Annotated in this window: 53 protein-coding genes, 1 tRNA gene and 3 pseudogenes (2 of these 57 running past the window's edge); 20 read left to right on the top strand and 37 right to left on the bottom strand. The window is 64.9% G+C overall.

The annotated features are described in order from the left end of the window. The 6 genes and pseudogenes from X742_RS156525 to X742_RS156545 all read right to left on the bottom strand — a co-directional run. A protein-coding gene (locus X742_RS156525; RefSeq protein ID WP_023772062.1) for a 2-dehydro-3-deoxygalactonokinase crosses the window boundary here: on the bottom strand, positions 1 to 596 show its 5' portion. The gene continues 364 nt to the left of window position 1, outside the view; only the first 596 of its 960 coding nucleotides appear in the window; its start codon is at positions 594 to 596; its stop codon lies beyond the left edge, outside the window. Beyond that, positions 593 to 1360 (bottom strand): SDR family oxidoreductase, encoded by a 768-nt coding sequence (locus X742_RS156530; RefSeq protein ID WP_023772061.1) that lies wholly within the window; start codon positions 1358 to 1360, stop codon positions 593 to 595. Before X742_RS156530 ends, X742_RS156525 begins: the two co-directional genes overlap by 4 nt. Before the next feature lie 167 nt (positions 1361 to 1527). Further along, a pseudogene (locus X742_RS01000000170055) lies at positions 1528 to 2947 on the bottom strand (EAL domain-containing protein). A gap of 185 nt (positions 2948 to 3132) precedes the next feature. Continuing rightward, positions 3133 to 4950 carry a hypothetical protein gene (locus X742_RS156535; protein ID WP_023772060.1) on the bottom strand — a complete coding sequence of 606 codons (1818 nt, stop codon included), beginning with the start codon at positions 4948 to 4950 and terminating at the stop codon, positions 3133 to 3135. 125 nt (positions 4951 to 5075) lie between these two features. Continuing rightward, positions 5076 to 5498: a GtrA family protein gene (locus X742_RS156540; RefSeq protein WP_023772059.1), complete on the bottom strand. Its 423-nt coding sequence runs from the start codon at positions 5496 to 5498 to the stop codon at positions 5076 to 5078. Continuing rightward, positions 5495 to 6730, bottom strand: a complete 1236-nt coding sequence (locus X742_RS156545) for a glycosyltransferase family 2 protein (protein ID WP_023772058.1) — start codon at positions 6728 to 6730, stop codon at positions 5495 to 5497. The genes X742_RS156540 and X742_RS156545 overlap by 4 nt, the downstream gene beginning before the upstream one ends. Positions 6731 to 6948: 218 nt before the next feature. Here X742_RS156545 and gshB point away from each other — a divergent pair, with 218 nt between their 5' ends. The 3 genes from gshB (at position 6949) to X742_RS156560 (ending at position 10548) form a co-directional block, all read left to right on the top strand. Further along, positions 6949 to 7890: a glutathione synthase gene (gene gshB, locus X742_RS156550; protein ID WP_023772057.1), complete on the top strand. Its 942-nt coding sequence runs from the start codon at positions 6949 to 6951 to the stop codon at positions 7888 to 7890. 377 nt (positions 7891 to 8267) lie between these two features. After that, the gene (locus tag X742_RS156555; RefSeq protein WP_023772056.1) at positions 8268 to 8876 is read left to right on the top strand and encodes a class I SAM-dependent methyltransferase; all 609 of its coding nucleotides are present in this window, start codon (positions 8268 to 8270) and stop codon (positions 8874 to 8876) included. Between the two features lie 139 nt (positions 8877 to 9015). Then, complete coding sequence (locus X742_RS156560; RefSeq protein ID WP_023772055.1) at positions 9016 to 10548, top strand: YifB family Mg chelatase-like AAA ATPase; 1533 nt, start codon at positions 9016 to 9018, stop codon at positions 10546 to 10548. 81 nt (positions 10549 to 10629) lie between these two features. Here X742_RS156560 and X742_RS156565 read toward each other — a convergent pair whose 3' ends face one another. The 6 genes from X742_RS156565 to X742_RS0136825 all read right to left on the bottom strand — a co-directional run bounded on the left by X742_RS156565 (position 10630) and on the right by X742_RS0136825 (position 17567). Next, on the bottom strand, positions 10630 to 11250 hold the full coding sequence (locus tag X742_RS156565) for a class I SAM-dependent methyltransferase (protein WP_023772054.1): 621 nt from the start codon (positions 11248 to 11250) through the stop codon (positions 10630 to 10632). Positions 11251 to 11428: 178 nt separating this feature from the next. Continuing rightward, positions 11429 to 13597 carry a malate synthase G gene (locus tag X742_RS156570; RefSeq protein WP_023772053.1) on the bottom strand — a complete coding sequence of 723 codons (2169 nt, stop codon included), beginning with the start codon at positions 13595 to 13597 and terminating at the stop codon, positions 11429 to 11431. 211 nt (positions 13598 to 13808) lie between these two features. Next, positions 13809 to 15851, bottom strand: coding sequence for a hydantoinase/oxoprolinase family protein (locus X742_RS156575; RefSeq protein WP_023772052.1), 2043 nt, complete (start codon positions 15849 to 15851; stop codon positions 13809 to 13811). 189 nt (positions 15852 to 16040) lie between these two features. After that, the gene (locus X742_RS156580; RefSeq protein ID WP_023772051.1) at positions 16041 to 16667 is read right to left on the bottom strand and encodes a CDGSH iron-sulfur domain-containing protein; all 627 of its coding nucleotides are present in this window, start codon (positions 16665 to 16667) and stop codon (positions 16041 to 16043) included. Positions 16668 to 16840: 173 nt separating this feature from the next. Next, positions 16841 to 17212 (bottom strand): hypothetical protein, encoded by a 372-nt coding sequence (locus tag X742_RS156585; RefSeq protein WP_023772050.1) that lies wholly within the window; start codon positions 17210 to 17212, stop codon positions 16841 to 16843. Positions 17213 to 17330: 118 nt separating this feature from the next. Further along, positions 17331 to 17567: a hypothetical protein gene (locus X742_RS0136825; RefSeq protein ID WP_023772049.1), complete on the bottom strand. Its 237-nt coding sequence runs from the start codon at positions 17565 to 17567 to the stop codon at positions 17331 to 17333. Between the two features lie 253 nt (positions 17568 to 17820). Here X742_RS0136825 and X742_RS156590 point away from each other — a divergent pair, with 253 nt between their 5' ends. Then, positions 17821 to 19341 carry a winged helix-turn-helix domain-containing tetratricopeptide repeat protein gene (locus tag X742_RS156590; protein WP_023772048.1) on the top strand — a complete coding sequence of 507 codons (1521 nt, stop codon included), beginning with the start codon at positions 17821 to 17823 and terminating at the stop codon, positions 19339 to 19341. A 32-nt stretch (positions 19342 to 19373) separates the two neighbouring features. On the opposite strand, the gene X742_RS156595 is transcribed toward X742_RS156590, so the two are convergent. The 3 genes from X742_RS156595 to cysK all read right to left on the bottom strand — a co-directional run bounded on the left by X742_RS156595 (position 19374) and on the right by cysK (position 22466). Continuing rightward, on the bottom strand, positions 19374 to 19730 hold the full coding sequence (locus X742_RS156595; RefSeq protein ID WP_023772047.1) for a hypothetical protein: 357 nt from the start codon (positions 19728 to 19730) through the stop codon (positions 19374 to 19376). Positions 19731 to 19832: 102 nt separating this feature from the next. Continuing rightward, positions 19833 to 21365: an aspartate aminotransferase family protein gene (locus X742_RS01000000170050; protein WP_245275536.1), complete on the bottom strand. Its 1533-nt coding sequence runs from the start codon at positions 21363 to 21365 to the stop codon at positions 19833 to 19835. 12 nt (positions 21366 to 21377) lie between these two features. Continuing rightward, positions 21378 to 22466: a cysteine synthase A gene (gene cysK / locus X742_RS156600; protein WP_023772046.1), complete on the bottom strand. Its 1089-nt coding sequence runs from the start codon at positions 22464 to 22466 to the stop codon at positions 21378 to 21380. 412 nt (positions 22467 to 22878) lie between these two features. Here cysK and X742_RS01000000170045 point away from each other — a divergent pair. Together X742_RS01000000170045 and X742_RS16805 are read left to right on the top strand one after the other, a co-directional pair. After that, positions 22879 to 24838, top strand: a pseudogene (locus X742_RS01000000170045) (BTAD domain-containing putative transcriptional regulator). A 99-nt stretch (positions 24839 to 24937) separates the two neighbouring features. Then, the gene (locus X742_RS16805; RefSeq protein WP_023772044.1) at positions 24938 to 25114 is read left to right on the top strand and encodes a hypothetical protein; all 177 of its coding nucleotides are present in this window, start codon (positions 24938 to 24940) and stop codon (positions 25112 to 25114) included. A 39-nt stretch (positions 25115 to 25153) separates the two neighbouring features. On the opposite strand, the gene X742_RS156605 is transcribed toward X742_RS16805, so the two are convergent. From X742_RS156605 to X742_RS156660, 11 genes are all read right to left on the bottom strand, one after another. Further along, positions 25154 to 25462, bottom strand: coding sequence for a UBP-type zinc finger domain-containing protein (locus X742_RS156605; protein ID WP_015314705.1), 309 nt, complete (start codon positions 25460 to 25462; stop codon positions 25154 to 25156). A 69-nt stretch (positions 25463 to 25531) separates the two neighbouring features. Further along, positions 25532 to 27211: an FAD-dependent oxidoreductase gene (locus X742_RS156610; RefSeq protein ID WP_023772043.1), complete on the bottom strand. Its 1680-nt coding sequence runs from the start codon at positions 27209 to 27211 to the stop codon at positions 25532 to 25534. 151 nt (positions 27212 to 27362) lie between these two features. Continuing rightward, a tRNA-Leu gene (locus X742_RS156615) sits at positions 27363 to 27447 on the bottom strand. A 73-nt stretch (positions 27448 to 27520) separates the two neighbouring features. Beyond that, entirely contained in the window at positions 27521 to 28141 is a 621-nt protein-coding gene (locus X742_RS156620) for a 2,3-bisphosphoglycerate-dependent phosphoglycerate mutase (protein ID WP_023772042.1), read from the bottom strand. Between the two features lie 87 nt (positions 28142 to 28228). Then, positions 28229 to 29068 (bottom strand): 4-hydroxy-tetrahydrodipicolinate reductase, encoded by an 840-nt coding sequence (dapB, locus tag X742_RS156625; RefSeq protein ID WP_023772041.1) that lies wholly within the window; start codon positions 29066 to 29068, stop codon positions 28229 to 28231. After that, positions 29065 to 30924 carry an ABC transporter ATP-binding protein gene (locus tag X742_RS156630; RefSeq protein ID WP_023772040.1) on the bottom strand — a complete coding sequence of 620 codons (1860 nt, stop codon included), beginning with the start codon at positions 30922 to 30924 and terminating at the stop codon, positions 29065 to 29067. Before X742_RS156630 ends, dapB begins: the two co-directional genes overlap by 4 nt. Before the next feature lie 79 nt (positions 30925 to 31003). Further along, positions 31004 to 32044 (bottom strand): glucokinase, encoded by a 1041-nt coding sequence (locus X742_RS156635; RefSeq protein WP_023772039.1) that lies wholly within the window; start codon positions 32042 to 32044, stop codon positions 31004 to 31006. Positions 32045 to 32390: 346 nt separating this feature from the next. Next, positions 32391 to 33497: a penicillin-insensitive murein endopeptidase gene (gene mepA, locus X742_RS156645; protein ID WP_023772037.1), complete on the bottom strand. Its 1107-nt coding sequence runs from the start codon at positions 33495 to 33497 to the stop codon at positions 32391 to 32393. Positions 33498 to 33561: 64 nt separating this feature from the next. After that, entirely contained in the window at positions 33562 to 34470 is a 909-nt protein-coding gene (locus tag X742_RS156650; protein WP_023772036.1) for an SDR family oxidoreductase, read from the bottom strand. Then, positions 34467 to 35621, bottom strand: coding sequence for a tRNA epoxyqueuosine(34) reductase QueG (gene queG / locus X742_RS156655; RefSeq protein ID WP_023772035.1), 1155 nt, complete (start codon positions 35619 to 35621; stop codon positions 34467 to 34469). The genes X742_RS156650 and queG overlap by 4 nt, the downstream gene beginning before the upstream one ends. Further along, positions 35602 to 36294, bottom strand: coding sequence for a glutathione S-transferase family protein (locus X742_RS156660; protein WP_023772034.1), 693 nt, complete (start codon positions 36292 to 36294; stop codon positions 35602 to 35604). Before X742_RS156660 ends, queG begins: the two co-directional genes overlap by 20 nt. 232 nt (positions 36295 to 36526) lie before the next feature. On the opposite strand from X742_RS156660, the gene X742_RS156665 reads away from it, so the two are divergent. Continuing rightward, the gene (locus X742_RS156665; RefSeq protein WP_023772033.1) at positions 36527 to 37333 is read left to right on the top strand and encodes an undecaprenyl-diphosphate phosphatase; all 807 of its coding nucleotides are present in this window, start codon (positions 36527 to 36529) and stop codon (positions 37331 to 37333) included. Positions 37334 to 37588: 255 nt separating this feature from the next. Here X742_RS156665 and X742_RS156670 read toward each other — a convergent pair whose 3' ends face one another. Next, on the bottom strand, positions 37589 to 37966 hold the full coding sequence (locus tag X742_RS156670) for a YraN family protein (RefSeq protein WP_023772032.1): 378 nt from the start codon (positions 37964 to 37966) through the stop codon (positions 37589 to 37591). 81 nt (positions 37967 to 38047) lie between these two features. Beyond that, positions 38048 to 38944 (bottom strand): 16S rRNA (cytidine(1402)-2'-O)-methyltransferase, encoded by an 897-nt coding sequence (gene rsmI / locus X742_RS156675; RefSeq protein WP_023772031.1) that lies wholly within the window; start codon positions 38942 to 38944, stop codon positions 38048 to 38050. 168 nt (positions 38945 to 39112) lie between these two features. Here rsmI and X742_RS156680 point away from each other — a divergent pair, with 168 nt between their 5' ends. After that, a complete protein-coding gene (locus X742_RS156680) occupies positions 39113 to 39298 on the top strand; it encodes a hypothetical protein (RefSeq protein WP_023772030.1) in 186 nt (61 codons plus the stop codon). A 73-nt stretch (positions 39299 to 39371) separates the two neighbouring features. Here X742_RS156680 and X742_RS1000000175670 read toward each other — a convergent pair. The 3 genes and pseudogenes from X742_RS1000000175670 to X742_RS156690 all read right to left on the bottom strand — a co-directional run. Then, positions 39372 to 39491 (bottom strand): annotated as a pseudogene (locus X742_RS1000000175670) (transporter); the annotation flags it as partial. Between the two features lie 107 nt (positions 39492 to 39598). Then, on the bottom strand, positions 39599 to 40768 hold the full coding sequence (locus X742_RS156685; protein ID WP_023772029.1) for a PLP-dependent aspartate aminotransferase family protein: 1170 nt from the start codon (positions 40766 to 40768) through the stop codon (positions 39599 to 39601). Then, positions 40765 to 42204, bottom strand: coding sequence for a pyridoxal-phosphate dependent enzyme (locus X742_RS156690; RefSeq protein ID WP_023772028.1), 1440 nt, complete (start codon positions 42202 to 42204; stop codon positions 40765 to 40767). Before X742_RS156690 ends, X742_RS156685 begins: the two co-directional genes overlap by 4 nt. Positions 42205 to 42413: 209 nt before the next feature. Here X742_RS156690 and X742_RS156695 point away from each other — a divergent pair, with 209 nt between their 5' ends. Genes X742_RS156695 through X742_RS01000000170040 form a run of 3 tightly spaced genes read left to right on the top strand, consistent with a single transcriptional unit; the run spans position 42414 to position 43385 of the window. Beyond that, a complete protein-coding gene (locus X742_RS156695; RefSeq protein WP_023772027.1) occupies positions 42414 to 42746 on the top strand; it encodes a hypothetical protein in 333 nt (110 codons plus the stop codon). Continuing rightward, the gene (locus tag X742_RS1000000176515; RefSeq protein ID WP_280800191.1) at positions 42743 to 43006 is read left to right on the top strand and encodes an isochorismatase family protein; all 264 of its coding nucleotides are present in this window, start codon (positions 42743 to 42745) and stop codon (positions 43004 to 43006) included. Before X742_RS156695 ends, X742_RS1000000176515 begins: the two co-directional genes overlap by 4 nt. Beyond that, entirely contained in the window at positions 42942 to 43385 is a 444-nt protein-coding gene (locus X742_RS01000000170040) for a cysteine hydrolase (RefSeq protein ID WP_280800193.1), read from the top strand. Before X742_RS1000000176515 ends, X742_RS01000000170040 begins: the two co-directional genes overlap by 65 nt. A gap of 82 nt (positions 43386 to 43467) precedes the next feature. On the opposite strand, the gene X742_RS156700 is transcribed toward X742_RS01000000170040, so the two are convergent. Beyond that, positions 43468 to 43899 (bottom strand): helix-turn-helix domain-containing protein, encoded by a 432-nt coding sequence (locus X742_RS156700; RefSeq protein WP_245273786.1) that lies wholly within the window; start codon positions 43897 to 43899, stop codon positions 43468 to 43470. A 39-nt stretch (positions 43900 to 43938) separates the two neighbouring features. Here X742_RS156700 and X742_RS156705 point away from each other — a divergent pair, with 39 nt between their 5' ends. Next, complete coding sequence (locus X742_RS156705) at positions 43939 to 44709, top strand: type 1 glutamine amidotransferase domain-containing protein (RefSeq protein ID WP_023772025.1); 771 nt, start codon at positions 43939 to 43941, stop codon at positions 44707 to 44709. Between the two features lie 546 nt (positions 44710 to 45255). Here X742_RS156705 and X742_RS156710 read toward each other — a convergent pair. Together X742_RS156710 and X742_RS156715 are read right to left on the bottom strand one after the other, a co-directional pair. Then, positions 45256 to 46599 carry an FAD/NAD(P)-binding protein gene (locus X742_RS156710; protein ID WP_023772024.1) on the bottom strand — a complete coding sequence of 448 codons (1344 nt, stop codon included), beginning with the start codon at positions 46597 to 46599 and terminating at the stop codon, positions 45256 to 45258. 31 nt (positions 46600 to 46630) lie between these two features. Beyond that, positions 46631 to 47119 (bottom strand): Rrf2 family transcriptional regulator, encoded by a 489-nt coding sequence (locus X742_RS156715; protein WP_023772023.1) that lies wholly within the window; start codon positions 47117 to 47119, stop codon positions 46631 to 46633. Between the two features lie 631 nt (positions 47120 to 47750). On the opposite strand from X742_RS156715, the gene tauA reads away from it, so the two are divergent. From tauA to X742_RS156735, 4 genes are all read left to right on the top strand, one after another. Further along, on the top strand, positions 47751 to 48764 hold the full coding sequence (tauA, locus tag X742_RS156720) for a taurine ABC transporter substrate-binding protein (protein ID WP_023772022.1): 1014 nt from the start codon (positions 47751 to 47753) through the stop codon (positions 48762 to 48764). 110 nt (positions 48765 to 48874) lie between these two features. After that, complete coding sequence (locus X742_RS156725) at positions 48875 to 49648, top strand: taurine ABC transporter ATP-binding protein (RefSeq protein WP_023772021.1); 774 nt, start codon at positions 48875 to 48877, stop codon at positions 49646 to 49648. Next, entirely contained in the window at positions 49645 to 50505 is an 861-nt protein-coding gene (locus X742_RS156730) for an ABC transporter permease subunit (RefSeq protein WP_023772020.1), read from the top strand. The genes X742_RS156725 and X742_RS156730 overlap by 4 nt, the downstream gene beginning before the upstream one ends. A 19-nt stretch (positions 50506 to 50524) precedes the next feature. Then, entirely contained in the window at positions 50525 to 50713 is a 189-nt protein-coding gene (locus tag X742_RS156735) for a hypothetical protein (RefSeq protein WP_023772019.1), read from the top strand. A gap of 48 nt (positions 50714 to 50761) precedes the next feature. On the opposite strand, the gene X742_RS1000000174795 is transcribed toward X742_RS156735, so the two are convergent. Beyond that, entirely contained in the window at positions 50762 to 50947 is a 186-nt protein-coding gene (locus X742_RS1000000174795) for an LPXTG cell wall anchor domain-containing protein (protein ID WP_023772018.1), read from the bottom strand. A 309-nt stretch (positions 50948 to 51256) separates the two neighbouring features. Here X742_RS1000000174795 and X742_RS156745 point away from each other — a divergent pair, with 309 nt between their 5' ends. The 4 genes from X742_RS156745 to X742_RS156760 all read left to right on the top strand — a co-directional run bounded on the left by X742_RS156745 (position 51257) and on the right by X742_RS156760 (position 54557). Then, positions 51257 to 51625 carry a septal ring lytic transglycosylase RlpA family protein gene (locus X742_RS156745; protein ID WP_023772017.1) on the top strand — a complete coding sequence of 123 codons (369 nt, stop codon included), beginning with the start codon at positions 51257 to 51259 and terminating at the stop codon, positions 51623 to 51625. Between the two features lie 280 nt (positions 51626 to 51905). Further along, entirely contained in the window at positions 51906 to 53183 is a 1278-nt protein-coding gene (locus X742_RS156750; RefSeq protein ID WP_023772016.1) for a polyhydroxyalkanoate depolymerase, read from the top strand. Between the two features lie 159 nt (positions 53184 to 53342). Further along, positions 53343 to 53957 (top strand): transglutaminase-like cysteine peptidase, encoded by a 615-nt coding sequence (locus tag X742_RS156755; RefSeq protein WP_023772015.1) that lies wholly within the window; start codon positions 53343 to 53345, stop codon positions 53955 to 53957. A 360-nt stretch (positions 53958 to 54317) separates the two neighbouring features. Further along, positions 54318 to 54557: a hypothetical protein gene (locus tag X742_RS156760; RefSeq protein ID WP_023772014.1), complete on the top strand. Its 240-nt coding sequence runs from the start codon at positions 54318 to 54320 to the stop codon at positions 54555 to 54557. A gap of 46 nt (positions 54558 to 54603) precedes the next feature. Here X742_RS156760 and X742_RS156765 read toward each other — a convergent pair whose 3' ends face one another. Both X742_RS156765 and X742_RS156770 read right to left on the bottom strand, forming a co-directional pair. Beyond that, the gene (locus tag X742_RS156765) at positions 54604 to 54972 is read right to left on the bottom strand and encodes a helix-turn-helix transcriptional regulator (RefSeq protein ID WP_023772013.1); all 369 of its coding nucleotides are present in this window, start codon (positions 54970 to 54972) and stop codon (positions 54604 to 54606) included. Then, on the bottom strand, positions 54969 to 55477 hold the 3' portion of the coding sequence (locus tag X742_RS156770) for a Smr/MutS family protein (RefSeq protein WP_023772012.1). The gene runs 22 nt beyond the window's last position; 509 of the gene's 531 nt are visible here — the last part of the coding sequence; its start codon lies off the right edge, out of view — the gene reads right to left on this strand; it ends in the stop codon at positions 54969 to 54971. Before X742_RS156770 ends, X742_RS156765 begins: the two co-directional genes overlap by 4 nt.

Below are 55477 nucleotides of genomic sequence, written 5' to 3'. Positions count from 1 at the left end.
GGAGCAACCGGGCCCGGATGTTCACCCAGCGAGTGGCGCAGGATCGAGTGCGCGGCAAGCACGGAAAACAGCTCGCCCGTCGGCCAGGTGCCGAAGCCGGCGACGGCGCCGTCCTCCACCAGAACCCATTTCGAATGCGTGCCGGGCATGCAGACCAATTCGCGGCCCTTGGCCGGCAGGCCGGCGCCTGCAAGCTGCGTCTCCTCGCCGCGCATGACATCGGGCGCGTCGGCCAGACGCTGGGCGAGGCCGGGAATAATGCGGATGTCGCGCTTCTGCCCGGGCACCCTAGCGGCGCCGCCGAGAATGGCGCCGAGCGGCGACGGCACGCCGAGATAGGGTGCCTCCAGCCAACCCTGGCGCGAGCCGGCCATGCCGCAGATGATGACGGGCAATTCCTCCGGCGCGCCCATCGCTGCCAGATGGCCCTCCAGAACGTTGGCGAAGCCTTTTTCGCGCGCGGTGATCAGGCCATCGTCGCCGCGACGCTCCGCAAGCACCTTGCCGACGCCGTCGATCAGCCAGGCCCGAAGGCGGGTCGTGCCCCAATCGAGCGCCGCGACTGCCGGCACGCTGCTGGCAAACTCCGGGCTCACAGGAAACCTCCATCGACGACCAGCATCTGCGCGGTCAGCATGCGCGAGGCATCCGAGGCCAGGAACAGGACCGTGCCGATCATATCGTCCGGCCGCATGACGTCCCTGATGCACTGCTTGGCGACATGGGCGGCAAGCGCCTGTTCGGTGACCCAGCGCTGTTGCTGCCGCTCGGTGATCACCCAGCCGGGCGCGACGGCGTTGACGCGGATGCGGTCGGGGCCAAGCTTGCCGGCCAGACCCTTGGTGAGGCCGAGTATGCCCGCCTTGGCGGCGGTATAGGCCGGCATGTCGGGATGGTTGATCAGATAGGAGGTCGAGGTAAAATTGATGATCGAGCCGCCGCCGGCACGCTTCATGCCTGGTGCCACGGCCTGCGCGGTGAAGAAATGCGGCCGCAGGTTGATGGCAAGGTTGTTGTCCCAGAACTCGACGGTGACATCCTCGACGGCATGACGTTCGTCCCAGGCGGCGTTGTTGACCAGCACCGTGGGGTCGCCATGCGCCTCGGCTGCCTTCACGGCCGACGCCCGCAAAGCCTCGACGTCGCGCAGATCGGTCTTGAGATAGAGCGGACGATGGCCGACCTCCTTCTCGATGCGATCGGCAAGCGCCGTGCTGGGCGCATCGGCGATGTCGATGAAGGCGACCTTGGCGCCCTGGCGCATGAACCCTTCGGTCAGCGCCGCACCGATGCCGGAGCCGCCGCCGGTGATCAGCACCGAAGCGCCTTCGAGGTCGGCAAAATACGCCGATGGCATCATGATTTTTCGTCTCCGGGTCAACCGGCGCGCATCCTAGCCAGACACGTCCGGCGGGCAAGGGCGAAAAGACTGATTTCCGGGCTTATGTCTGACAAAAAGGCGATCGCGCCCGCGCTTGACCCGCCAGGAGGCATCGCCGCATGGCGGGCAGCGCCGAAACCTGCCGCTCAGATCGCCTTGGCGCGCAAGGCGCCACGGAAGGAATCCCGGAGATAGCCCAATGTGGCGTCGGCATCGGCCGGCTTGCCGAACAGATAGCCCTGCCCGCCGGCGCAACCGAACTGGACCAGCCGGTCGGCCTGCGCTTCCTCTTCGATGCCTTCTGCGACGACGTCCATGCCAAGCCCTTCGCACATGGCGAGAATGGCGCGGATGATGTGTTCGGACGGCCGGTCATCGAGAATGGAGGAGACGAAGGCGCGGTCGATCTTGAGCTTGTCGAAATGGAACTCGCGCAGGCGGCCGAGCGAGGACTGGCCGGTGCCGAAATCGTCGAGCGAGACACGTATGCCGACGCGGCGCAGATCCTCGACGATCTGCGCGGCCGAGGCCGGGTCGTTCATCAGGCCGGTCTCGGTGATCTCGATCTCCAGCCGGCGCGGATCGAAGCCGGTGCGGTCGAGGATCGCCAGTATGTGCAGGCCGGTGTTCTGGTCGACGAGCTGCGAGGGCGACAGGTTGAAGGACAGGAACAGGTCTTTNTATGTGCAGGCCGGTGTTCTGGTCGACGAGCTGCGAGGGCGACAGGTTGAAGGACAGGAACAGGTCTTTTGGCCAGCTCCTGGCAGCCTCGGTGGCCTTGCGCAGCACGAGCTGCGACAGCGGGCCGATGATGCCGCGCTCCTCGGCGATGGGGATGAAGACGGTCGGCGGCACCGCGCCGAGGTCGCGGTCTGTCCAGCGCGCCAGCGTCTCGAAGCCGATCGTGCGGCGCGTGGTGAGATCGACGATCGGCTGAAAATGCGGCTCCACCTCGCCGGCCGAGACGGCGCGGCGCAGCGCCTGCTCGATGCGGGTGACGCGCTTGGCGGCTTCCTCCATCTCGCGGGTATAGACGACGACGCGGCCGCGGCCGGAGCGCTTGGCATGGTAAAGCGCCGTTTCGGCCTTGTTGATGAGGATCTCGGTAGTCTCGTCGCCGGAATAGAACAATGAGCATCCGACCGAGGCCGAGAGCCTGGCGGTGCGCTCGCCGACATCGTAGGGCGCCGACAGGATCTCGATCAGCATACGGGATTTTTCCGCCGCCGCCTCCTCAGAGAACACCAGCGGGTAGAGGAAGGCGAATTCGTCGGCGCCGATGCGGCAGACCGTCGAATGGCCGTCCATCGAGGCGCGCAGCCGCATCGCCACCTGGATCAGGATGTCGTCGCCGGCCTTGTGGCCGAAAAGGTCGTTGATCGGCTTGAAGCCGTCGAGGTCGAGAATGCCGACCGTGAAGGGCGCGGGATCGTCGGAACGGTCGCTGATCAGGCGATCGACCTTGTCGAAGAAGCGGCGATGATTGCCAAGCCCGGTCAACGGATCGGTGAACGCCAGATCCGTGCTTTCCCTGTTTGCCTGACCGGTGCCAAACGGAGTTTGCATCGGTGTCCCTGTTCGTCCCTGCTTTTGTCGTCGGAATTTATTTCCAGACTGGCAGCAAACCCTTTAGGAAACGTATCCCACTGACCGATTTTCGTGGCCGGAGCACGATCCCGAAAAATGGGGTCCGGCTTTCGCCGCGACACCGTCGTGAAGCCGGCTAAAAGATGCGTCAAACACTTGGATTTTCAGCCCTTTGGTTTGACGCGATAAAGCTCCAGCGGGGCACCTCGGGTTTGTGCCACCGGCTCCAACCAGTTCGGCACATCGCCGCTCATCAACCTGGCGAGGAACCCCTCCGGTGCCCTGGCCAGGAGCAGGTGGCTTTCCGCATTGCCACGGCAGAGCGCGACAAGGCCGACATGGCGGCTTTCGATGACGGTTTTGGCGTCCGCCTCCGAGCCCAGCCAGGCATCCAGTGCAACCAGATTTCCGGTGACATTGCGGTGGTACAGCCCGGCCAGCACGCGATGACTGGTAAAGGCCAGAATCGGTGAGCCGAGGTTGGACAGCGAAAGGACTGTCGTGGCCTGCATCCGGCCGAGCGCCGCGAACGAGGCCTTGCCAAGGCAAGCCGCATCGTCGGCCTTGGCACTGGTGGCCGCCGCGTCGGTTTGGAAAGCACTAGACGCCGCCCCGGCAGCGCCTGCCCAGATTGCATTTACAGAGATCAGCCAGGCCGCGGCCATCCTGAGTGCGGCGCCGTTGGACGGACTGGTTTGCGCACGCTGGCGCCAGCGGGCGATCCATGCCGCAAGCGGGATCACCGCGAAGGCGATGGAGAAGGTCGAGCCGCGAACTTCCCAGGCGCTGACCAGGAACGCCACCACCAGCAGCGAGCCGACAAGGCTGTCCTGCCGACGCCAGCCATGGCCGATACGGAGCGCCATCAGGATGATGGCCACCAGCGGGGTGGCAAACCGGGCCACCGCCCTGGCCGGATCATGGGTGACGATCTGGAAAATCGGCTGCGCCTCATCGATATGGCTGAGCCATATCTCCTTGAGGCGCGGATTGAGGTTGGCATAGGGCGAGGCCAGGCATTGCGGGAACAGGAATACGACGACAGCGGCAAGGGCTAGCCCAAGCAGGCCGAGCGAGGCCAGGCGGCCGGCGACGGTCGCACTGGCGGCCTTCCACGAGGCGATGATCGCCAGCCCCGCGCCGGCAAGTCCGGCGACGGCGAACTGAACAATCGAAAATGTGTCGCACTGTGCCTGGGTCCATGCGGATGCCGGGACGGTGGCGACGAAGACGAGAGCCGAAACAGCGGCGACGCCGAGGCCAAAATCCCTCGCGGTCAGCCTTTCCCGAGCACTATCGCCAAGAAACAGCAGCGCGACAGCGGCGCCAAGGGTGCCGGCGTAGGGAGCGCTTTCCATGCCGATGGCCACGCTCAGCGTGGCGCAGATGCCCGAAAGCAAGGCGGCCGGCCGGAGCAAGGGAGCCCCGAGCAGCAAGGCAAGGCTCGCCAGGATCAGCGTCAGCTGCACATTGTGATGATCCAGCGAACCTGGGGAGAAAATGCCGAGGTAGTAGAGCGCGGCGCCACCGACGACGGCGGCGGGCAGGACAGCGTGGCCGCCGGCGAAAGCGCGCGCGGCGCGGATGAGGAAGAAGACCGCCAGCCAGAACAGCAGGGCAGGCCAGGCGACTTGCACGACCTGTTCAGCCAGGGCGACATTGCCTGTCAGGGCCGACATGACAAGGACGCCAAGGGCCAGCGGCGCGTCGAGCAGCCGCGACCAATGCATGACGAAGCCGCCGTCCAGTCCCATCCTGTACTGGTGCAGGTCGAACCAGCCCTGGCCGGCCAGAAGATCGCGGACTTCGACCAGCTGCAGCAGGCTGTCATTGTCGCCCGCCGGGTTGGCCAGTTGTGGAAATCCGGCGATGGCATAGACCAGGAGCGGCACCAGGGCCGCGAGGAGCGCCGCCAGCATGTCCGCCCGCCAGGAGGGACGGGCGGTGTGCTTTGAAGGCATCGCGGCATGGGCAGCGGTCATGGAGCGACTTTCGGCCGATGGTCGGGACTACAGGCTAGTGCCTCTCGCTTCACAAAGCGTAAAGCACGGTGCGTCGCGGAGGCGCTGGACCACTCCTGGTCTTGGCTCGACCGGACGGACAACCGCTACACGGTGTTCCCGAGTTTGCCGTGGCCGCGCGCCGGAAACACCCACAGTCTCGAGACCACATAGCTGATGGTGCTTGTCACGGCCGTCGCCAGCGCCGACATGGCGACGGGCGACAGGCCGAAATGCGTCACCGCCACCTGCGAGACAAGGCCGGCAAAAGCGGCGCATCCGGCTTGCAGCGTAAGATAGCGCGGGAACGCGACCTTGTGATCGTGTTCCGCACCGAACGTCCAGCCCCGTTGCGCCCGATAAGCAATGACGAACGCCGTTGCATAAGCGATGGCACTGCCGGCGAACGGCGAAACGCCCAGCGAAACCAGCAGCCACGAGAGCGCGAAAAACAATCCCGCCGCACCGATGCCCACCACCATGAAGCGGAACGGGCGCGCATGGACAAGCGCCGGCAGCACGTCGGTCATTGCTGTTCGCTGGCCGGCGCTTCCTGGGAAAGGCCAGCTTTCAGTCGCTTGACCGGGATTTCCAGGACACCGAGCAGGAATGCCGAAAAGAAGGCCTGGAAGGAAATGACGATCAGGCTCAACCCGAGCACGACGATGCGTGGAATTTCGGAATCGGTTAGCGGGCCGAAATTGAGATGGGCCCAGCGCATGACGGCATAGAGGCAGAACAGGAAGCCGGCGGCAAAGCAAATGCCGGCATTGGCGGCGAGACGGTCGGTGCTGATGGTCCTGGTCAGCCAGTCCGACCCGCGGCTTCGCGGCAGGATGCCGGTAATTTCGGCATAGTATCGCGAAATGGCACCGAAGGTGATGAGCTGGATGCCGGTGACGATCATGAAACAGGCGGCGACGAAGGTGTTGAGATCGAGCGAAAGATTGTCGACCACCCGCAAGGGGCCGAACACCAGCAGCGCCGCGAACAGCGTGCCGAGGCCTGAAAGCACCGCGCCTGGAATGAAGAACATCCAGCGCGGATTGTAGACCAGCAGGAATTTGAGGTGCCGCCAGCCGTCGCGCCAGGTCCTGAGATGCGGCGGCCGGCCGCGGCCGTCGGGCTTGAGCGTGGTCGGCACTTCCTCGATACGCAGGCCGGCAAGCGCGCTGCGCACCACCATTTCGCTTGCGAATTCCATCCCGGTGGTCTGCAGATCGAGCTTCCTGATGCTGTCCGCGTTGAAGCCGCGCAGACCGCAGTGGAAATCCCCGGTCTTGATGCGGAAGAACAGGCGGCCGACGAAACTTAGCACCGGATTGCCGAGATAGCGGTGCAGGGGCGGCATGGCGCCAGCCTCTATGCCACCCCGGAAGCGGTTGCCCATGACCAGATCGGCGCCGCCGCGCAGCCGCGCCACGAATGCCTCCAGTGCACCGAAATCATAGCTGTCATCGGCGTCGCCCATGATGATGAAGCGACCCCTGGCGGCGGCGATGCCGCCCAGAAGCGCCGCGCCATAGCCCTTCTGCGCGACCGGGACGACACGAGCACCGCCCTGCGCGGCGATCTCCCGCGAGCCGTCGGTGCTGCCATTGTCTGATATCAGCACCTCGCCCGCTATGCCGGATTGGTCGAGAAACGCCCTGGCCTTGCCGATGCAGACGGCGAGCGTCTCGGCCTCGTTGAGGCATGGCATCAGGATGGTGAGTTCGAGCTGCTGGGTCGAGGCTGCGCGGACGGCAGTGAGCGCGTTCATGATCGTCGTTCCATCGGGTGCCCGGCGCTGCGTCAGGTCGGCCGCTGCATTCGGAGCTTACCGTCGCACGGCAAGGCTTAAGAAAGCGATGACGTCAGTCCTCGTCTTGTCTGCAACCGGCAGACGCGCCTTGCTGATCCCAATGTTCAAAACGTCGCGATTGGCAGAACGCGCCGCGACGCTTATATCGCTTGCGTCGACTACGCTGGGGACCTGCCATGAAGTTGAAAATCGCCGTCCAGATGGACCATGTCTCCACCGTGTCGATCGCCGGCGACACCTCGTTCGCCCTGTCGCTGGAGGCGCAGCGGCGCGGCCATCAGCTGTTCCACTACACGCCCGACCGGCTGTCGATGCGCGACGGCAAGGTGTTTGCCCGCGTCGAGGAGATGACGGTGCGCGACGAAAAGGGCAGCCACTATTCGCTGGGCGAAAAGGTGCGCACCGACTTGTCCGAAATGGACGTCGTCCTGCTGCGCCAGGACCCACCCTTCGACATGAACTACATCACCACGACCCACATCCTCGAGCGCATCCATCCAAAGACGCTGGTCGTCAACGACCCGGCCTGGGTGCGTAACAGCCCGGAAAAGATTTTCGTCACCGAGTTCCCGGACCTGATGCCGGATACGCTGATCACCAAGGATCCGCTCGAAGTCGCCGCCTTCCGCAAGGAGTTCGGCGACCTCATCGTCAAGCCGCTCTACGGGAATGGCGGCGCCGGCATCTTCCATATGCTGGAAGCCGACCGCAATCTCGCCTCGCTGCTCGAAATGTTCGGCCAGATGTTTCGCGAGCCCTATATCGTGCAGCGTTACCTGAAGGACGTGCGCAAGGGCGACAAACGCATCATTCTGATCGACGGCGAGCCGGTCGGCGCCATCAACAGGGTGCCGGCCGAGCACGATTCCCGCTCCAACATGCATGTCGGCGGCCGCGCCGAAAAGACCGAGTTGACGACACGCGAGCGAGAGATCTGTGCCCGCATCGGGCCGTCGCTGAAAGAGCGCGGCTTCATCCTGGTCGGCATCGACGTCATCGGCGACTACATGACCGAGATCAACGTCACCTCGCCGACCGGCGTGCGCGAGGTCAAGCGCTTCGGCGGCGCCGACATCGCCAGCCTGTTCTGGGATTGCGTGGAGGAAAAGCGGCAGTAGGCGCAAGCCTCTTTCACAGATCCTAATGAGGCAGCCGGTTGAGTATGGCAACGGCCAACGCTATCAGGCTGACAACCGTGCTGATGGCTGCGCCAATATCCAAAAAAAGCGGCGACGCCAAACGTCACCGCACATCCCTCGCCGTGACACCGGTCTAACGAAACGAAGAGCTAGATACCGAGCCCGACGATGAATGGCGGCACAACCGCCATTCCGCGATCATGCTTCGCGGCCCTGTTTTCCGTTTTCATTTTGTATTAACCATGTTCCGCTTTTGCAACCGGACGCCACCCGGCTGCAACCGGCGCAAACTGCCAGTTCGCGTGATGTTCTCGATTTGACCAAATCCGTCAGACACACACCGATGGGAGAACACGATGAAGATACCGGCAGAGGTTCTGGCCCAAAGCCGTCGGACGATAGAGTCGTATGAGGACTATGCGGTCCATTATGACGAGATCGTTGGGCATGTTCCTCACCCGAACGACAGGGCCGCGCTCGAGCGCGCCGCCGCGATCGCCGGAGCGGGCGGCCGCATCCTGGAAATCGGATCCGGCCCGGGCCGCGACGCGGACTTCCTGGAGGGCCTTGGGGTCGAGGTCCGGCGAACCGACGCCACGCGGCGCTTTCTCGAACTGCAGGCCGCGCGCGGCAAGGCAGGCGAACTCCTCGACGTGATCACCGACGAGCTTGGCGGTCCCTACGACGCGGTGGTGGCGCTCGCCGTGCTGATCCATGTGCCTCGCGACCAGATCGACCATGTTCTGGAGAAGATTGCGCGTTCGTCGCGCCAAGGCGGTGCCTTCGTCGTCTCGATGCGAGATGGTGACGGCGAAACGGGTGGCAAGTACCATACCGTCGACTGGCGTAGGGACGCCTTCGCGGCGCGCATCGAGGCCGCCTGCATGGAGCTTCTCAGCCACAGCTTCCGCATCGGTAGAAATGAGCAGGGCTGGAACACCTTCTTGGCGATGAGGCCGTCATGATCGGGCGCGAGCCATGCGTCTACTCTACTTTTGTTCCTGTAATGTTCTTGCCTTGGCCTGAAATCCGTGGTTGTCTTGCGTTGACGTCACTCGCGGCCCGTTCACAAGGGCAAGGGCGAGCCGGCATCGGGGGCAGACAATGGTGGCGCGGGTTCGTACGGTCGCTTTCCAGGGCATCGAGGCGGTGCCGGTCGATGTGCAGGTGATGATCGCGCCCGGCAAGGTCAACATGCATATCGTCGGCCTGCCAGACAAGGCGGTGGCGGAAAGCCGCGAGCGGGTGCAGGCGGCATTGCATGCGTCGGGCCTGTCGATGCCGTCGAAGAAGGTGACCGTCAACCTGGCGCCTGCCGATCTGCCGAAGGAAGGCAGCCACTACGATCTGCCGATCGCTCTCGGCTTGATGGCGGCCCTTGGCGCTATTCCGGGCGACATGCTGGCTGGCTATGTCGTGCTGGGCGAACTATCGCTCGACGGTACGATCACCGCCGTTGCCGGTGCCTTGCCGGCGGCAATCGGCGCCAATGGCGAAGGCAAAGGGCTGATCTGCCCCTTCGCTTGCGGGCCGGAAGCAGCCTGGGCAGGGCGGGAATTCGACATTCTCGCGCCGCGCAGCCTGATTGCGATCGCCAATCATTTCCGCGGCACGCAGGTGCTGTCGCGCCCGGAGGCCGGCATCCGCGCGGCGGCACGCGACCTGCCCGACCTTGCCGACATCAAGGGCCAGGAGACAGCGAAGCGGGCTCTGGAAGTGGCGGCCGGCGGCGGGCACAATCTGCTCATGATCGGTCCGCCAGGCTCAGGCAAATCGATGCTGGCGCAGCGCCTGCCGTCGATCCTGCCGCCGCTGGCGCCGAAGGAACTGCTCGAAGTCTCGATGATCGCCTCGGTGGCCGGCGAACTCGGCGAAGGCAAGCTGACCGACCGGCGGCCGTTCCGCGCCCCGCACCATTCGGCCTCGATGGCGGCGATGGTGGGCGGCGGCCTGCGCGCGCGGCCGGGCGAGGTGTCGCTTGCCCATCACGGCGTGCTGTTCCTCGACGAGTTTCCCGAATTCACGCCGCAGACGCTCGATGCGCTGCGCCAGCCGCTTGAAACCGGCGACTGCATGATCGCACGGGCCAACCATCGCGTCACCTATCCGGCCCGCATCCAGCTAGTGGCGGCAATGAACCCGTGCCGCTGCGGCATGGCCGGCGAACCGGGTTATCGCTGCCTGCGCGGCGACCGTTGCCGCACCGATTACCAGGCGCGTATTTCAGGTCCGCTGCTCGACCGCATCGATCTCAGGATCGAAGTGCCGGCGGTCTCGGCCAGCGACCTGATCCGGCCCGACCGGGCGGAAAAGAGCGCCGACGTGGCGCTGCGGGTGGCGCGTGCCCGCACCATTCAGCGTGAGCGTTTCGAGCGGCTCGGCGTCAACAGCGCCACCACCAACGCGCATTGTTCTCCAGCCGTCATCGAAACGATCGCCATGCCGGACGCCGCCGGCCTGTCGCTGCTCAAGGATGCCAGCGAAAAACTCGCCTTTTCGGCGCGGGCCTACCACCGGGTGCTCAAAGTGGCGCGCACGCTCGCCGATCTCGACGCCAGCGAAGCTGTCGGCCGCATCCATCTGGCCGAAGCAATTTCCTATCGCATGAGTTCGGAGCGCGTGGCGCAGGCGGCGTAGGGCCTGCCCGCGGCAGCACACGCATGCACCCCACCTTCACGGCGCCCGTCAATGAAGCTGTCAACAGCCGGTCCGCCTTGCCTATCGCAAGGTCGAGATGAAATGCAGGCGACGGTCGAAAAACACGCTGGCCGGGAACGGATAGAGCGACAGCTTCTCACGCCAGGTGCGGGGTGTGATACCCGCGGCGGCAAAAACGGCGTCCCACTCCGCCTTGGAGAGATAGTTGTAAGGCAGGCGGACATTGTGCCCCTTGTTGCCCACCCAATCCATGAAACGAAGCGTCTGGTAGGCCGCGAAGCCTTCGCGCAGGTGATCCTTGATGACAACGCCCTTGCGCGCCACGCGGGCCGCCTCGCGCACGAGATGGCCCGGGTGGTCGGCATGATGCAGTACATCGACGATCGTCACCCAGTCATAGGAGCCATTCGCGGCGGGAATGGTGCCGCCATCGAACAGTTCGACCGGGATATGGGTTTGCGGCCTGATCAGCACGTCAATGCCGCGAAACGTCAGCCCCGGCTTTTTTTCCATGATCGCCTTGGCGATGGAGCCGTCGCCGCAGCCAAGATCGAGAACGGTGCCGGCCGGGCCCAGTTCGTCGGCCAGCCGCTGACACAGGATGCGCACGCGGCGCTGGAAAACCGCCCGGTCATGGACGGAATTCAACAGTTTCTTTTCGATCGCCATCGTGTTGGCCATGCCAATGCTCCGCAGCCTTCCAGCCAACACTAGCTGAAAAAAGCAAAGGAACCGTATCCAGCCATAAGAGCCTGCCGCCTTCGGCACGACATTGCCGCTGGGCTGACGCCGCCGTCTTCGCCGACGCGGACCGGCGACATCCAGTCGGCGCTCCAAACCCTTTCAACGCGACATCGTCCTACCCTTGATGGGCCTTCAGCTCCAGCCGCCGCTTGTGCAGCACCGGCTCGGTGTAGCCGTTGGGCTGGCTTGTTCCCTTGAACACCAGGTCGCAGGCGGCCTGGAAGGCGATCGACTTTTCGAAGTCGGCGGCCATCGGCCGGTAGAGCGGGTCGCCGACGTTCTGCAGATCGACGATTGCCGCCATGCGCCGCAAGGAATCCATCACCTGGATTTCCGAGCAGACCTTATGGCGCAGCCAGTTGGCGATGTGCTGCGAGGAGATGCGCAGCGTGGCGCGGTCTTCCATCAGCCCGACATCGTTGATGTCGGGAACCTTGGAGCAGCCGACGCCCTGGTCGATCCAGCGCACGACATAGCCCAGAATGCCTTGCGCGTTGTTGTCGAGTTCGCGCTGGATCTCGTCGGGCGTCCAGTTGGGCCGCACGGCCACCGGCACCGACAATACGTCGTCGAGCTTCGCCTTCGGGCGGGTCCTCAGCGCGGCCTGAACCGCATGGACATCGACCTTGTGATAGTGCGTGGCGTGCAGCGTCGCCGCCGTTGGCGACGGTACCCAGGCGGTGTTGGCGCCGGCCCTGGGGTGGGCGATCTTCTCGGCCAGCATCGCGGCCATCAAATCGGGCATCGCCCACATGCCCTTGCCGATCTGGGCATGACCGGCGAGCCCGCATTCCAAGCCCGTGTCGACGTTCCAGGCCTCATATGCGGAAATCCAGGCGGCCTGCTTCATGTCACCCTTGCGGATCATCGGGCCGGCTTCCATCGAGGTGTGGATCTCGTCGCCGGTGCGGTCGAGGAAGCCGGTGTTGATGAACACCACGCGCTCCTTTGCGGCGCGGATCGCTTCCTTGAGGTTGATTGTGGTGCGCCGCTCCTCGTCCATGATGCCCATCTTGATGGTGTTCTGGGCCATGCCGAGCAGGGCTTCGACACGGTCGAACATCTCGACGGCGAAGGCGACCTCCTCCGGGCCATGCATCTTGGGTTTCACGACATACATCGAGCCGGCGCGGGAGTTCATCCGCCGTCCTTTCGGCCCGACATCGTGCAGCGCGATCAGGGCCGTCATCGCCGCGTCCATGATGCCTTCCGGCACCTCGTTGCCGTCGCGGTCCAGGATCGCTGGATTGGTCATCAGGTGGCCGACATTGCGCACCAGCATCAACGAGCGGCCAGGCACGGTCACCGTGCCGCCGGCTGGGGCGATGTAGGCGCGGTCGGGGTTGAGCTTGCGGACGAAACTCTTGCCGCCCTTGCTGATTTCTTCGGCGAGATCGCCCTTCATCAGGCCGAGCCAATTGCGGTAGACGACGACCTTGTCCTCGGCATCCACGGCCGCGACCGAATCCTCGCAGTCCTGGATGGTGGTCAGCGCCGATTCCAGGATGACGTCGGCAATGCCAGCCGGATCGGTGCGGCCGATCTGGTTGTCGCGGTCGATGACGATCTCGACATGCAGCCCGTTTTTCACCAGGAGCACGGCTTGCGGATTGGCGGCGTCGCCGCGATAGCCGACGAATTGCCTGGGATCGGCCAGCGTCGTCGAGCCGGCGCCGGCGCTGAGCTTCAGGGCGCCGTTGGCGACCGACAGGCCGTTGACCCCTGCCCATTTTGCGGAGGTGAGCGGCACGGACTGGTCGAGAAAATCCTTGGCCCAGGCGATGACCTTGGCGCCGCGCGCCGGGTTGAAGCCCTTGCGCTTCTCGGCGCCATCCGTTTCGGGGATGGCGTCCGTGCCATAGAGCGCGTCATAGAGCGAGCCCCAGCGTGCATTGGCGGCGTTGAGCGCATAGCGCGCGTTCATCACCGGCACCACCAGCTGCGGTCCGGCCACGACCGCGATTTCCGGGTCGACATTGTCGGTCGAGACGCTGAAGGCCGGCCCTTCCGGCACGAGATAACCGATCACCTTCAGGAACGCCTTGTAGGCGTCCATGTCGATGGGCGCGCCATTGTCGCGATACCAACCATCGAGCTTTTCCTGCATGGCATCGCGTTTTGCCAGCAGCGCCCGGTTCTTGGGTGCCAGATCATGGATGATGACCGAGAACCCGTCCCAGAAACGCGCCGCTTCGATGCCGAGGCCGGGCAAAGCCTGGTCGACGACGAAGTCATGCAGCTCGCGGGCAATGCGCAATCCGGCGATCTCGATGCGATCGGTCATCAGGCTACTCCAGATGAAAGGCGTTGCGGGGCGTTTGGCATGTCAGGGGGTGCAGGGTCAATTCAGCTTAGGGTGAAGGTGGGGCATTTTGGGCGGTTAGCCAATCTTCCCGACNTGTCAGGGGGTGCAGGGTCAATTCAGCTTAGGGTGAAGGTGGGGCATTTTGGGCGGTTAGCCAATCTTCCCGACGAGGGGGAGATGGCTCTTCTCCTCACACCGCTATCCTCGGCCTGCCCGAGGCCACCGCCACGATATGCGCTTCGATGAACATGCGCTGCGCTTCGACAGTCGAGACCCGGAACTCCGTCGCCACGTCGATCTCGGCACTGTCGGTGCCGGCATCAAGAGCCCGCTGGGCGACAATCGCCCGCACATCGGCCTCGGCGGCCGCGATCGCCGCCGTCTCGTCGAGGAAATCGCGCACCGTCTCACCCGAGGCAAGCCGGAACAGGCCTTCCGTGGGCTGGCTGACGCGGGCCTCCGCCGAAACCCTGACCTGGCCGACGACGGCGCCAAGCGCGTTGGCGACGTCGGTATCCCGGGGCACGACGCAGTCATTGCCGACCAAGGGCGCCAGGCCGGCATAGTGCAGCGGCGCCGAAGCGCCGAGCCCAATGACCGGCCGGTCGAGCGCGACGCTGAGGCGGGCGATGCCGGGGTGGGCATCGACGGCGCGCTGCACCAGCGCATGCGCCACCGTCGCCGCGCCGTCGAGCCCGTCCTCGGCAAAAGCGGTCTCCAGGATGTATTCGGCCGACCAGCGCGTCAGGGTCAAGAGCACCCGTTCCGAGATCGCTTCCGCGGAGGCCGCGATCGCCTGGCCCCGGCCATCGCGCCTGCGGGCGAACAGTTCGGCGCCAAGCCGGGCGGCGGCGGCATCCCAGTTCGCCTGTTTGCAAAGCACGTGCGCGGCGTCCGACGGGGTGAAGCCCGAGATATGCACCAGCCCGCGCGAGACCAGGCGGTTCAGCGTGGCATTCTGGGCATTCGAGGTCAGCAGCCTGTCGAGGGCAAGCGGCGTCGCGCCGAGTGCTTCGTAGAGCTTTGCCTCCGGGGCGGTCAGCCCCGCGGCGAGCCTGTCCGGCACGCCGGTGCGGACCGCGAAGCGGCCGTCCATGCGGCCTGTGTTGGGCGCGCGCAACTGGCGTTCGAGTTCCGCGGTCACCGCCTCGCCATGCGCCATGCCGGACAGCGCCAGCGGCACCAGGCGGCGCGGCCCGAGCAGAATTTTCGGATTGAGCGCGCCATCCTCCAGCATCACTTCGGAATCGCCGCCGAGGCCGAAAGTGCGCATCGCGACCGCCTCGACCATGGTGCGGAAACCACCGACGGTGGCGCCTTCCGGATCGAGCCGCGGCCGGCCGCCATCGAGGACCGCCACGTCGGTGGTGGTGCCGCCAATGTCGGAGACCACCGCGTTGTCGAACCCGGTCATGTGGCGGGCGCCGACCAGGCTGGCGGCGGGACCGGAGAGGATCGTCTCGATCGGCCGCTGGCGGGCAAACGCCGCCGAAACCAGTGCGCCATCGCCGCGCACCACCATCAAAGGAGCGGCGATGTTGCGGGCCTGAAGGAACCCCTCGGTCGCCGCCACCAGCCGGTCGATCATCGAGATCAGCCTGGCATTGAGCAGCGTCGTGAGCGCCCGGCGCGGACCGCCGAGCTTGGCCGATAGCTCATGGCTCGCCGTGACCGGCAGGCCGGTCCTGTCGCGGATCAGCTCGCGGGCGGCGATCTCGTGCGCCGGGTTGCGGGTGGCGAAATAGGCACATACGGCAAAGCCGGACACCGACACGCCGAGTTCCGGCAGCATCGCCTCCAATCCGGACAGGTCGAGCTTGGCGGCGCTGCCGTGCACATCATGGCCGCCCGCACAAAACACCACCGGGTCGGTGCCGAGTGCCGTCTTCAAACCGTCGCGGGCAAGATCGGCCTCGGAAAAGCCGATCATGACCAGCGCCACGCGGCCGCCCTGGCCCTCGACCAGCGCATTGGTGGCGAGCGTCGTCGACATCGAGACCAGTTTGATGTCGGCCGGATTGGTGCCCGCCTTTTCCAGGACCGCATCGACGGCGCCCGAAATGCCGACGGCCAGATCATGCCGCGTGGTCAGCGCCTTGGCCTTGGCCAGCACCTTGCCCTTGTTCGGCCCCTCCCGCGGACCTTCGGTCTCGGACCACAACACGGCATCGGTGTAGGTGCCACCGGTGTCGATGCCGAGGAAGAGAGGGGCGGGCTTGGTCTTGGCGGTCATTTTGGGCGAAAGTCCGGGCAGATTGTTTGGTTGCCTGCCCTTAGCCGATACCGGCTTGCGGATAAAGCCGGGAGAGATGGGCCAAGGGACGCGGCACTGGCGCGGTGGAGAACATATTGAAAGGTTGGCAAGAGGCGCCCCCTCTGTCCCGCGGGACATCTCCCCCCGAGAGGGAGATTGGCTACCCACCTATCCCACGAACCCAACCTTCTTATGGCTGCCGTCGCAGAACGGCTTGTTGGCCGAGTGGCCGCAGCGGCACAGGAAGACCTTCGTGGTGCGGTCGACCGTGTGGCCGGTGCCGGTAACGATCTCGACATTGCCTTCGAGCTTGAGCGGGCCGTTCGTGGTCGGCATCGCCCGCAGCGGGCCGTCGCGGACCTCCAGCGCCGGCGTGTCCTTCAGCGCCGGTTCTCCGGTGGCGGCAAAGCCCGCCTTGATATGGCTGTTGTCGCAGAACGGCTTGTTCTGCGAGGCGCCGCAGCGGCAAAGTGTGGCGCGGAAAAACGTCTCGGCACCAAGCACGATCTCGGCATACACCGCCAGCGGGCCGTTTTCGCGCAGCCGCACGGTGTTGACCACGGGCGGCTTTTCCCGCGGGCCGCCATCCTTGCGCGCATAGGTGATGGCGCCCGAGGGGCAGTTCTCGGCCAGCGCGACGATCTTCTCGACGCTGGCCGCATCGGGATGGATCCATTGGCCCGGCGCATTGGGCACAAAGACATGCGGGTCGCCGAGCACGCAATTGCGCGAGTGGATGCAGCGCTTGCCGGAAAACCCGACGTCGATTTTTTCACCCTCGACCGTGCCGGCCATCGCGATGCTCCTGTTGCCTGGAGTACGCCGCGTCTGAATGCACAGGCGCGGCGTGCCCTTGGTATGGTCTTGTTTCCATGCATGTCGTTGCGCCAAAGCCGCGAACCGGTTTTGGGCGGCATGCATGGCCAAGCTATGGCTCGAACAGGAAAACCGTCAAGCTGGCAAACCGGTCAGGGGACCAGATCGATCTCCTCGGTCTCGCCGCCGCTGCAGGTGTAGCAGCAATCCTCGCATTTTTCCTTGTTGCCGGGACCGACGCCCCAATAGGTACCCTCATCGCCATCGACCCAGGCCCCGTAGCAGATCGATTCGCCTTCGTTGCAGGATATCGGCAACGACTTGGTCTCGCCGTCGTCGAGATAGAAATCCTTGCCATCGCCCGGCCAGACATAGTCGCGGTCCTGGCTATAGAGTTCGAGGCGCATCGCGTTGGGATGGCTGTTCTTGACAGCGAAGGTGACGTCGCCGGCATGGGCGGCTGGTACAAACAGGACGGCAAGCGAAAACGCGGCGGCGAGCCGGCGCGCGGATGTGAAGGACATGGAAACCCCCGATGTAGAATCGGCCCCCACGGCCGATGCAGGATCATGACATGACGCGGGCGGATGCTAAAGGCACGATGCTCGGCAATCCCCTCCAAATCGTCGCGGCATTTTCGCCTTAGCGCTGCCAGAATGGCAGTTTGGCGATCTCTGCTTCGACCTGTCGTGTCGTCATGCCGATGTCATCGATCAAATGCGGGCTGACCTCCGATAGTCGCTTGAGGTCCCAGCGAAAGCGTGTCCGCTCGCGCCAGCTTGCCACCATGCTTCGCAGGGAGCGCGGATGCGACGATCGTTGGACGGGCACACCCGGCCGCACTGCCCGATGCTGGATCGATGTGATTGTACTGTTCATGGCAACCTCCATTGGGGCAACCTCCATTGGGTTTGGGGGTCCGACACCGTCGGGAACCGTGGACCTCACCCGGAAAGAGATTGAATTCTGCAGGATATGAGCGGCGCCGTAATTAAGCCCTCCCAAATAGTTCTCAAAAGTTCCAAACTTGCGATAACTCTTTGTTTTGACGCCACTCTCGGGGAGAGCTGGCCACGCGTTTCCCGGCAAAACCGCTTCGCACTTTTCCCGGAATTGCTCTATAGATGCGCCCATGCAGGGAGAGCGCTTCGCCTTTGGTCCGTTCGTGCTTGATCCGGGCGCGGGAACGCTGCTTAGGAACGACGATCCCGTGGCCGTCGGCTATCGGGGGCTGAAGTTGCTTGCGGCGCTCGTCGCAAAACCCGGCGAAATCCTGGGAAAAGCCGAACTGATGGACGCGGCGTGGCCCGGCACGGCCGTCGAGGAAGGCAACCTCACCGTCCAGATCGCGCAGTTGCGCAAGCTGCTCGGCCCGCCAGGCATTGTGGGTGAAGGAGGCGGGGAATGGATCACGACCGTTCCGCGCGTCGGCTATCGCTTCACGGGGGCCGTCGAACAGCTCGCCGGCGCCAAGCCAAAACCCTTGCCGCTGCCGGACAAGCCTTCCATAGCGGTGCTGCCCTTCGTCAATTTTAGCAACGATGCCGGGCAGGACTCTTTCTGCGACGGCTTGACCGAAGACCTGATCACCGACCTGTCGAGGATCTCCGGCCTGTTTGTCATCGCGCGCAATTCGACTTTCGCCTACAAAGGAAAGGCAATGGACGTGCGCGAGATCGCCAGGGAACTCGGCGTTCGTTATCTGTTGGAGGGCAGCGCGCGGCGCGATGCGGGGCGGGTACGCATCAACGCGCAGCTGGTCGACGCGGCGAGCGGCGACCATCTATGGGCGGAACGTTTCGACCGCGGCCTGGACGATATCTTTGCCGTCCAGGACGAGGTGACCGCCAAGATCGTGGAGGCATTGCTTGGCCGGCTGCGCGCGCCGCCGCCACGCAACCGGCCCACCAATCTCGACGCCTACGACTTGTGCGTGCGGGCGCGCAAGCTGATCGATGATTCGCCGCAGACCGCACGGGAAGCGCATCTGATGTTGACGCGCGCGGTTGCGCTCGATCCCCACTACGCGGAGGCCTATCGCTGGCTTGCCATGAACCACTGGATGGGATGGGTGCATTGGGGCGAGCCGATCAACCCTAACCGCCGCATTGCCCTGGAGCTGGCGCGCAAGGCGGTCGCGATCGATCCCAACGATGCAGGATGCCACTGGGTGCTCGGCAATTTGCTTGCCTATGAGCATAAGTTCGCGGAGTCGGATGCCGAATTCGCCAGGGCGTTCGAACTCGACCCGAACGAGGCCGATGCCTGGGCGACATTGTCCGATATAACGACCCTGGCCGGGCGGGTCGAGGAGGCCCTGGAGCAAATCCGCAAGGCGTTCCGGCTGAACCCGTTTCCACCGAGCTGGTACTATCTGACGCTCGGCCAGGCGCAATACGCGGCGCGCGACTACGCAGCCGCCGTCGAGACGCTGCGCCGGGACGAGACTTACCGCACGAGCTCACGCCGCTTCCTTGCGGCAAGCCTTGCGCAACTTGGTCGGCTCGAGGAGGCGCGCACGGAGGTAGAACTGTTCCTCGTCGGCAACCCGCATTTCACGACCCGGCATTGGGTCTGGACGGAGCCCTTCCGCGACGACGCGACGCGCGAGCACTTCGTCGATGGCTTTCGCAAGGCCGGCCTTCCGGACTGACGCACCGGGTTGGCTCCTGCACCGAAGCGCCGCTACGGCACAAGGTCGATGGTTTCGGTCGTGTGCTCCACGCAGATGAAGCAGCAGGTATCGCAAGGCTGGTCGTTGTCTGGCCCGACGCCGGCGGAAATCTTGTCATTGCCATCGACCCAGGCGCCATAGCAGATGCGTTCGCCCTGGTTGCAGGAGATCGGCACTGATTTCCGCGAGCCTGGATCGACGAGGAACACCTTGTCGTTGCCCGGCCAGACGGTTTCGCGATCGCGGCTGAACAGCTCGACCGCGACCCCCTCCTTGCGCAGGTTCTTGACGAAAAAGGCCATGTCGGCGGCCTCGGCCGAGTTGGCCAGGACCAGTGCCGCCAGCGCAAGCATGCGAAACAGCGTCACCGCCGACCTCCCTCGAATCATCGCGGGCAGGTTCGCACGGCGGCCGGGAACTAGGAAGACACGTGGCCCTGTGCCGTGATCTCATGCCCGAGCCTCGCCAGTTCACGCACCAGCAGATCGAGATCGTCGCGTCGGGTGCGATGGTTGGTGATCGCCACACGCAGCCAATGCCCGCCATGCACGGTGGTGTCGGAGAGCGCCGCGATGCCTTGCTCCTGCAACCGCAGCATGATCTCGGTGTTGAGCGCCTTCAGCGCTTCGCCCGCCAAACCGGGCTGGTAGCGGAAGCACACGATGTTGATGGTCGGCGCTGCCGCCAGTTCCAGCGAAGGCTCGGCCTCGATCAGCCCGGCCAGATAGGAGACCNCCGGGCTGGTAGCGGAAGCAGACGATGTTGATGGTCGGCGCTGCCGCCAGTTCCAGCGAAGGCTCGGCCTCGATCAGCCCGGCCAGATAGGAGACCTGCGCGATGTTCTGGTCGATCAGGCGGCCGAACTTTTCGACACCATGTTCCTTCAGCGCCATCCACACTTTCAAGGCGCGAAAGCCGCGCGACGTCTGCAGACCATAATCGTGTAGCCATTCGCCGGAAGCGAGGCCGCGCGGCGTCGATTCCAGATATTCCGGCGTCACCGCGAATGTCCGGCGGTGCGCGGCGGCGTCCCTGACCAGGGCACAGCCTACCTCGAAGGGCGAATGCAGCCATTTGTGGGGATCGAGCGCGACCGAATCGGCCCATTCGATGCCGGTGACGCGGTGGGCATTTTGCGGGGCGATGGCGATCAGCGCGCCGATGCAGCCATCGACATGGAACCAAAGGCCTTCCTCGTGAGCGAGTTTGGCAAGCGCCCGGAGGTCGTCGATCGCCCCAGTGTTGACCGTGCCGGCATTGCCGATGACGCAGGCCGGCTTGAACCCGGCTGCCCGGTCCTCGACGATCGCCGCGCGCAAGGCCGATATGTCGATCCGTAGTCCGGCATCCGTCGGGATGCGGCGCAGCGCCCGATTGCCCAGGCCCAGCGCTTCCATCGCCTTGCGGTGGCAGGAATGGATCTGGTCCGAGCCATAAAAGCGCAGCGGCTTCTCGATCGCGGCGACGCCGTGCTCGCGCACGTCGATGCCGGCCTTGACGTTGCGCGCCACCGTCAGCCCGATGATGTTGGCCATCGAGCCGCCGCTGACCAGCGTGCCGGAGGCCGAGGCCGGAAAGCCCAGCATCTGCTTGCACCAGTTCACCACCTGGCCGTCCATCAGCCCGGCGGCATGGTTGCCGCCGCCCAGGTTGGAGCCCTGGATCGCCGCGAGGAAATCGCCGAGCGCGCCGGTGAAGTTGCTGGACCCCATGTACCACGACCAGAAGCGCGGATGGATGTTGCCCATGGGATAGGACATAACGGTGCGGGAGACCTCTCCGTACACGACGGCAAGCGGTTCCGGCGAGCGCGGCAGGGGTGCGGTGAAAAGATCCCGCACCTCGCCGGGCATTTCCCGCCAAACGGGGCGCTCGCGCACCTCACGCAGGTAGTCCACCGCATCGTCGATGATTTGATGCGAGAAGGCCTGCAAACGGGCCCAGTCGGCGGGGTCAAGCGTTTCCTCGGCCGACACGCCAAGGCTTTCCTGCGCGATGTCCATGACAGCCTCCCGTCAAGCCGCCGGAAACTGGCAGCCGGGCGTCGAGCGCGACAGGGCCATTTCGTCGGCGTCCATCTCGGCCTCGATGCCGTCAAGCAGCGGTGTCGACATGTAGCGCTCGCCTGTGTCAGGCAGCATGCATAGGATCACCGATCCGGGTGGCGCCTTCTCCGCGACCTGACGCGCCACGGCGAAGGTGGCGCCGCCGGAAATGCCGGTGAAGATTCCTTCTTTCTGGGCCAGCGCCCGAGCCCATTTGATGCCTTCTGGCCCGGCGATCGGCATCACCTCGTCATAGAGACTGGCGTCGATCGCCTCCTGCAGCACGTTGGGGATGAAGTCCGGCGTCCAGCCCTGGATCGGATGCGGCTCGAAGGCCGGATGGCTGGCGGCGGGGGCGCCGCCGGCCCCGCGCTGCTGCGCCTTGCCGCTGCCGATCAGTTGCGCATTGGCCGGCTCGGAGAGCACGATGCGGACATCGGGCCGTTCCCGGCGCAAGACGCGCGCCACGCCGACGACGGTGCCGCCAGTGCCATAGCCGGTGACGAAGCAGTCGAGCCGGGAGCTTGCGAAATCGTTTAGGATTTCGCGCGCGGTCGTTGCTTCATGGATGGCGGCATTGGCGGCGGTCTCGAACTGGCGGGCAAGGAACCAGCCATTGGCCTCGGCCAGTTCGATCGCCTTCTTGTACATGCCAAAACCTTTTTCGGCGCGTGGCGTCAGCACCACCTTGGCGCCCAGCATGCGCATGAGTTTGCGGCGCTCGACCGAAAAGCTGTCGGCCATGGTGACGACGAGCGGATAGCCTTTCTGCGCACAGACCATGGCGAGGCCAATGCCGGTGTTGCCGCTGGTTGCCTCGACCACGGTCTGGCCCGGCTTCAGCGCGCCGCTGCGCTCGCCCTCTTCGATGATGTTGAGCGCCAGCCGATCCTTCACCGAGGCGCCAGGGTTGAAGAACTCGGCCTTGACGAAGATGGTCGCATGCGCCGGCGCGAGATTGTTGATGCGCACCACCGGCGTGTCGCCGACGGTGTCCAGAATGCTATCGAACAGGCGGCCGCGCCCTGCGGTGCTCCTGATGCTTTGTGTGTTCAACATCGTTGATCTCCTCGATCGTGTTGATCTTCACGGGCCGGTTACAAACCGGCGGCCTGGGCGGCGAGGTTTCGAGNCACCACCGGCGTGTCGCCGACGGTGTCCAGAATGCTATCGAACAGGCGGCCGCGCCCTGCGGTGCTCCTGATTTTTTGTGTGTTCAACATCGTTGATCTCCTCGATCGTGTTGATCTTCACGGGCCGGTTACAAACCGGCGGCCTTAGCGGCGAGGTTTCGAGACCTTGCCGCGCTAACACTGACGTTCCAGCGATGCGGCAAGGACCGCTGCCGGCACGAGATTCGCCGCCGGATGCGCCGTGTCATGTTTGGTGATAGAGCAAGGGCCGGCGGGCCAGCGTGGGAGCAGGCGTGGAAACGGACGTGGAATCCGCAGCGTCGAGGCAGGACAGCGGCATGCCGTGCCTGTCGGTGCGGCTGCTCGGGCCGCTGGCGATCACCCGTAACGGCGTGCCAACGGCGTTGCCGGCCTCGCGCAAGCTGCGAGCGCTGCTTGCCTACCTCGTGCTGGCGCCACATCCGGTGGGGCGCAGCCGCCTGTGCGAACTTCTGTGGGACGTGCCCAACGATCCGCGAGGCGAACTGCGCTGGTGCCTGAGCAAGTTGCGCAGCGCTCTCGACACGCCGGACCGGCGCCGTGTCCGCACGCAGGACGATACGGTCGCGCTCGATCTCGGCGCCTGCCTTGTCGATGCGTTGGAGGTCAGCCGCGCCGGCTTCGAAGGCATCGCAACGCTTGGTGTCGAGCGCCTGCAGGCGCTGGCGAAATTGTTCGCCGGCGAGTTCCTTGACGGCCTGGAGCTAGCGCGAAGCCCGCTTTTCAACAGCTGGCTGACGGCACAACGCCGTCGCTTCGGTGCTTGGCACGTGGCCGTGCTGGAAAGGCTCGTCGAAACCTTGCCCGCGGATTGCGACGAAGCGGTCGCTCATCTCGACAGATGGCTGGAACTGTCGCCGTTCGAGGAGCCCGCGCACCGGGCGCTGCTGGCCAGTCTGGCGCGGCGTGGCGCCGTCGGCGCGGCCGAGCAACATCTGGCGGCGGCCGAGCAGCTGTTCGGGTCGGAAGACCTGGATTTCGCGCCTCTGCGCGCGGCCTGGCATGCGATCCGCGAGCGGCGGCCNCGTGTGCTCTTCCGATCTATCGCAGCCGGTGGCCGGGCCGACCGTCGCCGAGACCACCAAGCCGAGCCACGCTTCGCTGGCGGTGATGCCGTTTGCCGGAGAGACGCGCGGCGGACCGGCCGACGGTTTCACGCACGATATCATCACCCGTCTCGCCAAGCTGCGGGATTTCTTCGTCATCGCGCGCGGATCGGTGTTTGCGCTGGCCGAGGAAGCCATCGCGCCCGAGGAGGCGGGCCGCCGGCTGAATGTCGACTATGTGGCCACCGGCGCGGTGCGCAACCCGACCGGCCGCCTGATCGTCAGCGTCGAACTGGTCGAGGTGCGTACTGCCAGGATCGTCTGGGCCGAGACTTTCGAGCGCCGTCCGGACGACATCTTCGCCGTGCTCGACGACATTGGGGACAGCATCGTGTCGTCGATCTCGGCCGAGATCGAAACCGTCGAGCGCAACCGCGCCCTGCTCAAGGCGCCCAACTCGCTCAACGCCTGGGAGGCCTATCATCGCGGCCTCTGGCACATGTACCGTTTCACACAGGCCGAGAACGAAACGGCGCGGCACTTCTTCGCCAGGGCTCTGCAACTCGATCCGACCTTTGCCCGCGCCTATGCCGGCCTGTCCTTTACTCATTGGCAGAACGCCTTCCAGCGCTGGGGCGACCGCGACCGGGAAAGCGCGCTCGCCTTCGAGAGCGCCGGCCAGAGCCTGCTGGTCGATGATCACAATCCGGCCGCGCACTGGGCCATGGGCCGCGCGCTGTGGCTGCGCGGCGAACAGGACGGCTCACTCAGCGAACTGGAACAGGCGGTCAAACTCAGCCCCAATTTCGCGCTCGGCCATTACGCGCTGTCCTTCGTCCATTCGCAGTCGGGCGACCCGCAGGCGGCGATCGGCTCTTCCGATCATTCGCGCCATCTCAGCCCTTTCGATCCGCTGCTGTTCGGCATGCTGGGGGCGCGGGCCATGGCGCATGTCCGGCTTGGCCAGTTCGAGGAGGCGGCTGGATGGGCGCTGAAGGCAGCGGCCCGGCCCAACGCGCACGCCATCATCCTGGCGATCGCGGCACATTGCCTGGCGCTGGCGGGGCGCCTCGACGAGGCGCGCGCCTTTGCCGCCGGCATTCGCAAGACGTTGCCGGACTACCGCGCCGACGATTTCATCGCCACGTTCCGCTTCGAGCCGGATGCCGAGGCGTTGTTTCGGCAAGGCGCCAGGCGGATCGGGCTCGGCTGAACCCGTCCTTGAATAGCTGCGTTAACGAAGTCGGAAGGACTTGCTTAACCGTTCGGGCCTATGTGACCTCGCGGGGGGATCCATGGCAAAGTGAGTATGATGAGCGACAGCCCCGACAAGCGCAGCGAATGGCGCGCCATCCTTCATGTACAGGCCCGCATCGCCGTGCTGTTCGTTCCGGTCGTGGCCAGCCTGCTGCTTATTGCAGCCCTTGCCGGCAACGATCGCAAATCCGTTCCGGATGTCGACCGGACCGTCACGGGCTCGGTGCGATAAAGCAGGCCGAACCGGCTTTTCCCCGGCTCTGGGAAACAGTCAATAGAAGCGCGGGATCGGGCCGTTCTGCGGGGTCGTGCGGTCGCCGAGGTCGAGAAAGACCTCGTCGACATAGCACCAGCCCCAGCCTTCCGGCGGGTCGTAGCCCTCTATGACGGGATGGCTGGTGGCATGAAAATGCTTGGTGGCGTGGCGGTTTGGGGAGTCGTCGCAGCAGCCGACGTGACCGCAGGTGCGGCAGAGCCGCAGATGCACCCACCACGAACCGCTCTTCAGGCACTCCTCGCAGCCGAGCGCGCTCGGCGTCACGTCCTTGATCCCAGCGGCGTGTTTGCATTCATCCGCCATCACACTCTCCCGACCTATCTCTCATTTGAAGCATGATCTTTTCCGAAAACCGGTTCCTACTTTGCGGGATCATACGTGAGGCGCGTCGGCCTGGCTGCCGTCCCGCGCAAGAAATGCATGCAACGCCGCCACCACCTGGGCGCCCTCGCCGACAGCCGCCGCGACGCGTTTGACCGAGCCGGAGCGCACGTCGCCGATGGCGAACACGCCGCTGCGGCTGGTCTCCATCACGCCATGCGCCGATGCTATGTCCGATCCGGTGCGGATGAAACCCCTGGCATCCAGCGCCACGTCGGATTGGGCGAGCCAGTCGGTGTTCGGGTCAGCGCCGATGAACAGGAAGAGATGGCGGATCGGCCGCGTCGTCGAGGCGCCGCTCGAGCGGTCGCGCCAGCGTACCGTGGCAAGATTGGCGTCCTCGCCGTCCAGCGCCTCGATTTCGGCGCCGGTCAGCACCTCGATGTTCGGCTGCGCCCTGATGCGCTCGACGAGGTAACGCGACATCGAGGCCTCGAGGCTGCCGCCACGGGCCAGCAGCACCACTTTCCTGACCTGGCTGGCCAGATAGACGGCCGCCTGGCCGGCCGAATTGCCGGCGCCGACCAGCGCCACTTCCTGGCCGCCGCAAAGCCGTGCTTCGATGGGCGAGGCCCAATAATGCACGCAGGTGCCCTCGAACTCGGCGAGATTGGCGACATCGAGGCGGCGATAGCGCGCGCCGCTGGCAATCACCACCGAGCGGGTGCGCACCGTCTCGCCGTCGCCGACCGCAAGCTGGTAACGCGCACCGTCGGTGGCGGCACCGAGCAGCTTCACCTCGTCGGGGATGACCATCTCGACGCCGAATTTCTGCGCCTGGTTGTAGGCGCGCGCCATCAACGCCATGCCGGTAATGCCCGTGGGGAAGCCGAGATAATTCTCGATGCGCGCCGAAGCGCCGGCCTGGCCGCCGAAGGCACGGCAGTCGAGCACGATGGTCGACAGCCCTTCCGAGGCCGCGTAGACCGCCGCCGCCAGACCGGCCGGCCCGGCGCCAACGATAGCGACGTCATAGACCTTGCTGGCGTCGACCGGCCTTAGCAGGCCGATGCAGCGGGCGAGGTCTTTCTCCGCCGGATTGAGCAGCAGCCTGCCGTTCGGGCACAGCACGACCGGCAGATGGTGGGGATCGACATGGAAGTGCTCGAACAGGGTTTTCGCGCAAGGATCGGCTTTGGAATCGAGCACGCGGTGGGGCTGGCCGCTGCGGGCGAGAAAGCCTTGCAGGCGAAGGACGTCGCCATTATCGGCAGGTCCGACGATGATGGGACCAATCGTGCCGCTCTCCAGAAGCCCGACGCGGCGCAGGATCAGCGCCCGCATGATGCGCTCGCCGAGATTGGCCTCCTGCACCATGAGGTCGCGCAGCCGCCGCGACGAGATGACGAACGCCTCTACCGGCTCGGCCGCCTGCGCATTGACGAGCGAGGGACGGGCCGAAAGCTGCGCCAGCTCGCCGGCGAAGTTGCCGGGCCCATGGGTGACGATCGTCTCGCGCCGGCCAAATTTGCCGTCCTGGGTGATATCTACCTTGCCCGCCAGGACGACGATCAGCCCCGGGGACACATCGCCGGCCTCGAAAATGTGCTCGCCGGCGGCATAGGTGCTGGCCTCACCGAACCGGCGCATGCGATCGATGTCCGCCTCGGTGAGGACGGGAAAGGCCTGGTCGCGGCGGGCGCCGAAGATCGCGGTGCTGGATTGAGACATGGTTGCGAGCGTAGCGAAGGGGGCGCGCGGTTTGAAGCGGTTTGTTCGTGGACTGGCCAGGAGGGCAGGTCATCGCGCAAGAAAAAAGCCCGGACGAACCGGGCTTTTTCTCAGGGTTTCTGAACCGGTCGAATGGTTCGAAACTGGAATTTGGTGCCCAGAAGAGGACTCGAACCTCCACTCCTTGCGGAACACGGACCTGAACCGTGCGCGTCTACCAATTCCGCCATCTGGGCTGGTGCGGGCTCAATAAGCGGGCAAGCGATTGCTGTCAACGCGCTTTTTTAAACCCGCTGCTCGCTTGCCGGCTTAGCCTTCCAGCACTTCCTTCGAAGCCACGGTCGAATCGGCATTGAGCTGGTAGATCACCGGCACGCCGGTGCCGAGTTCCAGCTTGACGATCTCCTCGCCCGACTTGCCGTCCAGCGCCATTATCAGCGCGCGCAGCGAATTGCCGTGCGCGGCGACCAGCACCGTGCCGCCGCGCAGCACATGCGGTTGCAGATCGTGCAGGTAATAGGGCCAGACGCGGGCGCCGGTGTCCTTCAGGCTTTCGCCGGCGGGCGGCGGCACATCATAGGAGCGGCGCCAGACATGCACCTGCTCCTCGCCCCATTTCTGGCGCGCGTCGTCCTTGTTGAGGCCGGAGAGGTCGCCATAGTCGCGCTCGTTCAGCGCCTGGTCGCGAATGGTCCGCAAGTCGCTCTGGCCGACGGCGTCGAGAATGTGCTGGCAGGTTTTTTGCGCCCGGATCAGCGCCGAGGTGAAGGCGATGTCGAACTTCAGGCCGCGCGCCTTGAGTTTTTGGCCGGCGGCCTTGGCCTCGGCATGGCCCTGCTCCGTCAGGTCGACGTCGCGCCAGCCGGTGAACAGGTTCTTCAGGTTCCATTCGCTCTGGCCGTGGCGCACGAGCACGAGGGTTCTCGACATTTTTGCTCCTCTGGGGTCTGAGCATTCCAGGAAAAGTGTGTAACGGTTTTCCGTCCTGCGTAAGAACGAAGATGGTTCAGGGTCGTTTCAGGCAAGCCCAAGCACGTCGCGCATTGAATACAGTCCCGGCTTCTGGCCATACGCCCAAAGTGCGGCCTTGACGGCACCGCGGGCAAAGATCGCGCGGTCCTCGGCGTGGTGCGACAGCGTGATGCGCTCGCCGGTGCCGGCCAGGATCACGCTGTGGTCGCCGACCACCGAGCCGCCGCGCAGCGTGGCAAAACCGATCGAGCCGGTTTGTCGCACACCCGTATGGCCGTCGCGTGAACGCACATCATTTCCGGCCAGTGCAATGCCGCGCCCGGCGGCGGCCGCTTCGCCGAGCAGAAGCGCCGTGCCCGAAGGCGCGTCGACCTTGTGCCTGTGGTGCATTTCAAGGATCTCGATGTCGAAATCATCGGCATCGAGCGCGCGTGCCGCCTGTTCGACCAGCACCGCCAGCAGATTGACGCCGAGGCTCATATTGCCCGACTTGACGATGGTCGCGTGGCGGGCCGCGGCAGCGATTTTCGCGTTGTCGTCGGCCGAACAGCCTGTCGTGCCGATGACATGGACGATGCGCGCCTGCGCCGCGTAGCCGGCGAACTCGACCGTCGAGGCCGGAGTGGTGAAATCGAGCACGCCGTCGGCCCTCGCGAAGACCGGCAACGGATCGCTGCCGATCGCCACGTCGATGCGGCCGACGCCGGCGAGTTCGCCTGCATCCTTGCCCAGGTGAGGCGAATCCGGGCGCTCGACCGCGCCGATGACGCGGGCGCCCGGAATGGCGTGGATGGCGCGGATCAGCGTCTGGCCCATGCGGCCGGCGGCACCGACCACCACAAGGCCCATATCGCTGGCCGGCTCGCCTGATGTTGTCTCGCTCATGCCGTGCTCCCGGCGATGTTCTGGGTCTCTAGTTCCTGAACCGACGTCTCGACCGGGGCGCTGTCGTCGACAAGCCCCAGGCCCTTGACGCCCTGTATCCGGTGGAAACGGGCATAGACGCTGTGCGGATCGGCCATCAGCGAGGCGTGCGTGCCCTCTTCGACCAGATGGCCCTGTTCCAGCACGATGATGTGGTCGGCATTGACCACGGTGGACAGGCGGTGCGCGATGACGATGGTTGTGCGCCCTTCCATGACCTTGGTGAGCGCCTGCTGGACGCGCGCTTCCGCCTCGTTGTCGAGCGCCGATGTCGCCTCGTCGAGCAGCAGGATCGGTGCCTGGCGCACGATGGCGCGGGCGATCGACACGCGCTGGCGCTGGCCGCCGGAAAGCGTGGCGCCGTTCTCGCCCACCGGCGTGTCATAACCTTGCGGCTGCTGGCCGATGAACTCGTCGGCCGCGGCCAGTCGCGCGGCTTGCTCGATCTCGGCATCGGTGGCCGAGGGGCGGCCATAGCGGATGTTGTCGCGGATGGTGCCTTCGAACAGGTAGGGCGCCTGCGAAACATAGGCTATCGAGCCGCGCAGCGACTGTTTGGTGACCTTGGAAATGTCCTGGCCATCGATCTCGATCGCGCCGCTCTCGACGTCGTAGAAGCGCTGCAGCAGCGCTACCAGCGTGGTCTTGCCGGCACCGGACGCGCCGATGACGGCGGTCATCTTGCCGGCCGCGGCGACAAAGCTGAGGTCCTGAAGGACAGGCGCCTCCTCGACATAGCGGAAGGACACGTTGTTGAAGCGCACTTCGCCCGTGGTGAAGTTTGCCTTGGTGGCGCCAGGCGCGTCACCCTGCTTCGGCTCGAGGTCGAGCAGCTCGTAGATCATGCGTGCATTGACCAGCGCCCGTTCCATGCCGACCTGCATGCGTGCCAGGCGGCGCGCCGGATCATAGGCCAGGATCAGCGCGGTGATGAACGAGAAGACCGCGCCCGGCGGCTGCCCGAGAACCAGAGCCCGGTAACCGGAATAGGCGATGACGGAAGTGACGGCGAAGCCGGCCAGCATGTCGGAAATCGGCGACAGCCGTTCGGATACGCGGGCAATCTTGTTCGAGCGCTGTTCGGCGTCGCTGGCGAGCTTGCCGATGCGGCCGGACAGTTCGTCCTCCATGGTGAAGGCCTTGACGATGGCGATGCCTTGCGTGGCCTCCTGAACGGCGCCGATCAGGCGCGAATTGATCAGCACGGATTCGCGGGTTATGCGCCGCACGCGACGGGTGAGGTAGACGACGGCCCAGATCAGCGGCGGGCCGATCAGCAGCGAACTGAGCGACAGGACCGGATCCTGGTAGACCATGACGCCGAGCAGGCCGATCAGCGTCACCGCGTCGCGGGTGATCGAGGTCAGCGTCAACGACAGGAGGTCGCGAATGCCGCCGACGTTTTCGTTGACCTGCGCCGCCAGCCGGCCCGAACGCGTGTCGTTGAAGAAGCCGACGCCGAGCTTCATCAGGTGATCGAAGATGCGCTTCTGGTAGCGCGCCACCAGATTGTTGCCGATCTTGGCCAGCGCCACCGCCTGGCCATAGCCGGCAAAGCCGCGCAGCAGGAAGGCCGCCATGAAGCCGGCGCAGATCCACACGATCGCGTCGCCACGCCGTTCGTAGAAGATCTGGTTGACCATCGGGGCCATGATCCAGGCCGTGAAGGCGGTCGTGCCCGAAACGATCAGCGAGCAGGTGATGACCATCACATAGGTCCAGCGATAGTCACGGCTGTTCTCAGCGAGAATGCGGCGCAGCACCGCTGTGACCTCGCCGGGCCGGGCTTTCAGCTTGTTTGGAGTTTGAAGTGTCAAAATCAGAGGGCTTTGTCGGTTTCCGCGTCCCGTGGCCGGGCAATTCGGCCCCCCTATTAACGCCAAGCAGCCGGCTTGCCTATGCCTTGTGGTGACTAACTTCGTCGCGCCAGCGCCGGCCCGATGTCTGGACACCGAACAGCGAGGGGTTCCTGGCATAGGCGGCAAGGCCGAGAAGGGCGGCCAGCGGATGGGTGATGACATAGACCGGCATGGTGCGCATCAGCGCGCTGTGCGGCGCCTTGTCCTCGAAGGCGGCGCGGAAATTGCCTTGTTTCAGCGCCGGCACGATCTTTTGCGCGATGCCGCCGGTGAGGAACACGCCGCCCCGGCTCATGAACACCAGCGCCAGATCGCCGGCGGTGCGGCCGAGGCAGGTGACGAAGGTCTCGAGCGCTTCCTGCGCCACCGGATCGGTCTTGGCCAGCGCCGCAGCGGTGACTTCGGCCGGCGTGGTGAAGGGCGACGGCTTGCCATCCGCCTTGGCCACCGCCCGGTAGACGTTGACGAGACCGCGTCCGCACAGGATCTGTTCGCCCGAAATGCGGCCCTCGAGCTTCTCGATATGCGGGAAGACCTTGAAATCGCGCGGCGTCCGCGGCCCGATGTCCATATGGCCGCCTTCGCCGGGCACCGGGATCCAGTGATGCAGCGCGTGGACCAGCCCGGCGACGCCGAGCCCGGTTCCCGGACCCAGCACGACGCGGCCGGCATTGGGCTCCGGCGTGCCGCCGCCAATCTTTTCCATATGCTCTTCGCCCAGCGCCACGACGGCCAGCGCCTGGGCCTCGAAATCGTTGAGCACGACGATGTCGCTCAGCCCCAGATTGGCGAACATCTGCCTCGGCTTGACGACCCAGGGGCAGTTGGTGAGCTCGATCTCGTCGCCGTCGACGGGGCCGGCCACGGCCAGCACCGCCGAATTGGGCCGGACCGAGGAGCGGTCGAGCACCGCCGCCTGGATCGCCTCATCGATGGTGTTGTAATTGGCGGTCTGGACGATGATCGGCTCGCCGCCCTCGGAATTGGCGTCGAGCACGATCGAAAAGCGCGCATTGGTGCCGCCAATGTCACCGATCAGGATCGGAAACCGCAACGAGGTGTCGTCTTCGCCTGCCATGCTCTTCGTCCGCCTCTTTTCGGCAGCCTCTCACCGCCCGGTCGTTGACTAGCGCATGACCCCACAAAGGGAAAGCCGCTTCAGTGCCGGTTTTCAAGCGCAGGCGCCGCCCCTCACCTGCCTGCCGGCATCCTCTCCCCGGATAGAGACGAGGAGAGGGGCGCTCACGTCGATGATTTCGCCAATCGCCAACGTTAAAAGAAGGGCGTCATCGGTACGATCAGCTCCTTTCTCCCCCGTCACTATACGGGGAGAAATGTCCGGCAGGACAATGAGGGGCAACGCCGGCTTCGGCGATCGGCTCGTCTGCGGCAATCTTTGGACGCAGGAAATGACCTGCTGGCAGTCAGTTCACCGGCGGCTGTGACCCGGGAACCGGCGGCCGTGGCCGGGGAACGGGCGCGCCCATTCTGGGCGTCGCCGCGAAAGCATTTGCCGCGCCTGGCAGATCGCCGCCGCCACTGGCCGTGGTGGCAGGCTGCGACGGCGTTTCCGGTTCGGGCCCTGCCACCGCGACCGGCACGGCGCCACTGTGATAGGTCGCCGCCTCGGCGGAGGCCGGTCCGGGTGCGTCGAGCACGGCGCGGCATTCCTTGGGTAGGTTCGCCATCGTCATCAGGTCGCGCGCCTTCGGCGCATCCGGGTTCTTGTTGGGGCGCCACGGCTCTTCCGTGAACCACCAGGCCAGCGGCTTGCCGCAACCGTCATCATCGGGCGTCGTTTCCTGCGCCTTGCAATTGGGCGAGCCCGGCTGGCAGCCTATGCGCATGTGGAAATGATAGTCGTGGCCCCAGAACGGTCGGATCTTGCGCAGCCAGGAGCGGTCGCCCTTGACCGTGTCGCAGAGCTTTTTCTTGATGCCTGGATTGACCAGGATGCGCTCGACCTCCGGATAGCTCGCCGCGCGCTTCAAAAGCCGCGTGTGCGCCGCCGTCCACAGCGCGTCCTTCACCAGATGCGTCTTGTCGTCGACCATCAAGGTGGCGCTCATGGTCTCGCGCTGCGCCCTGGTCATGGTGCGGTCGGGCATCGGCGTCAGCCAGATGTCGGCATCGAGCCCGATCTGGTGCGAGGCATGGCCTGATAGCATCGGGCCGCCGCGTGGCTGCGCGATGTCGCCGATCAACAGGCCCGGCCAACCGTCGGCGACGGCGTCGCGCGACAACTTTTCGATCAAGGCGATCATGGCCGGATGGCCCCAGCGGCGGTTGCGCGATGGCCGCATCACCTGCCAGGTCGGGCCGTCCATGGGGATGGCGACACCGCCGGCAAAGCAGCCCTTGGAATAGAAGCCGAAGGATTGCGGGGCGGTGGCCGTCGGCAGCTTCTCGGCGCCGAACAGGTCTTTCGCCCGTTCCTCGGCTGCTGCCGGCTGCGCGGCGAGGCCTGCCAGAGCCAGCACTGCCGCCAATAACGCATTTCTTGCGCCAAGCGGCCGCATCGATGATTTCATGAACCGCACCCCCGTGCCTGCAATCGCCGAATCATACCACGCCAAGCGCCACGCTTCGATCATCCTAGCCCTCCGCGCCCCTCATCGGGCTGCGCGGCGCACCGTCATGCCAGTCGCCGCTTGCCCACATATGGTCGAAAGCGGCGCGATAGTCCGGAAAGCGAAAGCGATAGCCCGCCGCCTTGATCGCCGCATTGGCGACCCGCTTGTTCTCGCCATAGAAGGACCGCGCCATGGGCGAAAGTTGGGCGGTGTCGAAGGGGATTTCGGGCGGCGGCTCAACGCTCATCAGATGTGCGGCGTAGGCGACGACATCCTGCGGCGGCGCCGGTTCATCGTCGGTGACGTTGAAAATGCCGCCTCTATTGCCGCTGATCAGATGCCACAGCGCGCCTGATATGTCGTCGCAATGGATGCGATTGAACACCTGGTCCGGCTTGACCAGCCGCCTGGCAGTACCGTTCTCCAGATTGACCAGCGCGTTGCGGCCCGGACCGTAGATGCCGGAGAGGCGCAGGATCGCCACCGGCCAATCGATTTCCCGGCCGAGCTTCTCCCAGGCCTGCTCGGCCTCGACCCGCATGACCGAGCGCTTCGACACCGGCAGGCAGGCGGCCGTCTCGTCGACCCAGGCGCCGCCATGATCGCCATAGACGCCAACGGTCGAGAGATAGCCGATCCATTCCAGCGCCGGCATCCCTGCGATTGCCTGGCGGGTGGCATTCAACACCGGATCGCCGGCTTCTTCCGGACCGACCGAAACCACCAGATGCGTGGTTTTCTCCAGCGCATCGCCGATTTCGTTCGTCAACTTGCCGTCGAACAGCAGCGGGACGATGCCGGCCTGGCGCAGCGCTTCGAATTTTTCCTCGGAGCGTGTCGTGCCGGCGATCGTGGCGGCTCCCCTATTGGCACGGGCAAAGGCCTTGCCCGAATAACCGGCGCCGAAAATGAAGACCTGTTTTCCGCTCATGCATGTGCCCTGTTCGGCCGCGCCAGGCGCCATTCCTCGCGCACCGCCGCGTCGTCCTCGCTGTTCAAGCCGTTCGCGGCCCGTTCGGCATATTCGTTTTCCGGCACCAGCCGCGCCAGCGCCCATATTGCCGCGCCCCGCACCAGCGGCGAGGCATCGCCGAGCAGATCCCGGACGACGCCGGCAAGTGCGCCATCGCCGGAATTTCCGGCGGCAATCAGCACGTTGCGGACGAAACGGTCGCGGCCGATGCGTTTGATCGGCGAGCCGGAGAAGAAGGCGCGGAAGCCAGCGTCGTCGAGGGCCAAAAGATCGGCGAGCGGCGGCTCGCGCAGATCGTCGCGCGCGGCGAGCTTGGCCTCGGACGCGGCGCGGGCGAATTTGTTCCAAGGACAAGCGGCGAGGCAGTCGTCGCAGCCATAGATGCGGTTGCCGATCTTTTCCCGAAATTCATGCGGGATCGGCCCCTTGTTCTCGATAGTGAGGTAGGAGATGCAGCGCCGGGCATCGAGCCTGTAGGGCGCGGGGAACGCGTCGGTCGGGCAGGCGTCGAGGCAGGCACGGCAGGAGCCGCAATGGTCGATCTCGGGCTTGTCCGGTTCCAGTTCGGCCGTGGTGAAGATGGTGCCGAGGAACAGCCAGGAGCCGTGCTCACGGCTGACCAGATTGGTGTGCTTCCCTTGCCAGCCCAGGCCCGCTGCTTCAGCCAGCGGCTTTTCCATCACGGGCGCCGTGTCGACGAAGACCTTCACGTCGCCGCCGGCGCGCGCGACGATCTTGCCGGCGATCTGCTTCAGCCGGCCCTTCATGATCTCGTGATAGTCGCGGTTTTTCGCGTAGACCGAGATCGCGCCGCGATCGCGCTTGGCCTGCACGTCGCGCGGATCATGGTCCGGCCCGTAATTCATCGCCAGCACGATGATCGAGCGCACGGCGGGCCACAGCGTGGATGGCTCGGCGCGGCGCGCAATCGTCTCCGCGATCCAGTCCATTGAGCCGTGAAAGCCGTCGGCTATGAATTCGGCCAGGCGGGCCGGCGCCAGCGGGATGGCATCTGGGGCGGTGACGGCGACCGCGTCGAAGCCGGCGCGCCGCGCCTCCGCGTCGATCAGCGCGCGCAGTTTTGGCGCGTCAGAAGTCGAGATCCGCATAGTGCGATACCGGCGACAGGCCGCGCACGCGGTCGGTCAGGAGCGGCCGGAAGGAGGGCCGCGACTTCACCCGCGTGTACCATTCGCGCGCGGCGGGGTGTTCGCGCCAGTCGATCTCGCCGAGATAGTCGAGCACCGACAGCGTCGCGGCGGCCGCCAGATCGGCATAGGTGACCTTGCCGCCGGCCAGCCAGTGACGGGTGCCGGCCAGCCAGTTGGTGTATTTCATGTGCTGGCGGATATTGGCGCGCGCGGCGCGGATGGCGCCTGAATCGGGCGAACCGCCGCCCGCCGTTTCCGGCATCACCGGCTTCAGCACGCGTTCGCGCACCAGATGGCGCGTCACTTCGCTTTCGGCCTTGTTGAGATACCAGTCGATCAGCCGGCGGATTTCGGCACGCTGCATCGGGTCCTCGGCGAACAGCCGCTTGTCGCGCTTGAGCACGCCCCGCGTCTCGTCGAGATATTCGGAAATCACCGTCGCGCCGATGATCGGCACGTCGCCTTCGGCCAGCAGGATCGGCAGTGTCCCGGCCGGATTCAGCGCCAGGAACTCCTTGCGCCGCGTCCACGGCTTTTCCTCGATCAGCGCCAACTCCTCGCCATACTCGCCAAAGGCGAGGCGGACGAAGCGGCAGGTGGCGAACATGGGATGGTGGAAAAGCGTCAGCATGGTTCCGCGATGATAAAGCGCACTGGTATGGTTCAGAATCCGGAATTCGCGCATCGCGCTCGTCCCAGGTGTGGCGAATTCCGGATTGCCACACTGGCGAATCGCAGGGCGCACCGGTAAGTCTTGGCCGCCCGGCTAGCGGGCCGTCAGGGGTGTTGCGACCTATAGGGGGACTTCGGCGCCATGACAAGCAAGCCATTCTGTTAGCCGTCACGCCAATGCCGAGGTAGAAATGGAAAGCCAGACCATCGTCGAAGCCCTGCTGCTTGGCCTGCTCGAGGGGTTGACCGAATTCATCCCGGTGTCCTCGACCGGCCACATCCTGCTCGCTGGCCATTTCCTCGGGTTCCAGTCGACCGGCAAAGCCTTCGAGATCCTGATCCAGCTCGGCGCCATCCTGGCGATCCTCAGCGTCTATTTCCGGCGCCTGTGGCAGATGCTCCTCGACCTGCCGCATGACCGGCTGACTCGGCATTTCGTCATCGGCATCCTTATAGCCTTCCTGCCGGCGGCGATCATCGGCGCGCTGGCGCATGATTTCATCAAGACGGTGCTGTTCGAATCACCCCGACTGATCTGCATCATGCTGATCATCGGCGGCGTCGTGCTGCTGGTCGTCGACCGCATGAACCTCAAGCCGGTCTATCGCGACGTTGAGCGCTTCCCGACCAGACTTTACCTGCAGATCGGCCTGTTCCAGTGCCTGTCGCTGATCCCCGGCACGTCGCGCTCGGGTTCGACCATCGTCGGCGCGCTGCTCCTGGGTGTCGATAAGCGGGCGGCGGCGGAATTTTCCTTCTTCCTCGCCATCCCGACCATGGTCGGCGCCTTTGCCTTCGACCTGTTCAAGAACCGCAACGTGCTGACCTCGGCCGACTTGCCGATCATCGCCATCGGCTTCGTTGCCGCGTTCGTCACGGCCTTGGTCGTGGTGCGATACCTGCTCGACTACGTCTCGCGCAACGGCTACTCGCTGTTCGGCTGGTGGCGCCTGGTGGTGGGGATCGCCGGGCTGGTGGCCCTGATGATCTGGGGGTGAGCGCAGCGACCGGTTCGATTGCAGTCACCTATCCCCGAACGTCAGCGCCGCCCCTGCCTGCTGGCATCCTCTCCCCGTATAGTGACGGGAAGAGGGGCGCTGTCACCGCCGGTTTCGGCAACCACCAACGCGTTCCAGGTTAGGCGCCAAGGGTGCGGCAGCCTCCTTCCCCCGTCACTATACGGGGAGAAGTGCCCGGCAGGGCGATGAGGGGCAGCGCTAACCTCGACGAATGGATTGCCTCCGGCAACGAGCCTAACTCCTTCCATAAAACGCATTCGGGACATGGACCGGCCAGCGCCAGGGCAGCACGGCGACCATGTCGAAGCGCATCGATAGCCTCCCATAATCGGGCTGCCGCGACAGCCAGATATCGGTCGCACCCTCGATGCGGCGCTCCGATTCGTGGCCGATCGCCTCCATGGCCTCGATCAGCGTGCGGCGCGCCTTGACCTCGACGAACAGCACGAGGTCGCCACGCCGCGCGATCAGGTCGATCTCGCCGAAGCGGGTGCGGTGGCGGCGCGCGAGAATCCGGTAGCCCTTCAACATCAGCGCGGCCGCTGCCAGCCATTCGCCGCGATGGCCGCGCCGGTAGGCCTTTTGGCGGCTGGCGCTCGGGCGCTCAGCCACCGCTTCTCTCTCTTTGCTCGGCCATGACCTTTTCTGAAAACCGGTTTCCGCTTTTTGCACTCGCTGACCTTCGGTTCGGGATCATGGTCTGTCCTTGAGCTCGAGCAGCCGCCGATACAGCGTCTGTTTCTGGCCGCCGGTCATTTTCGCCGCTTCCGCCGCCGCCTTGGAAGCGGGCATTTCAGCGGCGAGCGACAAAAGCAGGCGATCGATGTCTTCAGGTTCGTCGGTCTTGGCCTCGGCGGCGCCGACGCAGACGACGATCTCGCCCTTGGGGGTATCGGCCGCCGCGTAGTGGTCGGCGAGCGCCCGCAGCGTGCCGGTGCGCATCTCCTCGAACGTCTTGGTCAATTCCCGGCCGATGGCGGCTTTGCGCTCGCCGCCGAGCGCCTCGACCATGGCGCCGAGCGACTCGGCCAGCCGGCGCGGCGATTCGAAGAAGATCAGCGTTGCCGGCACGGCTTTCAGCGCCTCCAGCCGGGCCAGGCGTTGTCCCGATTTAACCGGCAGGAAGCCTGCGAACAGAAAGGCGTCCGACGGCAGGCCCGACGCCGTCAGCGCGGCAAGCGGCGCCGACGGGCCGGGGATCGGCACGACGCGGAGGCCGTGGTCGAGTGCCTCGCCGACCAGCCGGTAGCCGGGATCGGAGACCAGCGGCGTCCCGGCATCCGAGATCAGCGCCACGCTCTGGCCGGCTTCGAGCGCCGCGATCAATTTCGGCCCGGCCTCGCCGGCATTGTGCTCGTGATAGGCCGTGGTGCGGCGGCGAATGCCGTAGCGGTCGAGCAGCACGCGCGACACGCGCGTGTCCTCGCAGGCGACGATGTCGGCGGAGGCCAGCGTCTCCAGCGCGCGCAGCGTGATATCGGCGAGGTTGCCGATCGGCGTCGCCACAAGGTAGAGCGCCGGATCGAGCGGACGGGCCGCGATTTCGGTCTGTCCGACCACATAGCTTCGCTTGCCCGTCTCGCCAGTCACCGATGCCGTCTCCGTGCAGCCCCTGTTTGGCCCGCCAAACCCATTTGGCATGGCTGGCGCCGGCTTGCAAAACTCACACTGATTTAAGCCAATCGCCATTCCTTCGCCACAGTAGGGAACGAAACCGGTTTTGGCAGATTTAGCCCCTGATTCCCAAGGGAGGACAGGATGGACAGCCTGACGATACAGGATGCTTTCGAACCCTACTATGCCGGTCGCGACCGGATTGCCGCACGCCAGGACAAGCGGCTGCCAGCCCGGAACGACACCAGCCTGACCAAGCAGGCCGCGAGTGCCTTGCCGACAGACGTCAGGCTTTCCGACAACAAACCCGACAGTACGACGGAGCACTGACCGGACGATGCCCAATCGCTTCGATATCTTCATCACCCGTCTCGAAACGAAAACCGCGCGCCACGGCGTGCCGCTATCTCCGATAGGCGACCAGCACCGAGGGCGCCGCGATAAGGACAACTCCAAGCCGGTGCGCTCCGGAGAGTCGCACGCCGAGAAGGATCGCGGAAAGCACCGCCACAAACACGACGCTTGATCTGGCTCAGATCGGCGAGACGGCCATCAGTCCGTGGGGCGGAGCAAGGCGCGCCTCGGAGCATGCAGCGAGCAACGCGGGCTCCTTGGTCATGCCGAAGGCACTCAGCCCCCCAGCGCCTGATTCAGATCGGCGATCAGATCGTCGCCATCCTCGATCCCCGCCGACAGCCGCACCAGCGAATCCGATATGCCGATCTCAGCCCGTTTCTCGGCGGGAATGGAACCATGCGTCATCAGCGCCGGGTGCTCGATCAGGCTCTCCACCCCGCCAAGACTTTCGGCCAGCGTGAACAGCTGCGTGCGTTCGAGAAAGCGTTTGGTGCCGGCAAGGTCGCGATCGAGCACAGCGGTGATCATGCCGCCGAAGGCATGCATCTGCTGCACCGCGATGGCGTGCTGGGGATGGCTGGCAAGCCCGGGATAGATGACGCGGCGCACATCTTTTCGCGCTTCCAGCCACTGCGCGATCTTCAGGCCGTTGGCGGAATGGCGCTCCATCCTGAGCGCCAGGGTCTTCAAACCGCGCAACGCCAGAAAACTGTCGAACGGACCTGATATGGCGCCGATGGCGTTCTGCAGGAATTTCAGCCGGTCGGCCAGATCCTTGTTGTCGCCGACCACGGCAACGCCGCCGACCATGTCGGAATGGCCGTTCAAATATTTCGTTGTCGAATGGACCACGATGTCGATGCCGAGCTCCAGCGGCCGCTGGATATAGGGGCTGCAGAAGGTGTTGTCGGCGACGGACAAGATCCCCTTGCGCTTCGCCAACGCCGCTACGCCTTCGAGATCGACGATACGCAGCAATGGATTGGTCGGCGTCTCGACCCAAAGCATTTTTGTTTCCGGCCGGATCGCGGCTTCAACCGCGGCCAGATTGGTGAAATCGACGAAGGAAATCTGCAGATTGGCCGAGCGCTTTCGCACCCGCTCCATCAGCCGGAACGAGCCGCCATAAATGTCGTCGGTGGCGACGATATGCGCGCCCGAATCGAGCAATTCGAGGACCGTGGCGATCGACGCCAGGCCGGAGGCGAACGCGAAAGCCGCCGAGCCGCTTTCGAGATCGGCCACGGCGCGCTCGAAGGCGAAGCGCGTCGGGTTCTGGCTGCGGGCATATTCGAAACCCTTGTGCACGCCGGGCGACTGCTGGCCATAGGTCGAGGTGGCGTAGATCGGCACCATCACCGCACCGGTCAGCGGGTCGTGGCTCTGGCCGCCATGGATGGTGCGCGTCGAGAACGCCAGGCGGTTCTTTCCGGATGTTGTCATCGTGCGCGCCTCAAATGGTTGATCAGGTCGATGCGGGTAATCAGGCCGACGAACTCGTCGCCGTCGAAGATGATGGCGACCTCGTTGCGGTCGAACACCGGCAGCAGCGCGTCCAGCGTCTGGCTGGCCTGCAGCGTGTGCAGGTTCGAGGTCATGGCCGTGCGCACCGGGCCGTTGAAGCGCTCCCAGCGCCCGTCATAGGGGCCGTCGACATGGGCAAGGATGTCGCTCTCGTCGACGATGCCGACGAGTTTGCCATTGTCGAGCACCGGCAGTTGCGAGACATCGGAGCGGCGCATGCGTCCATAGGCGTTGAGCAGGCTCTCGTCCGGCCCGACATAGACGGTATCGCCAGTGCGGTGAGTGCGCATCACGAGGTCGCGCAGGTCGCCATGCTGTTCGTGTTCGGCCAAGCCCTGCTCGGCCAGCCAGAAATCGTCGAACACTTTTGACAGGTACTTGTTGCCGCTGTCGCAGACGAAGGTGACGACGCGCTTGTGCACCGTCTGCTCGCGGCAATAGCGCAGCGCCGCCGACAACAAAGTGCCCGAAGACGAACCGGCCAGGATGCCTTCCCGGGACAACAGATCCCTCACCGCCAGCATGCTCTGCTTGTCCGTGATGGAATAGGCCTTCTTGACCAGAGACAGATCGGCATTGGGCGGCACGAAATCCTCGCCGATACCTTCCACCGTCCAGCTTCCCGCCTCTTCCATCTTGCCGGTCTTGATCAGCGGCGCCAGCACCGAGCCGACCGGATCGGCCAACACCATCTCCGTCTTCGGCGACACCTCGGCGAAGTAGCGGCCAAGCCCGGTCAGCGTGCCGCCCGAGCCGACGCCGACCACCACCGCGTCGACATCACCGTCAAGCTGCGAGAAAATCTCCGGGCCGGTGGTCGTCTGATGCGCAAGCGGGTTGGCCGGATTGGCGAACTGGTTGGCGTAGAAGGCACCGGGCAGTTCGGCGGCGATTTTCTCCGCCATGTCCTGGTAATATTCGGCATGGCCCTTGCCGACATCGGAACGCGTCATGCGCACTTCCGCGCCCAGCGCGCGCAGATGCTGGATTTTTTCACGCGACATCTTGTCGGGCACCACCAGGATGATGCGGTACCCCTTGGGAATGCCGACTTGGGCAAGGCCAAGGCCAGTATTGCCGGCTGTCGCCTCGACGATGGTGCCGCCGGGCTTCAGCTTGCCCTGTTTCTCGGCCGCCGCGATCATCGACAGCGCGATACGGTCCTTGATCGAGCCGCCAGGGTTCTGGCTCTCGAGCTTGATGAACAGCCGGCATTTTCCGGTGTCGAATTTGGTCAGCTCGACGATGGGCGTCTGCCCTATCAGATCGAGCAACGACGCATAGGGCGGGCGCAGGCGCGAGAGTGCGCTGTCCGAGGAGCCACTGTCGGCCGTGGTTTTTCTATGCTCGCTCATGTCGGAGCCTCCATGGGTCAACCTAGCGTCTTTTCCAGCCGATCGCAGTTGGAAAGAAGATAGATCGTGCCAATCCGGTGGCCAGACGGGGAATGAAATTCCATGGGCCCGTCCCAGGCGAGGCGTCTAACGAACCACCTCGTTCGTTGCCGCCGCCGATTTCGCCGTGCTAGCCGAACATTCGCCATATCAATTCAAGGAGACGGCCGATGAAGATCCTCGCCTATGACAACTTCAAGCCCGGCGTCACCCTCGACGATTTGAAACCCTATTTGCGCGATGAAGTCTCGAATGTCTGGCGGCTTTGGAAGGCAGGCATCGTGCGCGAAAACCATGCGCGCGCCGATGTCGGCGGCGTCATCGTCGTTTTCGAGCTCGACAGCGTCGAAGAAGCAAGAAACTACACCGACGACTTCCCGCTGTCGAAGGCCGGGCTGCTGGAATGGCATTTTCTTGCCTTCGACCCCGCCCCCTTGCCGCTCGAATATCTGTTCGACCCGACTGTCGACATCGCCAAGCCATGGGACCGGACGGCAGCATGATCCGATCCAGCGAAGACATCGAGATCCCCGCCAGCCTGGCTGAATGGTGCGATCCCCGCCGCATGGCGCTGGTGATCTACGACATGCAGGTCGGCATCTGCCGCCAGATCGCTGGCGCGGCCGACATCGTCGAGCGCACCGGCAGCGTCCTCGAAGCAGCCCGCTCGGCCGGCATGCGGGTGGCGTTCACACGCCATCTCTCCTTGCCACGCAGGTGGATGGGCGCCACCCAGCTGCGCACCGCCCTGGCAGCGGCGTGACAGTCCAGACACGGTCGAGCCCTGGTTCCCGCGCGATGCCGAGGCGACGAAGATCGTTCCCGAACTCGCGCCACGCGCCGACGAGGCGGTGTTCGACAAGCTGACCATGTCGGCCTTCGATTCCACGGCGCTGAGCTTTGCCTTGCGCGATTGCGGTGTGCGCGCCGTCGCGCTCGCCGGCGTGGCGATGGAGATCGGCATCGAGCCGACCGTTCGCCAGGCGACCGACAATGGTTTTGTCGCCGTGGTGATCGAGGACGCCTGCGGCTTCGGCAACCGTGAGGCCCGCGACCGCTCGATAGCCACGCTTGGCTTCCTCGGCGAGGCTGCCATCACCGATGTCGCGGGTTTTTGCGGCGCGCTTGCCGGCGGGAGCTAAAGCAATTCCAGGAAAAGTGCGATCGGTTTTCCAGGGAAAAGCGCGTCGCGCTTTCCCTAGGGAATTGCGTAAAATAAAAGATCTAGGCGCCTTGCCGGGTCTCTGTGTCGGTGCGGAAGCGGACGCCGTCCGCGCGCCCGTGCACATCGCCCCAGTCGTAGAGCGCTTGCAGCGTGGCGGCCAGATCGCGACCACGCTCGGTCAAGACATAGCGTCCCTTGCCGTCGGGCGACGCCTCCAGCGCGACAAAGCCGATCTCGACCAGGTTGGCCAGGCGCTGCGTCAGCATCTTGTCGGAAAGCGAAGGGATCGATCGGCGCAACTCGGAATAGCGCAGCGGACCTTGCTTGATCCGGGCCAGGATTACCGTCTTCCATTTGCCGCCCAGTGCGTCGAGCGCGAACTCGACTGGACAACCGTAAAGTCTGCCGCGTGGTGCCATGCCGCCACCGTAGGCAACGCCCGGCGGCGGCGAAAGCGGATTTTGCCCGCCCATACGGCCAGATTGCAGCATTCGGCTTTATCGGCGACAGCTTCATGAAGGAGAGCCAGGATGAGTGTACGGGATACCAATCCGGTCAATGCGCGCAGGCCGAAACGGGTGGCGATCGTCATCGCTAATCCGGCCGTCTCGACCACGACCGGCTGGCCGGTCGGCTTCTGGTGGAGCGAGCTGACGCATCCGTGGTTCGTTTTCACCGAGCGGGGTTACGACGTCGAGATCTTCTCGCCCGATGGCGGCAGATGCGAGGCGGACGCGCTGAGCGATCCGCGTGATCCCTCGGGCTATTCGGAAACCGACCTCATCTCGCTCGGCTTCATCTCGAGCCCGAAACTGGCGAGCCTGGTCGACAACACAAGGCCTGTCGCGGAGATCGCGCTCGACGGCTTCGACGCGATCGTCGTCGCCGGCGGCCAGGCGCCGATGTTCAACTACGCCCGGGCGGAAGCGCTGCAACGGATCTTCGTCGCCTTCCACGAAGCGGGCAAGGTGGCCGCGGCGCTCTGCCATGGCACAGCGCTGCTGCGCTATGCCAGGCGCGCCGACGGTTCGCTGCTCGTCGCCGACAAGACGGTGACCGGGTTCGCGAATATCGAGGAGGATTTCGCCGACAACGCGACCTGGGAGATGGGTGCGCTGGAGCGCGGCAAACATCTGATGCCGTGGCGGATCGAGGATGAGCTGAAGGCGATCGGCGCCAACTATGTCCAGGCCGGCCTGTGGCGCGCCTTTGCGGTGCGCGACGGCAACCTGATCACCGGCCAGCAGAATTTTTCCGGCGCCGAGACCGCGCGCGCTGTGTGTGAGGCATTGGGCGGCTGAACGCCATCCCTCCGGCCGGTAGCTGGAGGGACTTCAGTCTTAGTTGAGCAATCGCTAATATATGTGTAGCTTGGCCATGCGGGGGACGATCCCAATCGAAGCCTAACCCGCGATGGCCGGTGCGACCTGCTTCCAACCCAAGCATCCCCGCACCGGCCATTCTTTGTCCGCTGGATAGCCCGCGGCCAGCTTGAACTCGTAAGCTGGGCGCGCGATGTCGCCACTAGGAGAGCGGTGATCGATGCGCCGAACCAGAATGGCTCTTCGCGCCGGCTGAAATGCACTTCCGCACGGTCGAGGATGAGAACGCCTTGGCAACGGGACTGCGTCACGTCTCGTATATATATCAATTGACTAAAGTACGGAACGTCCAATGGACAAGAACAGAACGTTTGAAGGCCTCTCGGACCAAGGCCTACCAGCGCGCAAGACTTTAGTCCTGCCGTCTTATAGTTAAAGACAGAAGTTGTTCCGGCCGAATAGATACCAGACTGCACTCAGCCGGATATGGTGCGATCGCGGAAGGCGATCACCCGCCGAGATTGCTTACCCTAGCAACCGCTTGCTCAGCCTGGCGCACTGGACGCGGATATCGGGAATGGCGTCGATCTCGAAGAAGGTGCCGCGCGTCAGCGGGCCGACGGCGAGGATTTTTCGCGAAACGGTGCCGTCGGCGGCGATGATCTCGCAATTGGCCGAGACGTCGAGGCCGATGCGAAGCGGATCCGGCCGCGCCAGACCGCGGCCGACCAGCGAGCGCACCACGCTGTTCGGCGAGGTCGAGATGTCGCGCACGATACCCGAGCAATCGTAGATGCGGGCGACGTCGAATGTTTCGAGACGCTGGGTATGGCGCGACTGGACCTCCACCGCGAAGCCGTCGCCCGGCGTGACGCCGACGACGCGCCCGGCGAGCGGCCGGACGTGGCCCGATTGCACGGCTTCCGTCACCCTGGCGTAGACCTCGGGTGCCATGCGGTGGCGATGGATGTCCCACCAGGCCTTGGTGTGTTCGACGAAGCGGCGCTTGGCCGAGGCCGGCCAGTTCTGCCAGATCTTCTGGTTGAAGGGGCGCAGGCCGTCCACCACGTCGCGCCAGTCGACGCCGGCCTTCTGGTTCTCACGAATGAGGTCGCGGAACCAGCCGACGAAATAGGAGAGCTGGGTGCCGAGCGGGATATCGGCGACGTCGAGTTTGATCGGATTGCCCTTGCGATGCGGCGAGGGCAGCAGGCCGCGCCGCGACACCGCGATGATGTCGCCGCGATGGCCGCGCTGCTCCAGGGAAAGGAATGCATCGACCATGCTCAAGCCCGTGCCCAGCACCAGGATACGGCTATCGGGATCAAGCGCGGTGTCGGCTTCCGAGCCCATCCGGATCGCATGGCCCTGCGCGGGCTGTTCGTCATGGCCGGTGGCGAGCACGGCAAGATGGGCGACCACGCTGGTGCCGTTGGCGAGCGCCACCTCGACCCCGGACGCAGTCGGCGTGATCGACAGGCTCTCCTCGCGGATCAGGCGCAGCCGGCCGGCCTCGCGCTCGCGCGCTTCCAGGTCGTCGAGCAATTCCTTGAGATAAAGCGCATAGAGGCTGCGCGGCGCATAGACCGGAGCCTGCTCCGGTGTCGCAAACCCCCGCTCCAGCAGCCAGCGCCAGAAATTGCCGGGATCGTCGGCGTAGGCGCTCATGCCGGCGGCGCTGACATTCAGCACATGCGCCGACAGCAGCGTCGAATAGGCGATGCCCTGGCCGAAATGCGGGCGTTTTTCGATCAGTGTGACGCGCAGGTCCGGATTGGGCGATTTGAGCAGATGCGCGGCCAGCACGACGCCGCTAGCGCCGCCGCCAACGATGATGATGGAACGGGTCGGGTTGGTTCGCCCGGTCATGCGCGAGCGAGCCCCCTGCGAAGTACCGATTTCAGGCCTGGGCCTTCACCGCGACCGACAGGCCGTTCCGCACCACCGGCAGGTCGTCCCTCGCGACCGGGAGGTCGTCGGCAATGTCGCGCATCTCGGCGAGGCTGCGCTGGTCGAGCACCTCGGCGATCGCCTGCCGGACTTCCAGCATCAGATGTCGGACTTGGCATGTCGCCTCGTTGCAATCTTCACAGCGCTGATATTGTGTGCGGCTGGCGCAGGGGATCGGGGCCAACGGCCCGTCGAGGACGCGCACGACGTGGCCGACCTTGATCTCGTCGGCGGGCCGGGCCAGGCGATAGCCGCCCTCCTTGCCCTTGCGGCTCTGGACGAAGCCGGCATTGCGCAGCTCGCCCAGTATGGCGTCGAGGAATTTCTTCGGGATGTTGTTGCCGGTTGCGATATCGCCGACGAAGGCGAGCCGTCCGGCGGGCATGTGCGCGAGATGTACGAGCGCCTTGAGGCCGTACTTGCCTTTTTTGGTGAGCATGAACCGAACGTTTCTCTGTCCTGCGATGGCCCTAAGCCATCCGTTGCGAAACGCCTCGGGTGCCTCCCCGCCGCGCCGAAGCCACCATGACACATAAATTCCAGCGACATGATATTCAAGCCAATTGCGGTTGATCTTGCTTGGTTTTCAAGCCGTTGTGGCGATTTTACCCCCGGCTTGTGACACCGATGACACGGAAAACATGGCTGACTTGCACGAAGGCCTGCAGCCGGAACCCAGTAGCCCCAGCAGTCGCCATAATACGCTTGGTATGGCCTGGCATCGGCACCTCACTCCTATGTCCATAAGGTTACTATACTTAAATGCCGGTACGCGGAACCCGGTTTTAAATTCTCTGCAGTTTGAAGCACAAGTTTGCAGGAAGTAGGGAAAAATCGGAATCTCGTTTGAACCTGTCTGTATCTGCAACCGTCGAGGTCGCGCCCTCGGGTCAAAGTTGGTGGGCCGCCGCTCTTGGACGCCGGCAACCGTCACTTCCGCCGTGGCGACCCGCCGGCGGTGGCTTTTTTCCAATAAGCTCTTCTTCCTTGGAAGGATTTAACTCTACAAGAACCATGGAATTAGCGAACTATGGACATGCAATCCGGTTTTTCCTTTCAAGGAGCCTTTCATGTCCAGCATTTCGCGACGCATCCTCCTCCTGTCTTCCGCTGCCCTTGCCGGCGCCGCCTTCCTCGGCCCGGCCATGGCCAACGACTTGAAGATCACCATCGGCTACCAGACGGTGGTCGAGCCCTCGAAAGTGCCGCAGGCCGACGGCGCCTATGAGAAGGCCACCAAGGCCAGCATCGATTGGCGCAAGTTCGATTCCGGCGCCGATGTCATCGCCGCCGTCGCCTCCGGCTCGGTCGATATCGGCTATGTCGGCTCGAGCCCGCTGGCGGCCGCCGCAAGCCGAGAACTGCCGATCCAGACCATTTTCGTCGTCGGCCTGATCGGGCAATCCGAGGCGCTGGTCGCCCGCAACGGCGCCGGCATCGGGAAGGTCGCGGACCTCGCCGGCAAGAAGGTCGCCGTGCCGTTCGTGTCGACGACGCATTACAGCCTGCTTGCCGCGCTCAAGCACGAGAATGTCGATCCGAAATCGGTCCAGATCCTCAACCTAAGGCCGCCGGAAATCGCCGCCGCTTTCGCGCGCGGCGATATCGACGCCGCCTATGTCTGGGATCCGGCGCTGGGCCAGATCAAGACATCCGGCAAGGTGGTGCTGGATTCCTCGCAGGTCGCCGCCTGGGGCGCGCCAACCTTCGACGCCTGGATAGTGCGCACCGACTTCGCCGAGAAGAACCCGGAAGCCGTGCGCGACTTCGTCAAGGTGACGGGCACCGCCTATGGGGACTATCTCGCCAAGCCCGACGCCTGGTCGGTGTCGTCGCCGCAGGCCGCGGCGATCGCCAAGCTCACGGGCGCCAAGCTGGAAGAGGTGCCGGAGTTGCTCAAGGGCTACGTCTTCCCCACCCTTGAAGAGCAGGCATCCGGGAAGTTCCTCGGCGGCGGCACGGTCACTGCGATCGCGGCGGCATCCGCCTTCCTCAAGGAGCAAGGCAAGGTCGACGCGGTGCTGCCGGACTATTCGAAATATGTCACTTCGAAATACGTCACCGAGGCGCTGGCCTCGAACTGACGCGTCGCACACGCGGCTCTCCTTCCCTGACGCCGCGCGTTGCCTGTCCCGAAGTCGCAGACGAGGCGCGGTTTCGGGGCAGGCGGATATCCTTCAAATCGGCGAGGCCCATGCAGCATCTCGTGCTCGACAAGATCTTCATCCACTATGACGGCCAGCCGGCACCCGCCGTCGAGCACGTGTCGATCGGCGTTGCCAAGGACGATTTCGTCGTCCTTGTCGGCCGCTCCGGCTGTGGCAAGACCTCGCTGCTCAACGTCGCGGCAGGCCTGGTCACGCCCGCGCGCGGCAGTGCCACGGTCAATGGCAAGCCGATCACCGGGCCCGGTTCTGATCGGGCGGTGGTGTTCCAGAACGATGCTCTGTTTCCGTGGCTCACGGCGCGCGAGAACGTCGCCTTCGCGCTCAGGTTGCGCGGTGTGAGGCCAGCCGAACGGGCGCGCCGCGCCGATGAACTGCTGGCGCTGGTCAAACTCGCTGAAGCCGGCGACAAACGTATCTGGGAGCTCTCCGGCGGCATGCGCCAGCGTGTCGGCCTTGCCCGGGCGCTCGCCGCCGAACCCGTATTCCTGCTGCTCGACGAGCCGCTCGGCGCGCTTGACGCGCTGACGCGCGAGCGCATGCAGACGACGCTGCTCGACCTTTGGACGGCAAGCCATGCCGGCGTGCTGATGGTCACGCACGGCATCGAGGAGGCGCTGGTGCTCGCCACCCGCATCGTCGTGCTGGCGCCCGGCCCGGGCCGCGTGGTGCGAACCTTCGAGCCGTGCTTCTCCAGGCGTTACGCGGCAGGCGAGCCCATTCGCGCCATCAAGGCCGATCCGGCCTTCGGGGCTGCGCGCGGCGAACTGACCGACGCGATCTTCGAGGGAGAGGCGGCATGACCATTTCCTCCTACACGGAACGGCCCGGTTCAAGGACAGACGAAACCGACGGCCTGTCGGTGCCCTGGTCCAGGCCACGGGCGAAACGGACGGGCGTTTCGGCGCGCATGGTCAGCGCCACCACCATCCTGGCGGTGCTGGCGCTCTGGACACTCTCGGCCCGCCTGCAACTGGTGTCGCCGGTGTTCCTGCCCTCGCCGCTTGCCGTGTGGAACAAGTTCATCGTGGTTATGAACGACGGCTTCGTCGACGCGACGCTGTCGCAGCATGTCGTCGCCAGTCTGGGCCGCGTCTTTGCCGCGCTGGTCGCCGCCATCCTGGTCGGGGTGCCGGTGGGGCTCGCCATCGGCATCAGCACGGTGGGGCGCGGCATCTTCGATCCGCTGCTCGAATTCCTGCGGCCGATCCCGCCGCTGGCCTACCTGCCGCTGGTCATCATTTGGTTCGGCATCGGCGAGCCTTCGAAAATCCTGGTGATCGCCATCGCCATGCTGGCGCCGGTCGCCCTGTCGACCGCCTCGGGCGTCCGCGGCGTCTCGCGGGAGCGCATCAACGCCGCGCGTTCGCTTGGTGCGACTCGGCGCCAAGTGGTCCGCCACGTGATCCTGCCCAGCGCCCTGCCCTCGATCCTGACCGGCCTGCGCATCGCGCTCGGCGCCGGTTGGTCGACACTGGTCGCGGCCGAGCTGGTGGCGGCGACGCGCGGGCTTGGCTTCATGATCCAGTCGGCGGCCCAGTTTCTCGTCACCGACGTGGTGATCATGGGCATCTTGGTGATCGCGGCCATCGCCTTCGTGCTCGAATTCACCATCCGCCGCATCGAGCGCGTGCTGGTCCCATGGGCGGGGCGGGAATGATCGGAAAAGGAGAATGACGATGACCCATTCCACCGCCGTGTTGTTTGCCCATGTCGGCGCCTGGCTGCTCGGCCTTGCTTCCGATGAGAACGCGGCAAGTGAGGACAGCCCGCACTCGCCGGCGCCGGTCCATCTTCGCGCCGGGCGCGATCGCCTGCCACCGCGCGACGAGAGTTTTTACTGGGCCTGGCAGTACTGGTCGCAGTGAACGCGGTCACGGCCGGCGCGCTCAGCACCGGGCGCGTTTGCTCGAACCTCAACCCTGCCTACGGTTCGCCCATACCAGTCCCGCCAGGCCGGCCAGCATGGCGGCGAGACCGATATAGAGCCATTGCGATTGGCCGGTCATGAAGCTGCCGCCGACCACGCCGGTGCCTTGCAGCGACCACAACGCACCGATCGCGAGTACAATCAACGCCAGCAGATTCTTGGTCAGTTTCATTGTCGGATCTCGCTTTCCCAGTCGATCGACAGCGGCGCCATAGCCGCGATGAAAGAGCCAGAGGAAGTGGCTCGATCCCAGCGGTTTCTACTTGGAGACTAATCCCGGATCTTGTCAAACGGATCTCGGATATCGGCACGAACATCATCGATAACTGATGAAGTCCGGTCCGAAAATCCCTGACAAACTGTTACCCCCCGACTCCAAACGTGTGATCTTGCCATGGAACCGCCAGATCACTGCCGCATTTCCTGCCTTATTTCCCACCTAACGGCTTGGGTCTGTCAAAAACGGAGCCATCCCCCAAATATGAAGACCACGAAACAGACCGCGCTTGTCGCGGTAACGATCGCTGCTGGCCTGATGGTAGGCGCTTCCGCCACTTCGGCAACCGCCGCCGCCGGTCAGTGTGGCCGCGCTTCCTGGTACGCGCTGCACTCGAGGACCGCATCGGGCGAGCGCATGAACCCCTCGGCGATGACCGCCGCCCACCGCACCCTGCCTTTCGGCACCAAATTGCGGGTCACCAACAAGAACAACGGCCGCAGCGTCGTCGTGCGCATCAACGATCGCGGGCCCTTCATCAAGGGCCGGGTGCTCGACCTGTCGAAAGGCGCCGCCGGCCAGCTCGGCTTCGTCGGCTCCGGACAGACTTCCGTCTGCATGGCGCGCGTCTGATTTGATCGTCTCCTGACCATGATCTCTTGCCGACCGCGGAGCAGCGGAGCAACCGGGAACTTTCGGGATCATGGTCGGGTGCAGGCGACACATATCGTACACATTTCGGCACTGCACATTGAGCCGGCTGGGCCGGCCGTGCCCGGTTTTAAAGGCTTTCAACGAAAGAAGCATTGGTCACGCCACGTGACGTATTGCATCGCAGCAATTAGTTGTTAACGTTCCCGCGAGACATCTGGGCACGGCGCTGATCGTCGTCCCTTCGGTCGCGGGGTAACGTATGTTCTACCAGCTCTACGAAATGAACCACGCCGCCCTGCAGCCGGCGCGGCTCTATGCCGACGCGGTCCGGTTGTTCTACTCCAACCCGCTCAACCCGGTTTCGCATACGCCCTGGGGCCGTTCGATCGCCGCGGGCGCCGAGCTGTTCGAGCGCACCACGCGCCGCTACGGCAAGCCGCAATTCGGCCTAGCCAAGACGGTGGTCGACTGGACGAGCGTCGCGGTCACCGAAAAGACAGTCTGGTCGAAGCCGTTCTGCAATCTCGTCCGGTTCGAGCGCGCCGTTCCTGCCGGGCGCAAGGCCGACCCGAAGCTTTTGATCGTGGCGCCGATGTCGGGCCACTATGCCACGCTGCTGCGCGGCACGGTCGAGGCGATGCTGCCCTATGCCGACGTCCATATCACCGACTGGGTCGACGCCCGCATGGTGCCGCTGGCCGATGGCAGCTTCGATCTCGACGATTATATCGACTACGTCATCGACATGCTGCACACGCTGGGTCCCGACACGCATGTGATGGCCGTGTGCCAGCCTTCCGTGCCGGTGCTTGCGGCCGTGGCGCTGATGGAAGCGAAGGGCGACCCGTTCGTGCCTTCGACGATGACCCTGATGGGCGGACCGATCGACACCCGCCGCAACCCGACCGCCGTCAACCTGCTGGCCAAGGAAAAGGGCATCGACTGGTTCCGCGACAACGTCGTCATGCGCGCGCCCTGGCCAGTGCCGGGCTTCGGCCGCGAGGTCTATCCCGGTTTCCTGCAGCTTTCCGGCTTCATGAGCATGAACCTCGACCGCCACATCATCGCCCACAAGGAATTCTTCATGAACCTTGTGAAGCACGATGGCGACAACGCCGAAAAGCACCGCGACTTCTATGACGAATATCTGGCGGTGATGGACCTGACGGCGGAGTTCTATCTGCAGACGGTCGACACGGTCTTCGTGCGCCATGCGCTGCCCAAGGGCGAGATGACGCATCGCGGCACCAGGATCGATCCGTCCGTCATACGCAACGTTGCCCTGTTCACGGTCGAGGGCGAGAACGACGACATTTCGGGTCTTGGCCAGACCAAGGCGGCGCAGGATTTGTGCGTCAACATCCCCGGCGACAAGAAGGCGCACTACATGCAGCCGGCAGTCGGCCATTACGGCGTCTTCAACGGCTCGCGCTTCCGCTCCGAAATCGTGCCGCGCATCGTCGACTTCATCACCAGCTATGGCCGCCAGAACCGCGTCCCGGTGAAGCCGAAGCTGGTCCGCACCGCCAAGCGGTAGGCGGTTTGCAAACGGAACCGGCCGCGGGTCCGATTCTGTTGCACAAGGGCCGCTGCGTCTCCCTGCTGGTAACCATGCCGTAAATGAGGCCGACGTCGTAATTGACACGGAGTGTAAATCGCCCTTAACGTTTCGTTAACAACAGGGCGAGCGGGGACAATGAATTCCTCAACCATGCGAAGGCTGCGCGTATGCGCGGCAGCAGGGCTGGCGTTAACGGGGGGCTGGATGGCACCGGCCTGGGCTTCGGGCGCCATGGCGACCGGGGGCCTCACCTCGCAGCCGATCGGCCACTACGATTTCTGCAAGCAGCGTCCGGGCGAATGCTCGATCCGCCCGGCCAATCTCGCGCCGGCGGTCCTGACCGAGGGGTTGATGCGCAAGCTGGTCAACGTTACCGCCAGGGTCAATGCCGCCGTAAAGCCGATGAGCGACATGGACATTTACGGCAAGGACGAGGTCTGGGCCTATCCGGACAAGGGCGTCGGCGACTGCGAGGACTACGTGCTGGAGAAGCGGCGCCAGCTGTCCCGCATGGGCATGTCGCTCGCCGACCTCCTGATAACCGTGGTCCGCAAGCCCGACGGTGAAGGCCACGCCGTGCTGACGGTGCGCACCGACGGCGGCGACTATGTGCTCGACAATCTGACCGACAAGGTCAAGTCCTGGGACCAGACCGGCTACCGCTTCCTCAAGCGGCAGGCGATCGACAACACCGGCCGCTGGGTCTCGATCCGCGGCGGCCAGCAGGTCCTGGTCGGCTCGGTGCAGTAGCAAAGAGCGCCGCGGTTCGAACCGCGCAGCTCTCGTGCCGAAAGTGTCTTCCCGCTTTTTCCTTGCGATGGCCGGCGCCGCCCGTCATTACCCTGCCGGGCATTTCTCCCCGTGACGGGGAGAAATGTGCCGTCATCAACGGTTTCGCCAATTGTTAGTGGTGCAAGAAGGGTGGCGAGGTTGCCCCTTCTCCCGTTCTACGGGGAGAAGATGCCGGTTAGATGAGGGGCGGCGCTAACATTGCCGATCGCGCGTCTTGCGTCGCTCTCCAGTAAATCTTTCATCCCTCCGTGAACCATTTCCGTTCGCCCGGCGACACATAGCCGTGAACGATAAAAACCCAAATCATGGAGACTTCAAATGACTGCTTTTCTGCGCAACACTCTCCTCGCCGCGGCTGCCGTTGCGGCGCTGACCGGATCCGCTCTGGCCGGGCAGACCATTCCAAGCTGCGCCAACACCAACCTCAACGATTTATGGGCCGGCCGCTGTTGCGGCGAGGCCGGCGCGTCGGACTGCCTGGGCGGTGGAAATGGCGGCCAGGGTCATGGCGACCATGGTCGTGGCGGCAATGGCGGCAGCACGGCCGGCAAGAATTGATCTCAGCACGGCGCCCGCCTGCTGCTCGCCGACGGGCGCCGTCAAGCTAAGACCGCCGGCCCAGCGCCGCGCGGATCGAAGCGGTAATGCGCAGAAGCTCGGCCTCATCGAGTTTCTCGATGGTCTCGGCCAGAAGATTGGCAAGTTCGGTGGCGGCGGGGGAAAGACCCGACGTATCGAGTTTCACCCGCGGATGCGAGGTTTCGGCCAGCCGCGCCAGCTCCTCCGCATCGTCCCATATGACGTTGAAATAACCGATGATCTTCTGGATCAGCGTCCAGGTCGGCGCGCCGCGCCTGCCGTGCTCCAGTGCCGAGAGATAGGCGGCGCTGACGCCGATCGCCGCCGCCATGTCCTTCTGGCTGACGCCGCGCTCGGCGCGCAGCGCCCGCAGCCGCTCGCCGAACGGCGTCATGAGCGCGCCCGCCGCAACCTGATATAAAGCGCGCCCGAGCCGCCATGGTTGCGGGCGGCATGGTCGTGACTGGAAACCAGCGGCCGGAACGCCGGTGTCGACAGCCAGGCCGGCACGGCGCGCCGCAAGATGCCATCGCCGCCCGAAGAAGACCCCTTGCCGGTGATGACCAGCACATAGCGGACGCCGCCGGCATGCGCCCGGTGCAGGAATGAGAACAGCAGCGAATAGGCCTCGTCCTGCGTCATGCCATGCAGGTCGACGCGGCCCTCGATCGGCAGCCGGCCTTTTTGCAGCTTGTCCAGCGTCGGCTCGTCGAGGCGGTGCGTGACATGCTGGACCTTCGGCTTTACCGTGCCCGGCGCGTTGGCGGAAGGCTGGACCGGCTGCGCCGGCGTCGGCCTGGCATCGACGGCCATGTCCGGAATGTCGACGGCGGCGCGGCCTTTGAGCGGCTTGGCGGTGCGCGCCACCAGGTTCCACAGCACCCGATCGTCGTCGCTGA

It is taken from the genome of Mesorhizobium sp. LNHC229A00 (assembly GCF_000502415.1).
Taxonomy (GTDB): Bacteria; Pseudomonadota; Alphaproteobacteria; order Rhizobiales; family Rhizobiaceae; genus Mesorhizobium.
Note: the sequence above shows the minus strand (reverse complement) of the source record. Positions and strands in the feature narration are given on the sequence as shown.

Excerpts from the sequence above, each read along its gene's own strand:
- X742_RS156530 (WP_023772061.1), bottom strand. The coding sequence starts at position 1,360 with ATGATGCCATCGGCGTATTTTGCCGACCTCGAAGGCGCTTCGGTGCTG.
- X742_RS156535 (WP_023772060.1), bottom strand. The coding sequence starts at position 4,950 with ATGACCGCTGCCCATGCCGCGATGCCTTCAAAGCACACCGCCCGTCCC.
- X742_RS156540 (WP_023772059.1), bottom strand. The coding sequence starts at position 5,498 with ATGACCGACGTGCTGCCGGCGCTTGTCCATGCGCGCCCGTTCCGCTTC.
- X742_RS156545 (WP_023772058.1), bottom strand. The coding sequence starts at position 6,730 with ATGAACGCGCTCACTGCCGTCCGCGCAGCCTCGACCCAGCAGCTCGAA.
- gshB (WP_023772057.1), top strand. The coding sequence starts at position 6,949 with ATGAAGTTGAAAATCGCCGTCCAGATGGACCATGTCTCCACCGTGTCG.
- X742_RS156555 (WP_023772056.1), top strand. The coding sequence starts at position 8,268 with ATGAAGATACCGGCAGAGGTTCTGGCCCAAAGCCGTCGGACGATAGAG.
- X742_RS156560 (WP_023772055.1), top strand. The coding sequence starts at position 9,016 with ATGGTGGCGCGGGTTCGTACGGTCGCTTTCCAGGGCATCGAGGCGGTG.
- X742_RS156565 (WP_023772054.1), bottom strand. The coding sequence starts at position 11,250 with ATGGCCAACACGATGGCGATCGAAAAGAAACTGTTGAATTCCGTCCAT.
- X742_RS156570 (WP_023772053.1), bottom strand. The coding sequence starts at position 13,597 with ATGACCGATCGCATCGAGATCGCCGGATTGCGCATTGCCCGCGAGCTG.
- X742_RS156575 (WP_023772052.1), bottom strand. The coding sequence starts at position 15,851 with ATGACCGCCAAGACCAAGCCCGCCCCTCTCTTCCTCGGCATCGACACC.
- X742_RS156580 (WP_023772051.1), bottom strand. The coding sequence starts at position 16,667 with ATGGCCGGCACGGTCGAGGGTGAAAAAATCGACGTCGGGTTTTCCGGC.
- X742_RS156585 (WP_023772050.1), bottom strand. The coding sequence starts at position 17,212 with ATGTCCTTCACATCCGCGCGCCGGCTCGCCGCCGCGTTTTCGCTTGCC.
- X742_RS0136825 (WP_023772049.1), bottom strand. The coding sequence starts at position 17,567 with ATGAACAGTACAATCACATCGATCCAGCATCGGGCAGTGCGGCCGGGT.
- X742_RS156590 (WP_023772048.1), top strand. The coding sequence starts at position 17,821 with ATGCAGGGAGAGCGCTTCGCCTTTGGTCCGTTCGTGCTTGATCCGGGC.
- cysK (WP_023772046.1), bottom strand. The coding sequence starts at position 22,466 with ATGTTGAACACACAAAGCATCAGGAGCACCGCAGGGCGCGGCCGCCTG.
- X742_RS16805 (WP_023772044.1), top strand. The coding sequence starts at position 24,938 with ATGAGCGACAGCCCCGACAAGCGCAGCGAATGGCGCGCCATCCTTCAT.
- X742_RS156605 (WP_015314705.1), bottom strand. The coding sequence starts at position 25,462 with ATGGCGGATGAATGCAAACACGCCGCTGGGATCAAGGACGTGACGCCG.
- X742_RS156610 (WP_023772043.1), bottom strand. The coding sequence starts at position 27,211 with ATGTCTCAATCCAGCACCGCGATCTTCGGCGCCCGCCGCGACCAGGCC.
- X742_RS156620 (WP_023772042.1), bottom strand. The coding sequence starts at position 28,141 with ATGTCGAGAACCCTCGTGCTCGTGCGCCACGGCCAGAGCGAATGGAAC.
- dapB (WP_023772041.1), bottom strand. The coding sequence starts at position 29,068 with ATGAGCGAGACAACATCAGGCGAGCCGGCCAGCGATATGGGCCTTGTG.
- X742_RS156635 (WP_023772039.1), bottom strand. The coding sequence starts at position 32,044 with ATGGCAGGCGAAGACGACACCTCGTTGCGGTTTCCGATCCTGATCGGT.
- mepA (WP_023772037.1), bottom strand. The coding sequence starts at position 33,497 with ATGAAATCATCGATGCGGCCGCTTGGCGCAAGAAATGCGTTATTGGCG.
- X742_RS156650 (WP_023772036.1), bottom strand. The coding sequence starts at position 34,470 with ATGAGCGGAAAACAGGTCTTCATTTTCGGCGCCGGTTATTCGGGCAAG.
- queG (WP_023772035.1), bottom strand. The coding sequence starts at position 35,621 with ATGCGGATCTCGACTTCTGACGCGCCAAAACTGCGCGCGCTGATCGAC.
- X742_RS156660 (WP_023772034.1), bottom strand. The coding sequence starts at position 36,294 with ATGCTGACGCTTTTCCACCATCCCATGTTCGCCACCTGCCGCTTCGTC.
- X742_RS156665 (WP_023772033.1), top strand. The coding sequence starts at position 36,527 with ATGGAAAGCCAGACCATCGTCGAAGCCCTGCTGCTTGGCCTGCTCGAG.
- X742_RS156680 (WP_023772030.1), top strand. The coding sequence starts at position 39,113 with ATGGACAGCCTGACGATACAGGATGCTTTCGAACCCTACTATGCCGGT.
- X742_RS156685 (WP_023772029.1), bottom strand. The coding sequence starts at position 40,768 with ATGACAACATCCGGAAAGAACCGCCTGGCGTTCTCGACGCGCACCATC.
- X742_RS156690 (WP_023772028.1), bottom strand. The coding sequence starts at position 42,204 with ATGAGCGAGCATAGAAAAACCACGGCCGACAGTGGCTCCTCGGACAGC.
- X742_RS156695 (WP_023772027.1), top strand. The coding sequence starts at position 42,414 with ATGAAGATCCTCGCCTATGACAACTTCAAGCCCGGCGTCACCCTCGAC.
- X742_RS1000000176515 (WP_280800191.1), top strand. The coding sequence starts at position 42,743 with ATGATCCGATCCAGCGAAGACATCGAGATCCCCGCCAGCCTGGCTGAA.
- X742_RS156700 (WP_245273786.1), bottom strand. The coding sequence starts at position 43,899 with ATGCTGCAATCTGGCCGTATGGGCGGGCAAAATCCGCTTTCGCCGCCG.
- X742_RS156705 (WP_023772025.1), top strand. The coding sequence starts at position 43,939 with ATGAGTGTACGGGATACCAATCCGGTCAATGCGCGCAGGCCGAAACGG.
- X742_RS156710 (WP_023772024.1), bottom strand. The coding sequence starts at position 46,599 with ATGACCGGGCGAACCAACCCGACCCGTTCCATCATCATCGTTGGCGGC.
- X742_RS156715 (WP_023772023.1), bottom strand. The coding sequence starts at position 47,119 with ATGCTCACCAAAAAAGGCAAGTACGGCCTCAAGGCGCTCGTACATCTC.
- tauA (WP_023772022.1), top strand. The coding sequence starts at position 47,751 with ATGTCCAGCATTTCGCGACGCATCCTCCTCCTGTCTTCCGCTGCCCTT.
- X742_RS156725 (WP_023772021.1), top strand. The coding sequence starts at position 48,875 with ATGCAGCATCTCGTGCTCGACAAGATCTTCATCCACTATGACGGCCAG.
- X742_RS156730 (WP_023772020.1), top strand. The coding sequence starts at position 49,645 with ATGACCATTTCCTCCTACACGGAACGGCCCGGTTCAAGGACAGACGAA.
- X742_RS156735 (WP_023772019.1), top strand. The coding sequence starts at position 50,525 with ATGACCCATTCCACCGCCGTGTTGTTTGCCCATGTCGGCGCCTGGCTG.
- X742_RS1000000174795 (WP_023772018.1), bottom strand. The coding sequence starts at position 50,947 with ATGAAACTGACCAAGAATCTGCTGGCGTTGATTGTACTCGCGATCGGT.
- X742_RS156745 (WP_023772017.1), top strand. The coding sequence starts at position 51,257 with ATGAAGACCACGAAACAGACCGCGCTTGTCGCGGTAACGATCGCTGCT.
- X742_RS156750 (WP_023772016.1), top strand. The coding sequence starts at position 51,906 with ATGTTCTACCAGCTCTACGAAATGAACCACGCCGCCCTGCAGCCGGCG.
- X742_RS156755 (WP_023772015.1), top strand. The coding sequence starts at position 53,343 with ATGAATTCCTCAACCATGCGAAGGCTGCGCGTATGCGCGGCAGCAGGG.
- X742_RS156760 (WP_023772014.1), top strand. The coding sequence starts at position 54,318 with ATGACTGCTTTTCTGCGCAACACTCTCCTCGCCGCGGCTGCCGTTGCG.
- X742_RS156765 (WP_023772013.1), bottom strand. The coding sequence starts at position 54,972 with ATGACGCCGTTCGGCGAGCGGCTGCGGGCGCTGCGCGCCGAGCGCGGC.